General features: G+C 34.4%; 60 protein-coding genes (2 of these 60 running past the window's edge). 18 read left to right on the top strand and 42 right to left on the bottom strand.

What is annotated here, in order from left to right:
* A protein-coding gene (locus tag IRZ78_RS18945) for a hypothetical protein (RefSeq protein WP_194618010.1) crosses the window boundary here: on the bottom strand, positions 1-530 show its 5' portion. The gene continues 223 nt to the left of window position 1, outside the view; the window shows 530 of its 753 coding nt (coding positions 1-530); it begins with the start codon at positions 528-530; the stop codon falls past the left edge of the window.
* Between the two features lie 441 nt (positions 531-971).
* Between IRZ78_RS18945 and ricT the strand changes: the two genes are divergently transcribed.
* From ricT to IRZ78_RS18915, 6 genes are all read left to right on the top strand, one after another.
* Positions 972-2,315: a regulatory iron-sulfur-containing complex subunit RicT gene (gene ricT / locus IRZ78_RS18940; protein ID WP_194618009.1), complete on the top strand. Its 1,344-nt coding sequence runs from the start codon at positions 972-974 to the stop codon at positions 2,313-2,315.
* A complete protein-coding gene (locus IRZ78_RS18935; RefSeq protein WP_194618008.1) occupies positions 2,299-2,778 on the top strand; it encodes a gliding motility lipoprotein GldH in 480 nt (159 codons plus the stop codon). Before ricT ends, IRZ78_RS18935 begins: the two co-directional genes overlap by 17 nt.
* 12 nt (positions 2,779-2,790) lie before the next feature.
* A complete protein-coding gene (locus tag IRZ78_RS18930; protein WP_194618007.1) occupies positions 2,791-5,094 on the top strand; it encodes a transglycosylase domain-containing protein in 2,304 nt (767 codons plus the stop codon).
* 297 nt (positions 5,095-5,391) lie between these two features.
* Positions 5,392-6,093 (top strand): CoA transferase subunit A, encoded by a 702-nt coding sequence (locus IRZ78_RS18925; protein WP_194618006.1) that lies wholly within the window; start codon positions 5,392-5,394, stop codon positions 6,091-6,093.
* Between the two features lie 240 nt (positions 6,094-6,333).
* Complete coding sequence (gene bla / locus IRZ78_RS18920; protein ID WP_194618005.1) at positions 6,334-7,221, top strand: class A beta-lactamase, subclass A2; 888 nt, start codon at positions 6,334-6,336, stop codon at positions 7,219-7,221.
* An 87-nt stretch (positions 7,222-7,308) separates the two neighbouring features.
* Complete coding sequence (locus IRZ78_RS18915; RefSeq protein ID WP_194618004.1) at positions 7,309-7,962, top strand: CoA transferase subunit B; 654 nt, start codon at positions 7,309-7,311, stop codon at positions 7,960-7,962.
* A 133-nt stretch (positions 7,963-8,095) separates the two neighbouring features.
* On the opposite strand, the gene IRZ78_RS18910 is transcribed toward IRZ78_RS18915, so the two are convergent.
* Positions 8,096-10,750 (bottom strand): TonB-dependent receptor, encoded by a 2,655-nt coding sequence (locus IRZ78_RS18910; protein ID WP_194618003.1) that lies wholly within the window; start codon positions 10,748-10,750, stop codon positions 8,096-8,098.
* Between the two features lie 212 nt (positions 10,751-10,962).
* Between IRZ78_RS18910 and IRZ78_RS18905 the strand changes: the two genes are divergently transcribed.
* The gene (locus IRZ78_RS18905; RefSeq protein ID WP_194618002.1) at positions 10,963-11,850 is read left to right on the top strand and encodes an S-adenosyl-l-methionine hydroxide adenosyltransferase family protein; all 888 of its coding nucleotides are present in this window, start codon (positions 10,963-10,965) and stop codon (positions 11,848-11,850) included.
* Between the two features lie 154 nt (positions 11,851-12,004).
* Here the strand turns inward: IRZ78_RS18905 and IRZ78_RS18900 are convergent, their stop codons facing one another.
* Both IRZ78_RS18900 and IRZ78_RS18895 read right to left on the bottom strand, forming a co-directional pair.
* Positions 12,005-12,526, bottom strand: a complete 522-nt coding sequence (locus tag IRZ78_RS18900; RefSeq protein WP_194618001.1) for a DUF6646 family protein — start codon at positions 12,524-12,526, stop codon at positions 12,005-12,007.
* Positions 12,527-12,574: 48 nt separating this feature from the next.
* The gene (locus IRZ78_RS18895; RefSeq protein WP_194618000.1) at positions 12,575-13,309 is read right to left on the bottom strand and encodes a metallophosphoesterase family protein; all 735 of its coding nucleotides are present in this window, start codon (positions 13,307-13,309) and stop codon (positions 12,575-12,577) included.
* 141 nt (positions 13,310-13,450) lie between these two features.
* On the opposite strand from IRZ78_RS18895, the gene dinB reads away from it, so the two are divergent.
* Together dinB and IRZ78_RS18885 are read left to right on the top strand one after the other, a co-directional pair.
* A complete protein-coding gene (dinB, locus tag IRZ78_RS18890; RefSeq protein ID WP_194617999.1) occupies positions 13,451-14,533 on the top strand; it encodes a DNA polymerase IV in 1,083 nt (360 codons plus the stop codon).
* A gap of 100 nt (positions 14,534-14,633) precedes the next feature.
* Positions 14,634-15,128, top strand: coding sequence for a PAS domain-containing protein (locus IRZ78_RS18885; protein WP_194617998.1), 495 nt, complete (start codon positions 14,634-14,636; stop codon positions 15,126-15,128).
* 172 nt (positions 15,129-15,300) lie between these two features.
* Here the strand turns inward: IRZ78_RS18885 and IRZ78_RS18880 are convergent, their stop codons facing one another.
* From IRZ78_RS18880 to IRZ78_RS18835, 10 genes are all read right to left on the bottom strand, one after another.
* Complete coding sequence (locus tag IRZ78_RS18880; RefSeq protein WP_194617997.1) at positions 15,301-16,905, bottom strand: fumarate hydratase; 1,605 nt, start codon at positions 16,903-16,905, stop codon at positions 15,301-15,303.
* Positions 16,906-16,977: 72 nt separating this feature from the next.
* Positions 16,978-17,706 (bottom strand): hypothetical protein, encoded by a 729-nt coding sequence (locus IRZ78_RS18875; protein ID WP_194617996.1) that lies wholly within the window; start codon positions 17,704-17,706, stop codon positions 16,978-16,980.
* Positions 17,707-17,725: 19 nt separating this feature from the next.
* A complete protein-coding gene (locus IRZ78_RS18870) occupies positions 17,726-18,442 on the bottom strand; it encodes a hypothetical protein (RefSeq protein WP_194617995.1) in 717 nt (238 codons plus the stop codon).
* Positions 18,443-18,491: 49 nt separating this feature from the next.
* Entirely contained in the window at positions 18,492-19,931 is a 1,440-nt protein-coding gene (locus tag IRZ78_RS18865) for a nucleoside recognition domain-containing protein (protein ID WP_194617994.1), read from the bottom strand.
* A 189-nt stretch (positions 19,932-20,120) separates the two neighbouring features.
* Positions 20,121-21,194: a winged helix DNA-binding domain-containing protein gene (locus IRZ78_RS18860; RefSeq protein ID WP_194617993.1), complete on the bottom strand. Its 1,074-nt coding sequence runs from the start codon at positions 21,192-21,194 to the stop codon at positions 20,121-20,123.
* A 69-nt stretch (positions 21,195-21,263) separates the two neighbouring features.
* The gene (locus IRZ78_RS18855) at positions 21,264-21,977 is read right to left on the bottom strand and encodes a 3'-5' exonuclease (RefSeq protein ID WP_194617992.1); all 714 of its coding nucleotides are present in this window, start codon (positions 21,975-21,977) and stop codon (positions 21,264-21,266) included.
* 186 nt (positions 21,978-22,163) lie between these two features.
* Positions 22,164-22,640: a methylated-DNA--[protein]-cysteine S-methyltransferase gene (locus IRZ78_RS18850; protein ID WP_194617991.1), complete on the bottom strand. Its 477-nt coding sequence runs from the start codon at positions 22,638-22,640 to the stop codon at positions 22,164-22,166.
* Positions 22,641-22,806: 166 nt separating this feature from the next.
* Positions 22,807-23,631, bottom strand: a complete 825-nt coding sequence (locus tag IRZ78_RS18845) for an SDR family oxidoreductase (RefSeq protein WP_194617990.1) — start codon at positions 23,629-23,631, stop codon at positions 22,807-22,809.
* A gap of 225 nt (positions 23,632-23,856) precedes the next feature.
* Positions 23,857-24,306, bottom strand: a complete 450-nt coding sequence (locus IRZ78_RS18840; protein ID WP_194617989.1) for a GNAT family N-acetyltransferase — start codon at positions 24,304-24,306, stop codon at positions 23,857-23,859.
* Positions 24,291-25,193: a LysR family transcriptional regulator gene (locus tag IRZ78_RS18835; protein WP_194617988.1), complete on the bottom strand. Its 903-nt coding sequence runs from the start codon at positions 25,191-25,193 to the stop codon at positions 24,291-24,293. Before IRZ78_RS18835 ends, IRZ78_RS18840 begins: the two co-directional genes overlap by 16 nt.
* 147 nt (positions 25,194-25,340) lie before the next feature.
* Here IRZ78_RS18835 and IRZ78_RS18830 point away from each other — a divergent pair, with 147 nt between their 5' ends.
* The gene (locus tag IRZ78_RS18830) at positions 25,341-25,736 is read left to right on the top strand and encodes a rhodanese-like domain-containing protein (protein WP_194617987.1); all 396 of its coding nucleotides are present in this window, start codon (positions 25,341-25,343) and stop codon (positions 25,734-25,736) included.
* A 58-nt stretch (positions 25,737-25,794) separates the two neighbouring features.
* Here IRZ78_RS18830 and IRZ78_RS18825 read toward each other — a convergent pair whose 3' ends face one another.
* Genes IRZ78_RS18825 through IRZ78_RS18810 form a run of 4 tightly spaced genes read right to left on the bottom strand, consistent with a single transcriptional unit; the run spans position 25,795 to position 30,960 of the window.
* A complete protein-coding gene (locus IRZ78_RS18825; protein WP_194617986.1) occupies positions 25,795-26,661 on the bottom strand; it encodes a tetratricopeptide repeat protein in 867 nt (288 codons plus the stop codon).
* A 25-nt stretch (positions 26,662-26,686) separates the two neighbouring features.
* Positions 26,687-29,080, bottom strand: coding sequence for a M28 family peptidase (locus IRZ78_RS18820; protein ID WP_194617985.1), 2,394 nt, complete (start codon positions 29,078-29,080; stop codon positions 26,687-26,689).
* A 6-nt stretch (positions 29,081-29,086) separates the two neighbouring features.
* Complete coding sequence (locus IRZ78_RS18815; protein WP_194617984.1) at positions 29,087-29,434, bottom strand: hypothetical protein; 348 nt, start codon at positions 29,432-29,434, stop codon at positions 29,087-29,089.
* A complete protein-coding gene (locus tag IRZ78_RS18810) occupies positions 29,431-30,960 on the bottom strand; it encodes a bifunctional GNAT family N-acetyltransferase/carbon-nitrogen hydrolase family protein (RefSeq protein WP_194617983.1) in 1,530 nt (509 codons plus the stop codon). Before IRZ78_RS18810 ends, IRZ78_RS18815 begins: the two co-directional genes overlap by 4 nt.
* Before the next feature lie 172 nt (positions 30,961-31,132).
* On the opposite strand from IRZ78_RS18810, the gene ssb reads away from it, so the two are divergent.
* A complete protein-coding gene (ssb, locus tag IRZ78_RS18805; RefSeq protein ID WP_347349838.1) occupies positions 31,133-31,435 on the top strand; it encodes a single-stranded DNA-binding protein in 303 nt (100 codons plus the stop codon).
* An 81-nt stretch (positions 31,436-31,516) separates the two neighbouring features.
* On the opposite strand, the gene IRZ78_RS18800 is transcribed toward ssb, so the two are convergent.
* The 13 genes from IRZ78_RS18800 to metG all read right to left on the bottom strand — a co-directional run bounded on the left by IRZ78_RS18800 (position 31,517) and on the right by metG (position 44,835).
* Positions 31,517-32,209 carry a DUF2461 domain-containing protein gene (locus IRZ78_RS18800; RefSeq protein ID WP_194617982.1) on the bottom strand — a complete coding sequence of 231 codons (693 nt, stop codon included), beginning with the start codon at positions 32,207-32,209 and terminating at the stop codon, positions 31,517-31,519.
* A gap of 92 nt (positions 32,210-32,301) precedes the next feature.
* Positions 32,302-32,487: a hypothetical protein gene (locus IRZ78_RS18795; protein WP_194617981.1), complete on the bottom strand. Its 186-nt coding sequence runs from the start codon at positions 32,485-32,487 to the stop codon at positions 32,302-32,304.
* An 81-nt stretch (positions 32,488-32,568) separates the two neighbouring features.
* Complete coding sequence (locus IRZ78_RS18790; RefSeq protein WP_194617980.1) at positions 32,569-33,087, bottom strand: ferritin; 519 nt, start codon at positions 33,085-33,087, stop codon at positions 32,569-32,571.
* A gap of 92 nt (positions 33,088-33,179) precedes the next feature.
* Entirely contained in the window at positions 33,180-34,625 is a 1,446-nt protein-coding gene (locus tag IRZ78_RS18785; protein ID WP_194617979.1) for a hypothetical protein, read from the bottom strand.
* Between the two features lie 208 nt (positions 34,626-34,833).
* Positions 34,834-35,169, bottom strand: coding sequence for an OmpA family protein (locus tag IRZ78_RS26245; protein ID WP_228520531.1), 336 nt, complete (start codon positions 35,167-35,169; stop codon positions 34,834-34,836).
* Complete coding sequence (locus IRZ78_RS18780; RefSeq protein ID WP_228520530.1) at positions 35,166-35,960, bottom strand: OmpA family protein; 795 nt, start codon at positions 35,958-35,960, stop codon at positions 35,166-35,168. Before IRZ78_RS18780 ends, IRZ78_RS26245 begins: the two co-directional genes overlap by 4 nt.
* 103 nt (positions 35,961-36,063) lie before the next feature.
* Positions 36,064-36,693, bottom strand: a complete 630-nt coding sequence (locus tag IRZ78_RS18775) for a chloramphenicol acetyltransferase (protein ID WP_194617978.1) — start codon at positions 36,691-36,693, stop codon at positions 36,064-36,066.
* Positions 36,693-37,400, bottom strand: coding sequence for an HAD family hydrolase (locus IRZ78_RS18770; protein WP_194617977.1), 708 nt, complete (start codon positions 37,398-37,400; stop codon positions 36,693-36,695). Before IRZ78_RS18770 ends, IRZ78_RS18775 begins: the two co-directional genes overlap by 1 nt.
* A gap of 367 nt (positions 37,401-37,767) precedes the next feature.
* Positions 37,768-38,655: a DMT family transporter gene (locus tag IRZ78_RS18765; RefSeq protein WP_194617976.1), complete on the bottom strand. Its 888-nt coding sequence runs from the start codon at positions 38,653-38,655 to the stop codon at positions 37,768-37,770.
* Positions 38,656-38,775: 120 nt separating this feature from the next.
* Positions 38,776-40,293, bottom strand: coding sequence for a flotillin family protein (locus IRZ78_RS18760; protein WP_194617975.1), 1,518 nt, complete (start codon positions 40,291-40,293; stop codon positions 38,776-38,778).
* A gap of 11 nt (positions 40,294-40,304) precedes the next feature.
* Entirely contained in the window at positions 40,305-40,877 is a 573-nt protein-coding gene (locus IRZ78_RS18755) for an NfeD family protein (protein ID WP_228520529.1), read from the bottom strand.
* A 201-nt stretch (positions 40,878-41,078) separates the two neighbouring features.
* Positions 41,079-42,518, bottom strand: coding sequence for a hypothetical protein (locus IRZ78_RS18750; protein WP_194617974.1), 1,440 nt, complete (start codon positions 42,516-42,518; stop codon positions 41,079-41,081).
* A gap of 259 nt (positions 42,519-42,777) precedes the next feature.
* Entirely contained in the window at positions 42,778-44,835 is a 2,058-nt protein-coding gene (metG, locus tag IRZ78_RS18745; protein ID WP_194617973.1) for a methionine--tRNA ligase, read from the bottom strand.
* Between the two features lie 441 nt (positions 44,836-45,276).
* Between metG and IRZ78_RS18740 the strand changes: the two genes are divergently transcribed.
* Positions 45,277-45,504: a CDGSH iron-sulfur domain-containing protein gene (locus tag IRZ78_RS18740; protein ID WP_056248078.1), complete on the top strand. Its 228-nt coding sequence runs from the start codon at positions 45,277-45,279 to the stop codon at positions 45,502-45,504.
* A 395-nt stretch (positions 45,505-45,899) separates the two neighbouring features.
* The gene (locus IRZ78_RS18735; RefSeq protein WP_228520528.1) at positions 45,900-46,796 is read left to right on the top strand and encodes a DUF664 domain-containing protein; all 897 of its coding nucleotides are present in this window, start codon (positions 45,900-45,902) and stop codon (positions 46,794-46,796) included.
* A 230-nt stretch (positions 46,797-47,026) separates the two neighbouring features.
* Here IRZ78_RS18735 and IRZ78_RS26240 read toward each other — a convergent pair whose 3' ends face one another.
* From IRZ78_RS26240 to IRZ78_RS18710, 5 genes are all read right to left on the bottom strand, one after another.
* Positions 47,027-47,329 carry an SMI1/KNR4 family protein gene (locus IRZ78_RS26240; RefSeq protein WP_228520527.1) on the bottom strand — a complete coding sequence of 101 codons (303 nt, stop codon included), beginning with the start codon at positions 47,327-47,329 and terminating at the stop codon, positions 47,027-47,029.
* Between the two features lie 4 nt (positions 47,330-47,333).
* Positions 47,334-48,236: a PhzF family phenazine biosynthesis protein gene (locus tag IRZ78_RS18725; RefSeq protein WP_194617972.1), complete on the bottom strand. Its 903-nt coding sequence runs from the start codon at positions 48,234-48,236 to the stop codon at positions 47,334-47,336.
* An 83-nt stretch (positions 48,237-48,319) separates the two neighbouring features.
* Complete coding sequence (locus IRZ78_RS18720; protein ID WP_194617971.1) at positions 48,320-48,877, bottom strand: YdeI/OmpD-associated family protein; 558 nt, start codon at positions 48,875-48,877, stop codon at positions 48,320-48,322.
* 11 nt (positions 48,878-48,888) lie between these two features.
* Positions 48,889-49,377, bottom strand: a complete 489-nt coding sequence (locus tag IRZ78_RS18715; protein WP_194617970.1) for a hypothetical protein — start codon at positions 49,375-49,377, stop codon at positions 48,889-48,891.
* Between the two features lie 42 nt (positions 49,378-49,419).
* A complete protein-coding gene (locus IRZ78_RS18710) occupies positions 49,420-49,569 on the bottom strand; it encodes a hypothetical protein (protein WP_194617969.1) in 150 nt (49 codons plus the stop codon).
* A gap of 107 nt (positions 49,570-49,676) precedes the next feature.
* Here IRZ78_RS18710 and IRZ78_RS18705 point away from each other — a divergent pair, with 107 nt between their 5' ends.
* Complete coding sequence (locus IRZ78_RS18705) at positions 49,677-49,847, top strand: hypothetical protein (RefSeq protein WP_194617968.1); 171 nt, start codon at positions 49,677-49,679, stop codon at positions 49,845-49,847.
* 9 nt (positions 49,848-49,856) lie between these two features.
* Here the strand turns inward: IRZ78_RS18705 and IRZ78_RS18700 are convergent, their stop codons facing one another.
* The 6 genes from IRZ78_RS18700 to IRZ78_RS18675 form a co-directional block, all read right to left on the bottom strand.
* Complete coding sequence (locus IRZ78_RS18700; protein ID WP_194617967.1) at positions 49,857-50,330, bottom strand: hypothetical protein; 474 nt, start codon at positions 50,328-50,330, stop codon at positions 49,857-49,859.
* Positions 50,331-50,338: 8 nt separating this feature from the next.
* The gene (locus IRZ78_RS18695) at positions 50,339-50,782 is read right to left on the bottom strand and encodes a hypothetical protein (protein ID WP_194617966.1); all 444 of its coding nucleotides are present in this window, start codon (positions 50,780-50,782) and stop codon (positions 50,339-50,341) included.
* Between the two features lie 22 nt (positions 50,783-50,804).
* Positions 50,805-51,086, bottom strand: coding sequence for a hypothetical protein (locus IRZ78_RS18690; protein ID WP_194617965.1), 282 nt, complete (start codon positions 51,084-51,086; stop codon positions 50,805-50,807).
* A 149-nt stretch (positions 51,087-51,235) separates the two neighbouring features.
* Positions 51,236-51,997: an MBL fold metallo-hydrolase gene (locus tag IRZ78_RS18685; protein ID WP_194617964.1), complete on the bottom strand. Its 762-nt coding sequence runs from the start codon at positions 51,995-51,997 to the stop codon at positions 51,236-51,238.
* Positions 51,998-52,294: 297 nt separating this feature from the next.
* Positions 52,295-52,675 (bottom strand): hypothetical protein, encoded by a 381-nt coding sequence (locus IRZ78_RS18680; RefSeq protein WP_194617963.1) that lies wholly within the window; start codon positions 52,673-52,675, stop codon positions 52,295-52,297.
* A gap of 190 nt (positions 52,676-52,865) precedes the next feature.
* Complete coding sequence (locus IRZ78_RS18675; protein ID WP_194617962.1) at positions 52,866-53,255, bottom strand: hypothetical protein; 390 nt, start codon at positions 53,253-53,255, stop codon at positions 52,866-52,868.
* 199 nt (positions 53,256-53,454) lie between these two features.
* On the opposite strand from IRZ78_RS18675, the gene IRZ78_RS18670 reads away from it, so the two are divergent.
* From IRZ78_RS18670 to IRZ78_RS18655, 4 genes are all read left to right on the top strand, one after another.
* On the top strand, positions 53,455-53,997 hold the full coding sequence (locus IRZ78_RS18670; protein ID WP_194617961.1) for a hypothetical protein: 543 nt from the start codon (positions 53,455-53,457) through the stop codon (positions 53,995-53,997).
* A gap of 250 nt (positions 53,998-54,247) precedes the next feature.
* Positions 54,248-54,814: a hypothetical protein gene (locus tag IRZ78_RS18665; RefSeq protein ID WP_194617960.1), complete on the top strand. Its 567-nt coding sequence runs from the start codon at positions 54,248-54,250 to the stop codon at positions 54,812-54,814.
* A 97-nt stretch (positions 54,815-54,911) separates the two neighbouring features.
* Positions 54,912-55,289 (top strand): PKD domain-containing protein, encoded by a 378-nt coding sequence (locus IRZ78_RS18660; protein WP_194617959.1) that lies wholly within the window; start codon positions 54,912-54,914, stop codon positions 55,287-55,289.
* Positions 55,290-55,397: 108 nt separating this feature from the next.
* Positions 55,398-56,457: the 5' portion of a patatin-like phospholipase family protein gene (locus IRZ78_RS18655; protein WP_194617958.1), read on the top strand. Its footprint extends 485 nt past the window's final position; 1,060 of the gene's 1,545 nt are visible here — the first part of the coding sequence; its start codon is at positions 55,398-55,400; its stop codon lies off the right edge, out of view.

Genomic DNA, 56,457 nt, shown 5'->3' with positions numbered 1-56,457 from the left:
TCAAGATCTGAATTTTGAAACCTAAAAGTATAGTTCCAATATCCATATCTTCCGTGTGCATAGGAAACAAATAGTTTTCCTTTTGTTATTTCGACAGATAATTCAGGGGGATAATAAACACCGCCATCTTCATTTTCTGATGAAAAACATTCATAATTTTTAACCGCTAATTCGTAACCGTCATTGTTTTTTAAAAGTACAATAATTCCTCTTCGATTACGATCTAATTCCCCACGGCTTTCATCTTTGACAAACTTACTTTTATCCGTTCCTTTAATCATAAGAGCGCAATCTTCCTGGCCGTCTTTATTTAAATCGCCAAAAACTTTTTCAAAAACAACATAACCTTTTGGTAAAAAATCTTCCGGATTTTTTCCTTTTTCGGTTGGTGAATCCGGATTTTCAGCAACTTCTTCAACACTATTTAAGGATTCCTGAATTTGCGCCGGCTCTTTTTTGTCTTTAGGATCTTTACAACCTGCGTTAAGTAATAATATTAAAGTTGCTAAATAAAGTAGAGATTTATTCATATAAATTATTGATAATTAAGTTTTAGTTTATTGTTTTTCTTTGATTGAGACCTTATTTTCCATTTGCCATTTTTCCTAGCATAATCATAATCAGGAATGTGTTTTGTGTTCGATTCTGGAAGTGCTTTTTTAGCGGCGTAACAGTAAGATTGATATGTAAATATAGTATTCTGTAGGTGAATTATTAATTTTAATAAAGAGAATAACATAAATAAGTTTTAGAATAAGCTTTGTAAAAATAGAATTAAAGAATTTTTTTGTTTGAAAATTTCAGCCTGATACTGTTATAAAAAAGCTTATTTTGCCTTAAAGATTGCTTGCTTTTGTATTTAACGAAGCATTAGTATTAATGCATAAAAAGCAAACTAAAAAAAATACTATCTTTACCGATCAAACGTTTATGAACTTAAGTTGCTTTTTTGCAACACTACATATATAATTATGGCATGTACAAGTTGTTCAACCTCAGATGGTGGCGCACCAAAGGGTTGTAAAAATAATGGGACTTGCGGCACCGATAGCTGCAATAAATTGACGGTTTTTGACTGGCTCGCGAACATGAGTCCGTCTAATGGAGAGGCTATTTTTGATTGTGTTGAGGTTCGTTTTAAAAACGGACGCAAGGAATTTTTTAGAAATTCAGAAAAATTAACTTTAAGTATTGGTGATATTGTAGCAACTGTTGCATCGCCAGGACACGATATCGGGATTGTAACTTTGACAGGAGAATTGGTAAAAATTCAAATGAAGAAAAAAGGTGTGAATCACGAAAGTAACGAAGTGCCTAAAATTTACCGAAAAGCTTCTCAAAAAGATATTGATATCTGGTCTGTAGCGCGTGATCGTGAAGAACCAATGAAAGTTCGTGCACGTGAATTAGCGATTCAGCATAAACTCGAAATGAAAATATCTGATATTGAATTTCAGGGAGACGGGTCTAAAGCTACGTTTTACTATACGGCGAATGACAGGGTCGATTTTAGACTTTTAATTAAAGATTTTGCCAAAGAATTCAGTACCAGAGTCGAAATGAAACAAGTTGGTTTCCGTCAGGAAGCAGCTCGTTTAGGCGGAATTGGTTCTTGCGGACGAGAACTTTGCTGTTCGACCTGGCTTACAGATTTTAGAAGTGTAAATACTTCTGCAGCGCGTTACCAACAGCTTTCGCTAAATCCTCAAAAATTAGCCGGACAATGCGGAAAATTAAAGTGTTGCTTGAATTATGAGCTTGACACTTATATGGATGCATTGAAAGATTTTCCTGATTACGACACTAAATTAGTGACCGAAAAAGGAGATGCTATCTGTCAGAAACAAGATATTTTTAAAGGATTAATGTGGTTTGCTTATACCAACAACTTCGCAAACTGGCATGTTTTGAAAATTGATCAGGTAAAAGAAATTATTGCCGAGAACAAACAGAAAAACAAAGTGTCATCTCTTGAAGACTTTGCCATTGAAGTAGTTTCAGAACCTGAAAAAGACTTTAATAATGCAATGGGGCAGGAAAGTTTAACTCGTTTTGATCAGCCAAAAAGAAAGAAAAAACCAAGTCGCAAACGCAAACCAAATGCCGAAGCAGCGATTGTGGCTACTCCAAACAAACCTCAGTCAAATCAAAATCAGAATAAACCCGCAGGAGGAAATCCAAATAAAGGGAATAACCAAAACAAGGGAAACAAACCGAATAATAACAAGCCGAATAAACCTAACAATTCAAACGAGAATAAACCGGCTGAGCCTAGAAAACCTATAATTATTACTAAAAATGAGAATAAAAAATAGTGCGATTCTTCTTTTGGTAGGGATAATGCTTTTTTCTTGTGATAAAAAAAGAGTATTCGATGAGTACAAATCTGTTGGAAGTGCCTGGAACAAAGACAGTATTGTAACTTTTGATCTACCAGTTTTAGATTCAACCAAAAAGTACAATTTATTTATAAATTTAAGGGACAATAACAATTATCCATTCAAGAATTTATTTTTAATTGTAGCTATCGAAACTCCAAGTGGTTTCACCAAAGTAGATACTTTAGAATACGAGATGGCAAAACCGGACGGAACCTTGCTAGGAAACGGTTTTACGGATATAAAAGAGAGTAAACTTTATTATAAAGAAGATGTAAAGTTTAAAGGAAAATATAAAGTACACATCAAACAAGCTGTTAGAGAATCAGGGAAAATTCCTGGTGTTCAGGCTTTAGAAGGTATTACAGACGTAGGTTTTAGAATAGAACAAAAAGATTAGAAAAATAGTTATATGGCCACTAAGAAAAACAATCAACCTAATAGTAATAAAGATATTAACTACTATAAAAAGAAATTCTGGCGAGTTTTTGCTTATACCTTGCTGGGTATTTTAGCTTTCTTTTTATTTGCCTCGTGGGGATTATTCGGATCGATGCCTTCTTTTGAAGACTTAGAAAATCCGGATTCTAATTTGGCAACAGAAATTATTTCATCTGATGGAGTAGTAATTGGTAAATATTTTAAAACCAACAGATCACAACTTAAATATTCAGATTTGCCGAAAAACCTGGTAGATGCCTTGGTTGCAACTGAAGATGCCCGTTTTTATGAACATTCAGGAATCGACGGACGCGGAACGCTAAGAGCTGCTTTTTCCCTGGGAACCAATGGAGGAGCCAGTACTCTGACACAGCAGTTGGCAAAACAGTTATTTCATCGCGGAGGATCTAGCTTTTTACCTTTTAGAATAGTACAAAAGATAAAAGAATGGATTATTGCTATTCGTTTGGAACGTCAATATACCAAAAATGAGATTTTAGCGATGTACTGCAACGTTTATGATTTTGGAAATTATGCTGTTGGGGTAAGTTCGGCAGCTCAGACTTATTTTTCCAAAGAACCTAAAGATTTAACCATAGACGAATCGGCAATATTGGTTGGAATGTTTAATAATTCATCTCTTTATAATCCGTTGCGAAACCCGGTTGGTGTTAAAAATCGTCGTGATGTGGTGCTGGGTCAAATGGTAAAAGCCAAGATGATTACGGAGGCTCAGAAAGACAAGTACAAGGCAATGCCAATTGCTTTAAAATTCAAATTAGAAAGTCATCGCGAAGGAACAGCGACTTATTTCAGGGAATATCTTCGAGATTACATGAAAAAATGGGTTGCTGAAAACAAAAAACCAGACGGTTCTGATTACGATATTTACAAAGATGGTCTGAAAATCTATACTACTATCGATTCAAGAATGCAGTTACATGCCGAAGAAGCGGTTTCTGAGCACATGAAAAATTTACAGCAACAATTTTTTATTGAGCAAAAAAACAATAAAAATGCACCATTTGTAAATATTACTCAGGCAGAAACAGATAAACTTATGATGCAGGCGATGAAAAATTCTACGCGTTGGGCTATCATGAAAGATCTGGATAAGAGTGAAGATGATATCATTGCTTCTTTTAAAGTAAAAACAAAAATGCGCGTATTTACCTGGAAAGGGGAACGTGATACGGTAATGACACCGCTTGATTCTATTCGTTATTTCAAACACTTTTTACAATCTGGTTTAATGGCGATGGAGCCTCAAACCGGGAATATTAAAGCGTGGGTTGGTGGAATCAATTATAAATATTTTCAATACGATCACGTAGGACAGGGAGCAAGACAAGTAGGTTCTACTTTTAAACCCTTTGTTTATGCCACTGCTATAGAGCAACTAAACATGTCTCCTTGTGATTCTATCCTTGACGGACCGTTTATGATTCACAAAGGACGTCATAACGTTACAGCAGACTGGGAGCCTAGAAACTCAGACAACAGATACCGCGGAATGGTTACCTTAAAACAAGGTTTGGCGAATTCCATAAATACGATTTCGGCTAAATTAATAGATCGTGTAGGACCTGAAGCTGTTGTAGAACTAACACACAAATTAGGTGTTAAAACCGAAATTCCCGCACAGCCTTCGATTGCTTTGGGAGCTGTAGATATTACGGTTGAAGATATGGTTGCTGCTTATGGTACATTTGCCAATCAGGGAGTATATGTAAAACCACAATTTTTAAGCCGTATCGAGAACAAAAGCGGAGAGGTTATTTATGAGCCAATTCCTGAATCTCATGACGTTTTAAATAAAGATATTGCCTTTGCAGTAATCAAATTACTTCAGGGGGTTACAGAAACCGGATCTGGTGCACGTTTACGTACGCAAGGAGGAGGAAGTGGAGATAATCGCTGGACAGGATATCCATACATGTTTAAAAACGCAATTGCGGGTAAAACAGGAACAACTCAAAACCAGTCTGATGGTTGGTTTATGGGAATGGTGCCTAACTTAGTAACAGGAGTTTGGGTAGGTTGCGAAGATCGTTCGGCACGTTTTAAAAGTTTAACTTACGGACAAGGTGCAACAGCTGCATTGCCAATTTGGGGTTACTTTATGAAACTTTGTTATGCAGATCCCGGACTTCAGGTTTCGAAATCAGATTTTGAGCGACCAGCAAATCTTTCGATAAAAGTAGATTGTTATAGTGCTCCAAAAGTAAAAGATACAACAGCTACGGAACAAAACACAGACGAATTCGAACTGTAGTTTAAATTCCTTTTTTATATAAAATTATCCTTTTGTGATCTTCTGAAATCAGTTGAAAACAAAAGGATTTTTTTTGAATAAGTTTTAATGAAATTTTACAGCAAAGAGCGCTAAGATTTACGCAAAGTTCGCAAAGAAAATTAAAACTTTGTGTCTTCGCGCCTTTGCGAGATTTGAAATAGGATTCTTAGTGAATATTGTGGTTAAAAAGTAAATTTTATTTTTTGCGAAATCGTTATAATTTAATCTAAAAATCTTATTTTTATCAAAAATATACGGTAATAAAGACCATTTGTTATGATTACAAAAAAAGTAAATAACGTTCAAGAGGCTACAGCAGGAATAGAAAGCGGAATGACCATTATGTTTGGTGGTTTTGGTTTATGCGGAATTCCTGAAAATACTATAGCAGCATTAGTAAAAACAACCGTTTCTGATTTAACTTGTATTTCGAACAATGCAGGAGTTGATGATTTTGGTTTGGGGTTGCTTTTGCAGAAGAAACAAATCAAAAAAATGATTTCGTCTTATGTTGGCGAAAATGCTGAGTTTGAACGCCAGATGCTTTCCGGAGAACTTGAAGTTGAACTCACACCGCAAGGCACTTTAGCCGAACGTTGTCGCGCAGCACAAGCTGGAATTCCAGCTTTTTTCACTCCGGCCGGTTACGGAACCGAAGTTGCCGAAGGAAAAGAAGTTCGTGAATTCAACGGAAAAATGCATATTATGGAACAAGCTTTCAAAGCTGATTTCGCGATTGTAAAAGCATGGAAAGGCGATGAAGCCGGAAACCTTATTTTTAAAGGAACAGCCAGAAACTTCAATGCATGTATGGCCGGAGCGGCAAAAATTACCGTTGCCGAGGTTGAGGAATTAGTTCCTGTTGGTACTTTAGACCCAAATCAAATTCATATCCCGGGAATTATGGTACAGCGTATTTTTCAGGGTGAAAAATTCGAGAAAAGGATTGAACAACGAACTGTGATACAGAAAGCTTAATTAGATAATGTGCCAATTTGATAATTAGATATTGTTTAGATTGCGCATATTAGCTAATTAAATGAGTGAGGTATTTGTCAATTAGATATTCAAGGCGACATCGCAACTGTGTTGCGTTATATGTATGTGTGTAATTGAAATGGTTTGACAATTAAATGTTTAGTATTAATTACATAAAGTAAAACATTATCTCATTATCAAATTCTCTAATTAACTCATTAAAATACGCACATTAAACTTATGACAAAGCTTTTTAATATATTCCTGTTTTCCTTACTCTCTTTTTCGACTTTCGCACAACCGACAAATGAATTGAGGCAACAATTAAATCAGATCATTTCGTCTAAAAACGCAACAGTCGGAATTTCGATAAAAGGCATTGAAGATAAAGATACTTTAAGTATCAACGGAAACTTAAAAGCGCCTATGATGAGTGTTTTTAAATTTCATATTGCTTTGGCAGTTTTAAATAAAGTGGATGAAGGTAAGCTTTCATTAACACAGGAGATTTTTATTAAAAAGAAAGATTTACATGAAAATACCTGGAGTCCGATGCGAGAAGATTATCCGGATGGGAATGTAAATTTAACTTTAGATAAAGTATTAAGATACACCGTTTCGCATAGCGATAACAATGGTTGTGATATATTGATTGATTTGGTTGGAGGAACAAAAGTGGTACAGAAGTTTATCAATCAACAAGGAATTAAAGACTTTGTGATTAAAGTAAACGAAGATCAAATGAAAACCTGGAAAAATCTTTATGTTAATACAACTACTCCACTGGCAACAACAACGTTATTGGAAAAGTTTTTTAAAGGAGAAATTCTAAAAGAAAGCACCACAAAGTATTTGTACCAGATAATGACAGAAACATCAAGAGGTTTAACCTGGATGAAAGCCGGACTTCCTGAAAATACAGAACTGGCGCACAGAACAGGGATTTCAGGAACTAATGATGCTAATTTGAGAGTAGCAATGAATGATATTGGAATTGTAAAACTCCCCAACGGAAAGCATTTTATTTTATCCGTTTATTTAAAAAACATAATAGAGAAACAAGAAGATACAGAGAAAATAATTGCAGACATAACAAAAGCAACCTGGCATTATTTTACAAGAAAATAATTAGATAATTAGAAAATATGATAATTAGATTGCTCAAAGTGCAGCATTATCTAATTATCTAATTTCCAAATTGACACATTAAAGACTATGTTAACAAAAGAAGATATTGCAAGACGAATTGCAAAAGAAGTAAAAGACAGGTATTTTGTGAACTTAGGAATCGGAATTCCGACTTTGGTTGCGAATTACGTGAGAGAAGATATTGCAGTTGAGTTTCAGAGCGAGAATGGCGTTTTGGGCATGGGACCTTTTCCTTTTGCGGGAGAAGAAGACGCTGATATTATCAACGCGGGAAAGCAAACGATTACCACACTTCCAGGAGCAAGTTTCTTTGATTCTGCTTTTAGTTTCGGAATGATTCGCAGCCAGAAAGTAGATTTAACGATTTTGGGTGCCATGGAAGTTTCTGAAAACGGAGATATTGCCAACTGGAAAATTCCGGGTAAAATGGTAAAAGGAATGGGAGGCGCAATGGATTTGGTGGCTTCCGCCGAAAATATTATCGTGGCCATGATGCATGTTAATAAAGCAGGAGAATCTAAAATATTAAAAAAATGTACTTTGCCATTAACGGGTGTAGGATGCGTTAAAAAGGTCGTAACCGAATTGGCAGTTCTAGAAGTAACTGAAAAGGGTTTTAGGCTCTTAGAACGTGCGCCAGGTGTTTCTGTCGAGCACATCATCGCTTCTACAGAAGCTGATTTAATTATTGAAGGAGAAATTCCTGAAATGGCTATTTAGATTAAAAAAAAAGATTTATGCCACAAAGACACGAAGACACAAGTTTTCTAAATAACAAAACCGCCTAATTTGGCAGTTTTTGTTTTATACTTTTAAAAATTACTTTGCGACTTTGTGTCTTTGTGGCATTTTATTACAATGTAAAACTCATACGGCCAAAGTAGTAAGCTCCGGTAGTTCCCATTTGCACAGGAGCATATTTGAAAACTCCATAATAACTGTTTTCGTAAATTTGTCTGTCCGGGAAAATATCAAATAAGTTATTCGCTCCCAAAGCAATCTGAATTTTTGGAGTTATTTTATAAGCTACCGTCATATCTGTAACCACTTTTCCGTTGTGTTTCTGGATGCCTCCAAAAGGGAAACCATCACGAATTACTTCTCCAAAATAAGTATTTCTTACTAAGAAATTCCATTTGGTCAGGCTATAATTAATAGCAAAAGTACCTTTGTGTTTAGGCGTATTGGTCTCGATCAGACTTCTTTCCTGAGGTCCGTAATACACATCTTCCTGACCCACAAATAAAGATGGAATATTGTTTAACTGATCATCTACTTTATTGTCGTTGTAGTTGTACAATAACGAAAGATTCATTTTTCCCGGACCAACATTCATATCATAATCAATTACAACGTCAACTCCGTTTGTAGTAGTGTTAATGGCATTGGTAAAAAAACGGCCCGTTTGTGCGCCGTATTGCGCAAACAAAGTACGAAGGGCAGGGACAGGTTCACCAGAAGCGTCATTTCCTAAGTTTCCTGTAAGGATGATTCTATTATCAATTCTAATGTGGTAATAATCAGCTGTAATATGTAATTTTTTTGTTGGAGAATAAACAATTCCAAAACTGTAATTTCTCGAAGTTTCTTCTTTTAATTTCGGAATTCCCAATTCTTTCGCTACCTGACTGTCATTTCTAAAAATACCCGAATTCAGGATTTGCCCGTCAACAGCATCAGTTGCAATATTGTTGAAATATTGTTGGTGCAATGATGGTGCTCTGAAACCAGAACTAATGGCTCCACGAACAAATAGATTATCTAAGATTTTATATCTCGCAGATAATTTTCCGTTGATCGTATTTCCAAAATCAGTATAATCTTCGTAACGACCTGCAACTCCAATCAATAATTTCTCAGTAATATCCGCCTCAACATCAGCATAAACCCCAACGCTGTTTCTGTTTTCATTCACTTCATTCAAAGGAGAAAATCCCGGGAATGATTGTGCCCCGCCGTTGATATAAGAGTTCTCTTCTCCAGGAACAATTTTGTATTTCTCAAAACGATATTCACCTCCAAATGCAACATTTAAACCATGAAAAATATCTTTATATAATCTCGAAATGTCAGCATTCACAGTGTTTTGCAAGAAAGAGTGATTTCCGGCTTTAAAATCTGTCTGACCATTATCCCCTAACGAAACGTTGTTGGTATTTGATACATCATAAACAAATTTGTTTTCACCAATAGTATTGCTCACATCCAGTTTCCATTCTCCAAATTTAAATTTAAAACCAACTGAAGAAGAAAGATCTGTTACTACAGAATTCAATTCAGGTTGAAACCCGAAAGGAAAAATAGAAGCTACAACATTTTCAGTTTCACTTGGTAAACGTCTGAAACCGTAACCTGTACCTTCTCTGTGGCTTACGCCTCCATTTGCATAAAACTCGATTTGATCGTTTAACGGAATCGATGCATTAAAGAATCCCTGAATATTCTGGATTTTTGCATCTCCGATCTGAAAATTAAAATCATCACGAGTCAAACCATTCTGAGCTAATAAATTATCATCAATCTGGCGTGATTGTGCTGGATCATTTGCAAAATCATAAGCAAAGAAATTACCCTCAGCCGATTGATCGAAAATGATCAGGTTATTGTTTTGAGAACGATTTGTTTTCTGACGATCATTAAATTCAGCCGAAAGGTTAATAAATCCACCTTTGTTGCCAATTTTTGTTCCGTAATTTAAGTTCACGTTTGTAGTTTGTCCGTCATCTCTTGATGTTGAACCATAAGTAGCGTTTACTTCTAAACCTGCATTGTCTTTTAAAACCAAATTGATTACACCCGCAATCGCATCAGAACCGTATTGTGCCGAGGCACCATCACGTAAAACTTCAATTCTCTTGATTGCCGAAACCGGAATTGCACTTAAATCTGTTCCCACAGAACCATTTCCTACCGTGTTTTGGTAATTAACTAATGAAGTGGTGTGTCTTCTTTTTCCGTTAATTAAAACCAAAACCTGATCAGGACCTAAACCTCTTAACGAAGCCGGATCTATATGTTCTGTACCATCGGCAGAAGATTGGCGGTTTGAATTGAATGACGGAATCAAATACGTCAAAATATCGTTTGTAGTAGTTTGCGGCGTTGTATTTCTGATTTTAGCCAGATTAACAACATCAACAGGAACTGCTGTTTCGAGTTTACTCTTATTAGGATTTCTACTTCCTACGACTACAATTTCGTCAAGACTATTATTTTCCAGGGCCAATTGTACTTCGATAACGTGATCTTTTGCAAGGATTTCCTTGGTTTGATAGCCAAATAACGAAACAATAAGCGTTGGATTATTTGCAGAAGCATTAATTGTAAACTTGCCTAAAGCATCGCTTGAAGCATTAATTTGAGTTCCTTTGATTAAGATTGTAGCAAATTCCAGAGGATTTCCGTTTTCATTCGTAATTGTTCCTTTTATCTCGTGACCTTGTGCAAAAAATAAAGTGCTGGATAAAGTAAGAATTGCTGTTATGACAATTTTTAATTTTTTTCTCATTGATAATTTAGTTTTGTAATTGGTGTGATAATTATTCAAAAAGATCCTACATAGCTTCTATTTGTCTACTATTTACATGGGATAATGAATAAAATGCAAATGTAATCGTAAATAATCAAAATCGATTTATAAAATGATATTATTTCTAAGATAATGGTGTCATATTTTGAGTTTAATGAAATATCTTTGCTGAAAATTTAAAAAGAGAAAAAATGAAATTACGTTTATTACTTTTTTTGTGTGCCATGACTTTTAATGGTTTTGCACAAAATAATGTATTAGTTTTTCAATCAGATTTTGGTTTGAAAGATGGGGCAGTATCTGCTATGAAAGGGGTTGCAATGGGAGTTTCTACCGATATTAAAATATTTGATGTAACTCATGAAATCCCGGCATTTAATATTTGGGAAGCAGCATATCGTTTGTCGCAAACGGCTCAATATTATCCAGCAGGAACAGTATTTGTATCGGTTTGTGATCCTGGAGTGGGTACAGCGAGACATTCTGTTGTGTTGTTGACTAAATCTGGTCATTATTTTGTAACTCCGGATAACGGAACTTTGACTTTAATAGCAGAACAATTAGGGATTCAGGAAATTCGTGAGATTGATGAAGTAAAAAACCGTCGCCAAAACTCAAACGAATCTTATACTTTTCACGGTCGTGATGTGTATGCTTTTACCGGAGCTCGTTTAGCGTCTAAAACCATCACTTTTGAAGAAGTTGGACCAAAACTGCCAAACGAAGTGGTGAAAATCGATTACCAAAAACCGGTTTTCGAAAAAGGAATCATCAAAGGAGGAATTCCGATTTTGGATATTCAATATGGAAATGTTTGGACTAATATCGACAAGAAAACTTTCGCTAATTTAGATTTAAAAGCAGGTGATTTTGTTAAGATCCAGATCTTCAACGGAACTAAGAAAGCTTATGAAGGAAAATTGAAACTGGTACATACTTTTGGAGAAGTTCAGGTAGGTACTGATGTTTGTTATTTCAACAGTCTTTTAAACTTTTCATTGGCCGTAAACCAAGGAAGTTTCTCAGCAAAACATAAAATTTACAGCGGAGCTGACTGGAGTATTTTGCTTAGTAAATAAGCAGTAAACCAATTCATGAGATAAAAAAAACCGCCCAATTAGGCGGTTTTTATTATTTATAATCTTTGCGACTACTTAGCGTCTTTGCGAGATTCTTTTCTTTGTTCAACTTTGCAAAAAAAAAACTTAGTGTCTTTGTGGCAAAGAAAGCTTTTTACAAATTAAAAGAAGCTCCTAAACTAAAAGTAAACTGATTGTTTAAGTGATCAAATACTCCATTGTCGCTGCCGTATTTTGCAATTGGGAAACCAAGTTCTGTAAAAACACCAAATCCTTCAGTAAAAAAATAACGACCACCAACATGACCGCCAAAATTGTGTAATCCTAAACTTAAACCTGGGTAAACATCTAATTGATCAACACCAATAACACTGCTTAAATTAGCATTAATTCTTGCTTTAGCATCAAAACGATCGCCAAAATCAGGTTTGTAATCATTGTAAGCACTACTATTATAAAAACCATTAAAATTATCTACGCCTAATAAGTAATTAGCAACAAAACCAAAAGAGAAATTTTCTCCTAAACCAAAATCTACAGACCCCTGAATTCCTGACCCACCATCTTGTATGTTAGCACCAACGTTAACTTTAACATCTCCTTTTCCTTTAAAAGCCTGTTGAGCTTGTGTAAATCCAAATGATACTAAAAACAAAAGTGTAATAACCTTTTTCATAAACTTAAATATTAATTATTTTAAAATGCAAAAATAGTTTTTTATGGATTAATTCCTACCTTTTTCATCAGAATACAATTCGTTTAACGGATCGCTCTGCCAGAATTCCTTGGTATTCACATCCATAATAGTCAAAGGTCCCTTAAAAGCGGCACCCGTATCAACATTCCATACACAAGCTTTATTTACCGGAACTGTTTTTCCAATTCGGGTAACCGGCGTATGTCCAATGTAAATTTCTTTATATATCGTAAAACGTTTGGGATAGTACAAATCATCTGGTTTTAATTTTGGATCTAAAGCAAGTGCAGATTCCCAAAGTGTTCTGTCCCAGTAAAATAATTTTGGAAAATATTCCCAGACCACACCATTCAGATTCGTGAAACCCGCATGAACAAAAAGACGGTTTTCATCATCAAGATAATAATCCTGAAGTGCTTCAAAAAAAGCAATATGTTCTTTTTTTCGTTCTGCCGAAATTTTAGAATATCCTTCAACAGTAGCTTTTCCTCCATGTTTGTACCACATTTCTTCATCAAGATCTTCATGTCTGTTTTCAAGCCAGTCTAAGGCCAGCTGATCATGATTTCCTCGAATGCAAATGCAGTTTTGTTTGAGTTTCAGGTCAATTAAATAGTCAATTACCTCTGCCGACTGGCTCCAGCCATCAACATAATCGCCTAAAAATATAAGAGTATCTTGTGTAGTAACTTCAGCCTTTTTCAACACTTGCTCAAGAGCGAGTAATCCTCCGTGTATGTCGCCAATAACAAATGTTCGCATTTTAATTTTTTTGGTGTAGAGGATACAAAAATAAAGAAAATGATTTGTTTGAGATCAATAAGTTGTTAATCTTTAAAAATTGATACTATTTATAACTATTAACTGCGTTCTTTTTATTGGTTTAGTGTTTAAATTTGCATAATGTCAGAGGTGCCAACATATCGAAAAATTATCCATATTGATATGGATGCTTTTTATGCTTCGGTAGAGCAAATGGATAATCCTGCTTTACGCGGGAAACCTGTTGCTGTTGGCGGTTCAGAGAATAGAGGAGTAGTTTCGGCAGCAAGTTACGAAGCGCGTAAATTTGGTGTACGTAGTGCTATAAGTGGGGTTTTGGCCAAGAAATATTGTCCTGAAATTATTTTTGTTCGTCCGAGGTTTGATCGTTATAAGGAGATTTCAAATAAAATTCACGCCATTTTTCATGATTATACAGATTTGGTCGAGCCGCTTTCACTCGACGAAGCTTATCTGGATGTAACACAGAATAAAAAAGGAAACCCAAGTGCCAGTTTATTGGCAGAAGAAATTAGATTACGAATTTTGAACGAAGTTGGAATCTCCGCTTCGGCAGGAATTTCCATCAATAAATTCGTGGCTAAAATTGCCAGTGATGTCAATAAACCAAACGGACAAAAAACGGTAAATCCTGATGAAGTCGAAGCTTTTCTGGAAGAATTGCCTATTAGAAAGTTTTATGGTGTTGGAAAAGTAACTACGGAGAAAATGTACCAATTGGGAATTTTTACCGGAACAGATCTGAAAAGTAAATCGGTAGAATTTCTGGAAAAGCATTTCGGAAAGTCAGGAGCTTTTTATTACAATGTGGTTCGTGGTATTCACAATAGCGAAGTAAAGTCGCATCGCATCACCAAATCGGTTGCAGCAGAAAATACTTTCGATGTCAATTTAACTTCTGAAATTTTTATGCTGGAGCAGCTTGATAAAATTGCCACTTCATTAGAAAGACGATTAAAAAAATACAATATTTCAGGTAAAACAGTTACCCTTAAAATAAAATACAGCGATTTTACCCAGCAAACCCGGAGTAAAACTTTGCCCTATTTTATTTCAGATAAAAGCCTGATTCTCGAAACAGTAGAAGAATTATTATATCAGGAAAAAATGAAAGATTCAGTCCGATTACTCGGAATTTCTCTTAATAATTTAAACACAGAAGAGAAAAAAGCAGTTGTAGTACAATTAAAATTTACCTTCTAACTCATATTAAACAATCGTTAAATAGAAAATAAATTTATTTTGTGATGAATTTTCGTTCTATCTTTGAGTAGAAAGATTTTTATCCTTTAAATTATTTAAAATGAAAAATGCCGATTTTGATGAAGGCTCCCATCGTAATTCAGTTCCTATCCTTGCATGGGATTTTCATTATGAATATTTGAATGAGTTGAAAGCTATTTTCTCTGATTTGAAAAAAGTCAATAAAATTTCGAATCAATTTACCTGGAATGAGAAGAATCTCGAAATAGAAGAACGCATTAAAGAAGAAGTTGTAGTTGTGACAGATCTTGATCTAAAGATTGTTTTTGTTTCAAACGGAATCAAAAGAATGACGGGGTATTCTGAATGCGAAGTTTTAGGCAGGACGCCAAAAATGTTTCAGGGCCCGGAAACTTCTAAAACTGTTCTAAAAGAGATTAGGGAAGCAATCAAATTGCAGGTTCCTTTCGAAAAAACAATTCAAAACTACAGAAAAGACGGCCGAACATACAATTGTCAAATCAATGGAGTTCCGGTTTTTAACCTAAAAGGAAAACTGACGCACTTTATTGCTTTCGAGAAAGAAGTTGCGTGAAAATTTAACCGCAAAGTTCGCAAAGAATTTACAGAAGGTTCGCAAAGTATATAAATAAATAAAACCGCCCATAAAGGCGGTTTTTATTGTTTGTACAGTTTATTTTTAAAATTTAGTTTAAAAAAACTTTGCGTTCTTCGCGTAAATTCTTTGCGAACTTTGCGGTTAAATACTAAAGATTTTCGAAGAAATCATTTCCTTTATCATCGGTAATAATAAAAGCAGGGAAATCTTTTACGGTAATTTTACGAACCGCTTCCATTCCTAATTCCTCGAAGTCAACCACTTCAACTTTCAGGATGTTGTCTTGTGCCAAAATTGCTGCAGGACCTCCAATAGAACCCAAGTAGAATCCGCCGTATTTGTTACACGCATCCGTTACTTGTTTGGTACGGTTTCCTTTTGCCAGCATGATCATACTTCCGCCATGTTTCTGGAATTCATCTACATAAACATCCATACGGCCAGCCGTTGTTGGTCCAAAACTTCCTGAAGCCATTCCTTCCGGAGTTTTTGCCGGACCAGCATAATAAACAGGATGATTTTTAAAGTATTCTGGCATTGGTTTACCTGCTTCCAGTAATTCTTTGATTTTTGCGTGAGCAATATCTCGGGCAACAATTACAGTTCCGTTTAGTTTTAAACGGGTTTTGATAGGATATTGAGATAATTTAGCCAAAATATCTGCCATTGGCTGATCTAAATCAATTTCAACAGGAGCTTCTAAATGTGGAGCTGTTTCCGGTAAAAATTGTTTTGGATTAACTTCCAATTGTTCAACGAAAATTCCGTCTTTATTAATTTTTCCTTTAATGTTTCTATCAGCAGAACAAGAAACTCCTAATCCAACCGGACAAGAAGCCGCGTGACGAGGCAAACGAATGACACGAACATCGTGTGTGAAATATTTACCGCCAAACTGAGCGCCAATTTCGCTTTCCTGACAAATTTGCTGCACTTTAGCTTCCCATTCAATATCGCGGAAAGCCTGACCAGCCATGTTTCCTGAAGTAGGAAGATTGTCGTAATATCCAGCTGATGCTTTTTTAACAGCGCTTAAATTCGCTTCCGCAGAAGTTCCTCCAATTACTAACGCCAGGTGATACGGCGGACAAGCCGAAGTTCCTAAATCTTTTATTTTTGCACGAACAAAAGCATCCATCGATTTTTCATTCAATAATGATTTTGTTTGTTGGTATAAGTAAGTTTTATTAGCAGATCCACCACCTTTTGCCATAAATAAAAACTCGTACGAAGTTCCTTTTTTAGCATAAATATCAATTTGCGCCGGAAGATTCGATCCTGAATTTTTTTCTTCAAACATCGAAATCGGAACAATTTGCGAATAACGTAAATTACGTTTTTGGTAGGTATTAAAAATTCCTCTGCTCAACCATTCAGCATCGTCAACACCAGTAAAGATGCTTTCTCCTTTTTTAGCCATTACAATCGCTGTTCCGGTATCCTGACAGCTTGGTAACTGACCTTCAGCAGCAACCGAAGCATTTTGTAATAAATTATAAGCTACAAAACGATCATTATCTGTCGCTTCGGGATCATCAAGAATCTTACGCAGTTTTTGCAAATGCGCTGTTCTTAGCATAAAAGAAACATCTGTTAAGGCTTCTTCGGCCAATAATTCTAATCCTTTTGGATCAACGGTCAAAACTTCACGTTCTCCAAATTGTTCCACTTTTACAAAATCAGAAGTAATTTTGCGGTACTGTGTATCATCCTTTAAAATAGGATAAGGGTCTTGGTATATAAAATCAATCATTTCTTTGTTTTTTACAAAGTTAGAAATTATTTACCTAAGAAAGAATTTGAATAAGGGATGTTTTTTAAGTGTTTATTCTTGTTTGTGAAAGTCATCAAAACTCATTTTTTTCTCAAAATAAATCTTGTCTTTTGCAGAGAGTAATTGCTTTTTCCATTGATTTCCGCTTAAGCGAAAAACAATCGAATCGGAATGTTTAGCGATTCCCATGTTCTCATCATTATCATCAGGTTCAAAAGAAATGGTCTTGCAATAGAATGATTCAGGATTGGCTTTCGCCGAAGGATTTTCGAATTCGACCCAACTTCCCCAGCCACTATCAGACATTGTATACCAGTCGTAAACCAATTGTATATCATTGTTTTTTAAATAATATAAATAATGACTTTGATTGTAACCGCAGGCAGGATACCCAAAACTAATTTGAATAAAAGGCGAACTCTTGGCACTTTCCGTTCCTAATCCGTACATGGCAGACCACTCAGATCCTTTATCAACTCCCTTAATGGTAATTTTTGAAGTAGTCGTTTTGGTTTTATTCTGGTAAAAATCAAGTTGGTATTGTGCCGTAACAATACTGTCTTTGTCTGCTTTTTGCTCTGCAAGATGTGCCAAAACATAATTGTCTCTTGATGTTTCTCCGTAATCAGCAATAGAAATGGTATCTGTTTTTAAGAAATTTTCTTTAGCTGCAATTGTTTCGGTTTTAGGTTGCGATATTGTGTCAACTAATTGATTTAATGGTTTTGGTTTTTGACATCCTATTAAAACGCATAGGATAAAAAGGTATTTTGGTTTCATAATTAGCAATCGGTATTATTTATTCTACAGATAGAACGAATAGTTTCTTTTTTTGATAGAGCTCTGCTAACGAGATTTTTTCTCCATTTAAATAAAAAAGCTGATTTTGGTATTGAACTTCATTAGGATTAAACAGAAAAGCATAATTGTCGCGATCGTTCAGAATTCCCAGGTTGTCGTAGTTTAATTCTACGATTTTGACATAATTTATGATGTTTAGCTTATTGGCTTCTTCTATTGTTATCGGTGTTTCATCATATCTAAGGCAGTATTTGTCTCCTTCTCCGGGCATTCCAAACCAAGGAATTGCTTTTGCAGATACTAACGAAATATAATCCGGAACTTCATTAAAAACAAATAACTTCTTTTCGTAGTTTTCAAAAAACGCAGGCAAAGATTTTCTCTCAAATGGTTCTTTATTATTCCAGAAAAAGACACCTTGATTTTGCCACGAAGGATCCTGCAGGTTTTTTTCAGTAGCACTATCCCAATAGTGCATATACAATTCGCGAGGGATAAAAGTCAGAATCGAATCGTTTATTAACCAGTCAATTTTATTAGGTTCGAATTTCGTTTCTTCAGTCTCTAATTCTTTATTTTCAACTGCTTCATTTTCTGTTGCTTCAGTTTCAACTTTTTCAATTGTAACTTCTTCAACAGGTTGGCTTTTTTCCTGAGATTTGATTTCTTCCGGAATTTCAACTTCTCTTTTTTTGCTAAAAAATCTCTTAAACATAGTAGGTTTTTTGATTCATCATATTATAAATCTGATTGTAATCTCTGGTTTAAAAAAACCAAGTTGCCACAAAAATTGCCGTAATAACACAAATAAGATCCACTAAAAGCATTGTACCCAACGCATAGCGAGTATTTTTGATGTTAACCGAGCCAAAATAAACCGCAATTACATAAAACGTACTTTCGGCACTGCACTGAAAAATACTACTTAATCTTGCTGTCAAAGAATCTGCACCAAACGTATTCATCGAATCAATTAAAAATCCGCGTGATCCTGCAGAACTAAACGGGCGAAGCATGGCAACAGGTAATGCATTGGTAATCTCTTTACTCACTCCCATATTGGAAAAAACAAATGCAATTGCATCACTGATAATTTCGAATAAACCACTGTTTCTAAAAAGAGAAATAGCCACTAACATTCCCAATACATAAGGAAAAATAGTAACACCGGTTTTTACCCCATTATTGGCACCCACTACAAATGTCTCAAAAACGGTAGTATTGGCATCACTGAATTTCTTTTCATGTTTGAAAGAAAAAATCAATGTAAAAGCAATAATGCCAATTAATATTAAACCCGAAAGGTTTGAGGTAAAGTAGTTTTTTCCAATTAAATCCAGATGATTTACATACATCAGCAAACCAACAATGGCAGCGATTAATCCCATTAAGACAATGACAAGAGAAGCGCTTTTAAAATTAATTTTTTGCTTAATTCCCACAATCAAAAATGCTGCGATCGTACCAATGAAAGAAGTAATAATACACGGAAGCATAACATCAGCAGGATTAGTGGCGTTGGCCGCAGCACGATAACCAATAATTGAAGTTGCGATCAGGGTTAAGCCCGAAGCGTGAAGGCACATAAACATAATCTGAGCATCACTAGCCCTGTCCTTGTCGGGATTTATTTCCTGTAAACTCTCCATGGCTTTAAGTCCAAAGGGAGTTGCAGCCGAATCTAATCCAAGGAAGTTTGCGGCAAAGTTTAACGTCATGTAAGATATAGAAGGGTGATTTTTAGGAATACTCGGAAAAACCTTTACAAATACCGGACTCAATACTTTGGCTAATTTTCCAGATGCTCCTGAAATAATTAAAAGCTCCATTAATCCGCAGAAAAAAGCCAGATAAGCAATAAGAGGCAATATCAAATCTACTAGAGTGCTTTTGCAAGTAGGTAATAAGCCATCAGATTTTTGAAGACCGCTGAAAATTTTTACCGTTTTATTCTTGAAAACATAAGTAGAATCAGCATTAAGCGTATCGCGATTGATGATCATGGTCTGATCCGGAGCTTTTTGAATGCTGTCTTTGATGAAAGCAGGAAGTTCATGGATGTATTTTTCAGAGACCAGAATAGGATCGTCTTTTTTTCCGTTTATAACAGAATCAATAGTATAAGTGTTGGCAGTAAATAAACTGACCACAATAAAGACAATTGAGGAAATAAAAATGACTAACCAAAATCTACTTAATACCATAATGCTAATTTTTTTTGTAAATATAATTATTTAGCGATTGTATGCACAAAGATTTTATGAATGAGAGAAGAAGTATTTAATTATAGTCTAAAAATAATCATAATATATCGCCCCGATAGGGCTTTAAATTAATTGACGATTCTTTCCGCTAGCTCCATAGGAGCGATATATAAAAATTAGCGAATCAAGTTATTCAATAACCACTTTAGTTTCCAGATAGTTCTCAAAAGCTTTAATACTTTCAAACAGAATTTCTTTTTTTGAACTTTCGGGTGTATTAAAAAATTGCGTTTCTATTTTTGCGTAATCTTTTTTGAACGTTTTTTTCCAGGTTCCAATTACCTTTCCGTTTTCGAGAATAATAGGTTTAAAAATTCCATTGTTGGTAAAAGCTTTAGATTGATGTTCTAATAAAATAGAAGCTTCTCTAGATTTATACGAAATTAAAATCTCATCAAAAGCGGGAAGAAAATGTACGCTTTGGCGGAAGTTGGTTTCATCAGCAATATCTTTTTTAAACCAGTAGATTTGGTTGTCAATTTCTGCAGAATTCAATTGCAACTTAATTGCAATAAGTGCTAATTTGCAGGTAGTTGGCGGAAAACCAGACCACCACGAAAAGTCAAGAAGCGTTGCTGGGCTGTGACTTTCAAAATAAAGCAGGGCTAATTTTGCCAAAGCTTCTTCTTTGGTGAGTTTGTTTTTTGGCTTCGAAACACGCTCTTCAAGTAAAGCGTACGTTATTTGTTTGCCTTTCATTTTCCCGTTGCAAACTAAACCATCGAGTTCTGCATGCATCATAATAGCTGCTGCTAAAAAATCCTGACTTGAACCTTTTTTTATGTTGAGTTCACGCATGATTTCGTCACGCGTTAAATGATTGTTTCCAACCAATAACTTTTCTATTTGAGAATTAATTTGGTTGAGCATCTTCAAATCATAACCATATTTTTTGGCGGCAGAGATAGTCATTTTCTGAACTTGTGGCCCGGATAGATCCAACATCCAATAAATATCCTCAGCCGAAACAAAATGCCAGGTGGGTCTAAGAATATGCGTTCGGATAATTTGTGCCGAATTTATAGCCTCTTCAATTGTTGCTTCAGTAGCCTCACATCTGGAACCAATTGCCCATTTTGCCATTGCATAATCCTGTGCCTGCATGGCGCCAAGATGCTGTACAATTTCTTGCGGAGAATTTGGGCTAGTTTCAAGTAGCTTTTGGGCTACAAGGCGATGATGTGAAATTTCGTGGTAAGTCATTTAGTAAAACATTTTGAGCCTGTTAGTAAACTTTGAACCTTTGTAACTTTGCACCTTTGTACCTTCCTCTTAAACATGAATAATTTCTTCATCAATCAATAAATCTTCACGGCGTAAACGCAGGAAAATCTGAGCCACAGCAATGGTATCTTTTTCGCAATAAGTAACAATTCGGTCAATATCTTTCTCTACATAAAACACATGACCTACCTGACTTCCGTCGATATCGCCTTTTGGAGATGGAACTCCCAGAATTTTGGTTAATAATTTTAAGGATGTAAAGTGTTTGTAATCACCAAATTTCCATAATTCTAAAGTATCCAAATGCGGAATTTCCCAAGGTTTCTTGCCGAATAAATTCAGTTTGTCCGGAATCGCAATTTGGTTGATAATCATGCGTCGGGCAATAAACGGAATGTCAAATTCTTTGGCGTTATGTCCGCATAAAAGATGTTGAGGCTGGTGAAAGTGATTGTTTATTAGATTATTAAAGTCTTTTAGAATTTTCTTCTCGTCACCAAAAAACGATGTAACTCTAAAATTCCTGATATCTCCTTTGATAGTAAAATAACCAACAGAAATACAAACAATCTTCCCGAATTCTGCCCAAATTCCGGCACGATCGTAAAATTCTTCTGGTGTAAATTCTTCTTTACGTTGGTATTGTGTTTTATGATCCCAAAGCGATTGCATTTCCGCATCAAGTGAATTGAAATTCTCTTCTTCCGGAACAGTTTCTATATCCAGAAATAAAATGTTATTGAGGTTTATTTTTTCAATCATATTTTTTGCAATGTTTTTTGCCACGAATTTCACAAATTACACTAATTCTTTGCCGTTATAAATATACACAAATTTGATTTTTATCTAATACAAGTTATTTTGTTGAATGAATTTTCTTAAATAAAGTATGATGATTAAGAAGGTTAAGAGAGAAAAAATTAGTGTAATTCGTGGCAAACGAAAAAACTAGAACAAGCTCTGTTGTGTAGTTGGGTTTTCGTGTTCGATTAGCCATTTTTTACGGGATAAACCGCCAGCGTAACCTGTTAAGGAACCATTTGTGCCAATAACTCGATGGCAGGGAACCACAATCCATAACGGATTTTTACCATTGGCCGATGCAACGGCACGAATCGCTTTTACATCGCCCAGTTTTTTGGTTTGATCCATATAACTTACTGTTTTTCCGTATGGAATCTCTAATAAGGATTTCCAAACTTTTTGCTGAAATTCAGTTCCTTTTGGGTTTAGTTTGAAATCGAAATCGGTTCTCTTTTTGTCGAAGTATTCCTCAAGTTGCGAAACGGCTTCTTTTAAAACTTCCGGAATTTCTTTAGATACTTCATTTGTACCAACATCTGAAACGGAAATTACAGAAACGCCGTTTTCATCTCCAACAATTTTGGTGATTCCTAAAGGTGAATTGATATAGACTGTTTCCATAGTTTTTTATTTAACCGCAAAGGGTTTACGCAAAGTTCGCAAAGTTTTTTAAACCATGTAAGTTATATAAGTAAATTTAAGTTTTATCCGCTTTGTTTAGAGATCAAAAAAAGCTTTGCAGTTTGGTTTAAATGAACTTATATAACTTATATGGTTAAAAAAAGGTTTAATAGTTTTCTATGTTAAACTGATACTTTAAATTGTTTTCTAATTTTTCGCTTGAAATTGTCTTTTTGATATTCGATTTTTCATCAATAAACTTCGGTAAAGTCAAGGTTTGTTCTTTAGCTTTTTGAGTATAATATTCTTGTCTTGTGGGATGAAAAGGCGCAACGGCGTTGAAAACTTCATTCCATTTTGACTGATTGATGATTGCTTCAATGATTTTGATACAATCCTTTTGGTGAATTAAGTTTACCGGGGCGTCCGGGTTTTCGAGGTTTTCTTTTCCGGCAAGAAATTTAACCGGATGACGGTCTTCGCCAATTAATCCGCCAAAGCGTAAAATTGTGGTTTGGAAGTTTTGATTGTCTTGTAAAAGAGTTTCCGCCAAAAGCAATTGTTTGCCACTTTCGGTTTCAGGATTCGGAATAGTTTCTTCTGTAATAACTCCGTTTTCGTCTCCGTAAACAGAGGTTGAGCTCACAAAAAGTACTTTTTTTACCGTTGATTTTTCTATAAACGGAATTAAATTTTCTATTTTTTCTACAAAAATCTTTCGTGAAGAATGCGATGAATCAGCATTAGCTCCTCGTAATTTAGGTGGAATATCAATGATTAAGATTTCGCTATTGTCAAGAAAATCATGTATGCTTTCTGAAACACTTTCACTTTCAAGTGCTACCAAAAACGGATTTATTCCTGCATTTTCTAAAACAACAAGTTTATTCTCAGAAGTTGTAGATCCGTTTACGGAATGTCCTTTTTTGATTAGCTTTTTTGCCAAAGGAAAACCTAGCCAGCCGCAGCCTAATATGCTTATTTTTTTCATTTTTTTAAGTTTGCTTTGAATGATAATCTCGCAAAGACGCGAAGTCGCAAAGTTTTTTTGAATAGTCTCCAGCTTTAGCTGGAGAAATAAAATTTGAACAGGAAAAGGGCTTTAGCCAAATCAATATTCGTTTGGCTAAAGCCTTTTTTGTATTTATATTTTACATTAATGTCTTTTTCTTTGCGACTTCGCGCCTTTGCGAGATTAAATTTTGCACACGTTGTATTACAAATCTAAAAAGAAACAGATTTTCTCTTTTCCTTTTGCACCAATTCTGTTGTAAAACTTTATTGCCCTTTCATTAAATTGAGGAGTTCGCCATTGCATGTTGACGCAGTTTTTCTCTTTTCCAATTTCTTTTAGTTTGTTGATTAAGACTTCACCAATTCCACAGTTTCTGGCATTTTCTTCCAAATAGAGACAATCCATATACAAGAAATCACCGGCGCTCCAGGTCGAAAAATCAAAAGTATAAGAGACATATCCTACAATATCATTATCAGTAGCAACTACTAAACAATTTAATTTTGGATGCTCACTAAATAGCTCTTTTTTCAAACCTTCTTCTTTTCCTTCGGGAGAATAATCGGCTTTTTCATATTCGGCATGTTTTTGACATAAAATGACAAGTTTTGGCAAATCTGATACTTCGCACTTTCTTATTGAATATTCCATTGCAGATTGATTTCGTTTTGTAAAAAGGTGATAAAATGATAAAAGTAATCCGGATATTGCTCGTTTTCGCGAATGGCAATAAAGTGTTTTCTTTTCAAACCATTTTTTCCAATTTTAATGGCTTTAATTGGATTATTTTTTAAATGTGGTAACAAGGCCCATTTTGCCATCGACATTACGCCCATATCGGCTTTAACCATTTCCAGAGAAGCTTCAGTCAAAGGGAGAGGAGTAATTTTCTTTGGAGTTACTTTGGCTGGAGCCAAAATAAACTGATGAATCGTAACGGTTTCCATGGGCAGGGAATGAATCAATAAATGTTCGTTGATAAAATCTTCGGCAACAACGTACTTTTTATTCACCCAGGCATGGTTTTCAGAAACCGCCATAACGACTTCGTCCTGAAAAAGTTCAATGTATTTGATATTATTGTCTTTGATCTGATCGCTGATAATGGCAATATCAATGGTGTTTTCTAATAACTTTTGCAGCGGAATATGAGTGGCTTCGGTGACAATTTTCAGCTCAACATTCGGATATAAAAGATGAAATTGTTTTAAAACCGGTGGCAGCCAGTGATAACTCGAAAAACATTCGGTACTAATTCTTATTTCGCCATGTTCGCCATATACCATTTGCTTGATTTGAGATTCGGTTTGCGAGAGTTTCTCCAGAATTTCATTGGCCAGTTCGTAGATTTTCTCGCCGGCTTTGGTTAAAACCAGTTTTTTATTGGTTCTCAAAAAGACTGGAGTTCCTAATTGATATTCGGCTTCTTTGAGTTGGTGGCTCAAGGCCGACTGCGTCAAATGCAATTTGTCTATCGCTTTGGTGATACTTCCTTCTTCAACAATTGCTTTTATTAAACGTAAATGACGGATTTCCATTTTTTGGGAATTAGAATACAAAGGAACAAAATTTTAGATTGGGTTTTCTATGAAAAAAAGTAATCAAGTTGATGAATTCTTTTCGCTTTTATAGAATGTGCTGTTGCGTTACTTTTGAAAAAAAACAAAACCTTAAAAACGGTAAAAATGGAAGCACAAATTAAACACTACGAAAATAAACTGGCCTTCGAAATGGATCCTTCTGATTTGTTTGATGCCTTGAACAATGGCGAAAAAGTAATTGTAATCGATGCAAGAAAAGCATTTGGTTTTGAAGCTGAACATATTCCTACAGCTATTAATATTCCGCATCGTGAAATGACAATCGAAAACACAAAACATCTGGATAAAGAAGTTTTGTATGTGACGTATTGCGACGGAATTGGCTGTAACGCTTCGACAAGAGGCGCTTTGAATATGGCTAAATTAGGTTTTAAAGTAAAAGAATTAATGGGAGGAATAGAATGGTGGAAGTTTGACGGATATGCGACAGAAGGCACAAACGGAGTAAAAGCAGGTTTAAAGATTGAATGCGCCTGTTAAAGAAAAAAAGGCAAACTTTAGACGTAAAGTTTGCCCTTTTTTATGATTTTTATCAGCACTATTCGATGACAATATTATTTTCTGCCGCAATTTTTTTGAAAATGCTTTCTTTGTTTTCTTTTACCATTTTTTGATAAATAGCCCCCATAATCATTTCGGTGTCTTTTGTATATTCTGATTTATCTGCGGTGTAGATTCTGTGCGCTATAAATATATCATTCAATGCTTTTTCGTCATTGTTTATTTGCAAATAGTTTTTTCCTGCTCCAAAATATCCTTCGGCATTGTTGGGTTGGTATTTTATGAGCCTTTCGTAATAATCGATTGCCGTTTTGTAATCTGATTTTAGCGAATAAACTACTCCAATATTCATTAAGGCATATTCGCCTTCGGGATAAATATCCAATGATTTTTTATAATATTTTATGGCATTATCGTAATCCTCCAATTGTCTGTAGCAAACTGCAATATCATCAAGTGCCAAAACAAAATTAGGATCTTGTTTTAATGCAATTTGCAAAGCTTCGATTGCTAATTTGTAATTTTTAGCGAGCATAAAATCTTTTGCAACGGTATAGGAATTCTGTGCCTCTTTGTTTTTAGAATCGTTATAATAAATATCTGCTTTGTTTTCAGGTGCTTTTGGTAAAAATTTCGAACAGGTTTTGGAAATCGTCTCATCTGATTTTTGAAGCAAACTCTTGATTCCTTCTACCGTACTAATCCCTTCTCTTGATTTTGCATCTTTATCTTTTAAAACCACTTCTGCCATTGAATTGGTCAAACAATTCCGGTAGATCTCTTCATTTACTTCTTTGCCTTTTTCCAGACAAGTGCAGGCTTTTGCGGCTATTTTTTCTTCTAAGGTCTGACTCTTAGCATTGAAAAAACTTAAAGTAATAAAAAGCAGAAATGTTTTCTTCATAATGGTTAGGTTAGAAAAATTGTATTTATTCTGGTTTTACAACAGGTTTTAAACTGTCTTTTGCAATAACAGTACTGTCTTTTACTGCGGTTGCAGGCGCAAGAGTAGCTACCGGTGCTGTATATTTTTTTATTTTTTGCTGAATTAAAACTGCATCATTTAAAACAAAAGGAGTAGGCATCATCCAGTCGCTTCGAGGTTTTATTTGTAGCAGCGGATTGGTCATTAGATCGAAAGAACTTTCAATTAAATCCATATCAAAAACAGATGATTTATTGATGTAGAAATCCATGACAAGTGGTTCGTTGCCTACAACATAATAACACAATATTTTTCCGCCATCTCTTTCCAGACGGTTTCCTTTTTCTCCTGAAGTTGCGACACCATTAGCTTTAAAATTAAAAAATGTCATTTTAGGATTCGCATAAATATCGTAACGATTTACTTTTCTGTTTGGAGTAATTTTAATTTTTAAATATCTGTTATTGCCTACAACACTGTCTTTTAAGAAAGCAATCGTTGGTTTTGGAATATCAATAACAGGAGCAATTGCGCTGTAAGTAAAGCCAGAATTGTATTTGCTTGCTAGCGGCAATGAATTTAAACCAACGGCTTTTTGGTTTTTTTCTCCCAAATAGGTGTTTGTCCATTCGTCTAAATTGACATCATAAGTGGTCCATACTGCTGAGTTGGTATTGGCATTATAAACATATAATAAACTGTTTGATTTTGCTTCTCCATGTTGATAACCTGAGTGGTAACCGGCATAGATAAAGAATCCGATTGAAACGGCAAAGAAGAACATCGTCCAGGCTCCTTTTTTAAAGAAGTCACCAAATACGGGAAGTAATAATCCGAAAAGTAAAACGGTTAGAATCGCGCTTCCAAAAAGAATTTTTAAACCTAAACCAACGGGAAACATAACGATGAAAGGCGCAATAATGGCTAATGCAGGAATACTGAATAATAAATTCAATCCTAAACTATAGTGCTGCGTAATGACAAAGATTCCGAATAACAGAATTCCAAAATAAACCGGAATAATCAGGAAACCAGCGCCGGTTAAACTATTGGCTAAAAATGCATTGATGATAATCCAAAGCAGCAAAGGTGCTACAAAATGGTTCATTGTAATTTTTGCTTCTGAAAAATGATGATAGAAAGCAAAAGAAATGGCAATACTTAGTGTTACAAAAGCCCCAATGTAAGCATGACCATTATAAGTAAATCCGTTAAGAAGATCTGAGTATTGCGGATAAATTTGAAGTAGAATTTTCCATCCTAAAAAGGTAACTAATCCTGAGATCGTGATGGCGCCTAAAAGAGGCACAAATCCTCTGAAAATTTCCCTGAAGGTAATGACACGCTTGGCTTTTCCAATAAAAATAAAAAGAATCAATAAGCCTAAAGCAATGATCGTCATTGGGAAAACCCATGTAAAAGGATAACTTATGAAAGAGAACGGAACGCTAAAGTAAACATCATCTTCTGTAGAATTGGTTTCATTTAAATCAACATTCGAAAAATATTTTAATAAAGGCATTAAATATGTTCCCTGATGTTTTAGTGTTGTTTTGCTTAAATGCTGAACATCATCTTGTTGCGTATGATAATTATAATGTCCGTCGATAAAGGCAAAATTGAAACCCTGAATATTTCCCTGTTCTCTAAAAACGGTTAAATCAGTATCGTTAGGAAGCATTTTATAAATACTGTACATCAGCGAATTCGAAACCGGATATTGCGCTTTTGCATTTGCAAATTCTTTTACAAGAGCTTTGTTTCCTTTGTTGGTTTCCATTAACATATAACTTGGTCCGGAAGAACCTCTTGCCTCAAAATTGATAACAAGTCCAACGTCTTTTGCCCATGGATGCTTATTCACAAAAAGAGCGGCTCCGTTTAAGCCCAATTCTTCGGCATCTGAAAAAAGAATGATAATATCGTTTTTATGGGGCTGCTTGGCGTATAAAAAAGCACGAATTCCTTCTAATATAGTCGCAACTCCCGAGGCATCGTCGCTTGCTCCCTTAGAAAATGAATGTGGAGCACTGTCGTAATGGGATAAAAGCAATAGCGCTTTTGAGCTATCAGTTCCTTTTATGCGGGCCAGAATATTTTTAGATTTTACTAAAAGCCCTTTGTCGTTGAGTGTAAAACCTTCCTGAATAGAGGTTTCCAGTCCAATTCGATTGAGTTCAAGTTTAAGGTAATTGGCAACCAGTTCATGATTGGTAGAACCAACATAATGTGGTTTTTGCGCAATAATTTCGACTTGGTTGAGTGCTCTTTCGGTAGAAAAATCAGCAAGTGCTTCTTCATCTTTTGAGATCCATTGCGGCATCATCGAGGCGTATATAATTCCAAGAATTGCTAAAATGCAGACTATGGCCAGAATTGAGGTGGGGTTTTTCTTCATTACGTATTATATTTCTTTTTTAACAAGCATAAAATAATCATTGTCCAAAGATCGATATCCCTGATCATATAGGAAATAGTAGGTATTTCCTGTTTTGGTCTGCAAGATATTGGTAAAGAATTCGAAATCAAAACCTTTATTGATCATTTTATCCCTTGTTGCTTTAGATTTTCCATCAGTATTTAACTCACACAAAATACGGTAATTTTTTCGTAATTTGTTGTTTACATTACGCATGAAATTAGTGCTGTCTTTATTTATTTTATTGTTGTAGGCATTTCTACAGCTGTCTGAACAGAATTTTTTGTCTTCGCGGCCTACAAGTTTTTCGGAACATTCAAGACATGTTTTCATGGGACAAGCTTTTTAATCTCGTACAAATCACTTCGTCTGTCTTTCAAAATTCGTACACTTCCATGTTCATGAAGCTGCTTTAATAAATTTAAGTCAACGTCAACGATCAATGTCATTTCAGTGTTTGGTGTTGCCTCGGCTTTTATACCATTACTCGGAAAAGCAAAATCCGATGGTGTAAATACAGAAGCTTGTGCGTATTGAATGTCCATATTATTCACTTTAGGTAAATTTCCAACGCAACCTGCTATGGCTACATAACACTCATTTTCGATCGCGCGTGCCTGAGAACAATGTTTTACACGTGTATAAGCATTTTGAGTATCGGTTAAAAAAGGTACAAATAAAATGTTCATTCCTTCATCTGACATTATTCTGGAAAGTTCCGGAAACTCAACATCATAACAAATCAGGATTCCAATTTTGCCGCAATCAGTATCAAAGGTTTTAAAGTGAGATCCGCCTTTCATTCCCCAATGTTGCACTTCATTTGGCGTAACGTGAATTTTGGTATACATTTCTGATGTTCCGTCTCTTTTGCATAAAAAACCTACGTTGTACAAGTTCCCATTATCTAAAAACGGCATGCTTCCGGTAATGATATTGATGTTATAAGAAATGGCAAATTCCTGAAAACGTTTTCTGATGGGATCAGAATATCGAGCAAGTTCACGAATGGCTTCGGCCTCAGATAAGTGATTGTAATCGGCCATTAAAGGCGCAATAAAAAGTTCCGGAAACAAAGCAAAATCGGCCCCATAACCTGAAACGACATCGATAAAAAATTCTGATTGTTCAAAAAATTCTTCCAGATTATTCAGCTGGCGCATTTGCCATTGTACCAATCCTAAACGAATAACGCTTTTTTCAAGATTAATTAATTTCGGACTTTCGTCATAGTAAACGTTATTCCATTCTAAAAGCACAGCAAATTCTTTAGATTCTTCGTCGCCTTCAAGGTAATTTTTGATAATTCGTAAAACGTGAAAATCATTACTCAACTGAAAGGAAAGTACCGGATCGTGTAATTCTTTATGTTTTACTTTATCGATATACAATTTTGGCGTCATCTTTTTTGCATGTTGAGAATAATTTGGAATTCTTCCTGCAAAAACAATGGCTTTCAGGTTTAATTGCTCGCAAAGTTCTTTACGTGCATCATATAAACGGCGGCCTAAACGCAAACCGCGATAATTAGGATGGATAAAAACGTCTATACCGTACAATATTTCCCCATCAGGATTATGGGTTGAAAAAGTATAATCTCCAATAATTTGTCTGTAATTGTGTCTTTTGTCTACTAATTTTTCATCGACAATTAGCGATAATGCTGATCCTACAACTATACCGTCAACTAGTATAACCAGTTGGCCTTCAGGGAATATTGAGAGTAATTTTTTTATATCATTAGATCTCCAGTATGAATTCGCCATTTCTGGATACGATTCTACCATTGAATTTTTTAACTGCTGATAGTCGTCGAATTCTAAATTTCTTAATTCGACTTTATTGATTTTTGTTTGCATTGTAGTATGATTTTTGTTAAATATACGGAAAAACATTTCCATTTACAAACGTTTACAAATAGTTACAACCGATTATTTTTTTGAACCTGTCGCATCTTTGCCATGTTGAATTTGATATACGAACATTTAAATATTATACGCCATGAATGCAATGAAAAACAGAGTACAATGAATTGGTAACGCAGGAAATGATCCGGACGTCAGAACTTTAGACAGTGGAAGAAAATTAGCCTATTTGACTATTGCTACAAATGAGAAATACACCAATGATAAAGGTGAAAAAGTAGAACAAACCGAATGGCATCGTGTGACCGCCTGGGGAAAAACTGCTGAAATTATCGAAAAATATGTGGTGAAAGGGAAGGAAGTCGCTGTGGAAGGAAAACTAACCCACAGAAGTTATGACAATAAAAACGGTGAAAAAAGATATGTGATCGAAGTTATTGTCAATGAGATTTTATTGCTTAGCAGATAACGTTTAATCAGATTTGAAAGTATTTAGCAAACCCGACAGATTTTTAAAATCTGCCGGGTTTAATTTTGGATCAAAATGCAATTATAAAAGAGAAGCACCATTACTATCCGTTGAAAGTATTTCGCTCATATAGTCGAAAAACGGTCTCATATTTTTACAAGTGTCTAAAGCCTGTTCTAAAAATAGCGGACTCAAAACTTCGTCATCTGTAAAACGTTTGATAATCAAAAACTGTTTGTAGCGAAGCAAATCGATGGCTTCGTGAGTGATCTCATAACCTTTTGGTGCTGTTTTGAGTTGTTCGCCTTGTAAGGTTCCAAAAGTTTTTACAAACGATTTTGATTGTAATATTTTCTTCATGGGTTCGGCATCGTGGGCAAATTCACTTCGTATTCGTTTTAAGTCTACAGCATTTGGCCCCCAAAAGCCACCTGCAAAAAAACTGTTTCCTTTTTCGATATGAAAATAATAGCCGCCACGTCTTGCACTTGTTGCTCTGGTATAGCTGCCGCCCCAAAAGGTTTTAAAAGGAGTTTTGTCTTTAGAAAATCGAATATCACGATAAATTCTGTATACACTTTTTTTGCCCGAAGAGGTTTCTAAAACATCAGTTTTAGAAAGTTCATGAAGTAGGGCACCTGCAAAGGTTTCTATATGATTGAGTTCTTTTAGATATTGAGGCTTATTTTCTTCAAACCATGGCTTGTTATTGTTTTCTTTGAGCTGGGTCAAAAAATCAAGGCTGGATTTGGGTATGATAATGTTGTTTTTCATAATTGAATTGGTTGGTATTATTAAAATAAAAAGAAAATTATACTTTAAACTAAAAACCCACCAAATTTCTTGGTGGGTTTTATATATTTTAGTTAAGCAGTTTTTTTGAATAAATCAAACATAGGACAACGCGAGCAGCGTTTCTTTTCGCTTTTTTTATATTTCTCACAACAAGAAGATTTGCAGTTTTCCAAGTTTTTAATCTTGTCAAGGAGCTCTTTCTTCTTCTTTTTCTTTTTGTCCTTTTTCTTGTCCTTATCTTTTTCTTTCTTGCCCAATTTTCCTCCGTATTTAAAAACAGAAGCAAATATAAAAGAAAATAGTTATTTTTAAGTATTCTAAATAAATTTTAACTTTTTTTATTTTGGGTTAATAGCAATAGAGCTGGTCACCGTTAATTGCTGAATATCACGGTCAAACAAGTAAAGACCACCTTTATCATCACCAATCAAGTTGATTTTATCTAAGATAGATTTAGCTGTTGCTTCTTCCTCGATTTGTTCTGCTACATACCATTGTAAGAAATTATGTGTTGCATAATCTTTTTCTGAAAAAGTAATATGTACCAATTCATTGATAGATTCTGAAACAAAAATCTCATGGTTGTAAAGGGTTTCAAACATTTCTTTGAATGTAGAATAAGATGTTTTTGGCGCTTTAAGATCGGTAATCTGAGCGTGACCTCCGCGTTCGTTGATATACTTAACTAGTTTAAGCATATGTGCGCGCTCTTCGTCTGATTGGGTATACATAAATTGTGCAATCCCCTCTAATCCGTGTACTTCAGCCCAACAAGCCATAGAAAGGTAGGTTTGCGAAGATTCTGCCTCTATGCGAATTTGCTTGTTTAAAGCTGCTTCAATATTTTTCGATAACATAATGATGACTTTTTTGTAAAGTTAGAAAAAATAATCGGTTCAGGTTTTTTGAAATCGACAAACAGAAGGCATTTGTATTAATTCTCAATAATTTAAGGTTTGTCAGCCGGAAAAGATTTCGAAAAAACAGCTTTGTCAATGATAGGATTTGAAGGTTCTTCAGGAATAAATCCGTCTGTGAATTTTCGCATGACATATTGTTTTAAAGCAGTATCATAATATCCCAGAATGTAATAATTTTTAAATTTTAATATACTTGGCAATGTTGCTTTTCTGTTTTGATCTAAAAAATAATTAATGTTATCAGCTGCCAAAGGCTGTTGCTGCGGATTAACGAATTCAAAATTACGATCTAAGGTACTTTCGAAGAAAACACTTTCGGAGTTGAAAGTCTGAGCATAATTCCAACTGTATAATTCATCATTTACGGTATAATACATTCTTTCAATTCTTGGCACTCCGCCTAAAGTTACCAACGTATTCTGGCTATTTTTGAAAACAGATAAACCTATGTCTAAATAAGAAAGGCGTTGCAAAAACTTGCTCGTTTTTTTTAATTCTTTTGGTTTCTGTATATCACGTTGTATTAGCAAAGGCGAACTTTTAAAACGAATAGTATCATTTTTTGAGACCTTAAAACTTTTTACTGTTGTTCCGGAATTATAATCTTTTACATCAAATAGAAGTTCATCCTGATTGGCATTGATCTGATAAATTTTATCATTATAGAAAAATGAATTACTTAACTTTTTAGCGTTTGCAGTTGCAGATTGGATAAAGTTTTTTTCAGACAAATTATTGTTTTCAAGATTAAGATCAAACACCTGGGTTTTATTAGGATTATAATCTAATGTCAAAATCAAATGATCAGTGGTCATATAAATTTTGCTTTTTTTGGTGCCTTTGTCCAAAGGATTGTACTCGTCTGATTCGATTTTCTCGATAGGATTTTCATTAATCACCTGATTGAATGTCATGAATTGTGTTTTCCTGTTCTGGAAAGTAAAACGCGAAAAATCAAATTCTTTTTCATCTACGATCCCGTTTTTAAAAGTATATACATTTAAATCAGGTTGATTGAGATCTTTTGAAAGGATATAAAATAAATTGTTTTTCTGGAAAGTGTTGATGATTTGCTGTGTAGTAAAAGGAAATTTAAACATTAAAACTTTATAAGTCTTTGTTTCTAAATAATATTTGATGACCAGAATACTTGTGTCATCATCTGTAGACCAATATAAAGTGGGATTACCATCTTCGCTAAAACTATACCCAATTATCGATTTGTTTTTGAAATTGCTATGCGAAACCGTAAAATCGTCCTTTAGAAATAAAGCACTATTGTATTTTAAGATGGTAGTCTTTTCAGTGTTGGCTGCAAAAGCAAAGACATCATGAGTTATTGTATTCTCAACATTTAAGATCTGATTGGATTCGTCGTATTTTTTTAAATCTAAAGGATAAGAATTCAATACCGTTTGGGCAAACAGTGCTGATTTAAAGAGGAGAAGAAAGAATAGAAATAATGATTTTTTCATGTGGTTTTTATCGACAATAATCATTCCAAATTTATCGCTTTATTTTGTAACCGGTACAAATGAATTCATGAAACTAATTAAGTTTTGTGTTTCTTAAAAAGGATTATTTTTTATTACTAAAAAGAGTAAGGTTACCTTAGCTTAAAGGTATAAAAAAAGTCCTAAAGAAAATTTTCTTTAGGACTTGATTTTTTTATTGTCAGGGAGATTATTTTACTCTAAAAGTAACTCTTCTTGCCAATCTTCTGGCTTCTTCAGAATCTTTTTGAATTGATGTATCAGCTCCATTAGCCACAACATTTAATTTAGAAGATGCAATACCTGCTTTTTCTAAAATAGTTTTAACATTATTAGCTCTTGCATTTGATAATTTCTCGTTGTATTCTGACTCACCAACCTGATCTGCATAACCCAGGATATCCAAATTAGCTGAAGGATTTTTTCTTAAATAACTTAAGACAACATCAATCGCAGCGGTTGAATTTTCGATTGGAGTCGATTTGTTAAAGTCAAAATAAACGCTGTAATATTTATCATTAATCATTCTTTAACAACATCTTTGTTTTCAACAACAGTGTTTGTAACAGGTTTTTCTACGATAACTTGTTTAGATGGGATGTTTTTTATCTGAGCTTCAAGTTCAGCAAGTTTGTTGTCATATGCTGTAAGATCAACATTCTCAGAAATTACTGTCCAGTCAGCATGTTTTGCATTTTTACCTAAGTAAACTTGCAAACCAACTGTTCCGTTGAACACAAGCCCTGAAAGTCCTCTTGAATTTGTAAGACCTGCTCCGTCAAAAGTATTATCCTGAAAAGCATTAACAATCGTAGTAACATCACCTGTTAAAGCAATACGGTTTGATAATCTAATTTGACCTGTAAAACCAGCAATGAAGTTATCCATTCTGTCTTTTATATGTAAGTCTTCATTTTCTAATTGAGCAACCCCAATACCGGCATGACCTAATAAACCAATAGTTTTAGTCCATGTTTCAAAATTCATGATTCTTCCTAAGTTGGCTACCCCTTGTAAATCAACTCTGTAATATTTAGAGTCAAAATTAAGTGAGTTACCATGATCCGTGAAACTGTTGTATCCGAAATCAGCTTTTAGACCAAATTTGTTGTTCATCATGTATCTTACACCTAAATCAGCAGTAAATGGACTAACTCTTGCAGTGTAATAATTATCAGACATTGGACGCTGAGGTTTGTTAAAACCACCGGCTAATTCGATCGACCATTTGTTATAGTCATTTCCGCTATTTTCTGTTTGCGCGTGTAGGTTGTTGAAAACCAGCGAAAACGCTAGAATAATTACATTTTTTTTCATTATTATTTGAGATTTTTAAATTCACCCCAAACAAACAATTTATTGTAAGAATTACTTTCCAATAAAAGCCATAATAATAACAGAATAAGGTTAAAAAATGATTTTAATTATTCATGAGCCCTTGAAAACAATCGACAAACTGGCCCATGTGCAAACCATCCATCAAACCATGATGAACATGTACCGACATGGAAATAGTTCTTTTTCCGGTTGCTGAAGTAATCATTTTTCCAAAAGAAATTTTAGGACAACTATCTGGAAATGTGTAATTACGTGCATGCGAAAGCGAAGTAAAATTCAACCACGGAATTGAAGAGAAATGAATCAGATTGTCATCATCGAATGATCTTGTAAAAAGCCCGCTTGTGTTTTGAATGCGCTCAATCTCGGCTAAAGCATTTTGTTTGAATATCTTAAAATCAGCATTGTATTCGATTAAAGAGAATCCGAAAGTGCCATCTTCGCGTCCAATTGTTGCCGATGCGTCAACACGATCATTAATATAGATCTTGTCATCGGCAATTCGATATTTAAAATTCTCGATTGTATTTACTGCAACTAATGTTTTGTGTAAATAATAGATAAAGAAAGAAGCTTTAAGGCTTTTTGCCGTTTGATAGGCTTGGGTACAATCAATTTCTACGGTTGCACCAAAAAAAGGCTCTTCCATTTGTCTGAAATGCTGGAAATGTTCTTTTCTGTTCCAGTTTTCTAAATCCAAAAGTGTTTTCATTATGATAAGTTCTGAAGTACTTCAGTAATTTTTTCGAATGAACTAAAATGTTCGTGTTCGACTTTATGACTAATTTTTTCGTGTTCCCAAGTGGTGTGAAACGGAATGTGAACGGCGTAACCTCCAAGTCCTAAAACGGGCAAAACATCAGATTTTAATGAATTTCCGATCATTAGAAACTCATGTGCCTGAATGTCTAAACGCCCTAATAATTTTTCATAATCGATTTCCTGTTTGTCTGACATTACTTCGATATGGTGAAAATAATGCCCCAAACCAGAGCGGTGCAATTTGCTGTGCTGGTCTTTTAAGTCGCCTTTTGTGGCAACAACCAATTTGTATTTTCCGTGTAAAGCCTGCAAAGTTTCTTCGACTCCATCCAGAAGTTCGATTGGTTTTTCGAGTAATTCTTTTCCGTATTGAATGATTTTTTCGATCACCTCAATCGGGATGGTATTGTTCGAAATATTCATTGCCGCTTCAATCATCGACAAAATATAGCCTTTGATTCCGTAACCGTATAGAGGTAAATTGTCAATTTCGATCTTAAATAATTCCTGCGAAATGCCCTGATGCGAAAGATAATCTTCCATCAAAGCACAGAATTTATGCTCCGTTTCCTCGAAGTAAGGTTCATTTACAAATAAAGTATCATCAGCATCAAATGCGATTACTTTTAAGTTTGGTATTTTGTTTCTATGTAACATGTGTTTTTTGTTTCAAGTTTGTTTTGTTTCAGGTTTTTTTGCCACAGATTAAAGGATTACAATGATTTAAAAAAATCTGCCTAATCTGCCTGGAGCTTTTTCGCCACGAATTTCACGAATTAGCACTAATTTTTTTGCCACAGATTAAAGGAGTAGAATGATTAAAAAAATAATCTGCTCAATCTGCGTGAAGCTTTTTCGCTACTAATTTCACTAATTGACATTAATTCTTTTGCCAGAGATTAAAGAATCACAATGATTTAAAAAAAAATTTGCCCAATCTGCCCAATCTGCGAGAGAACCTTTCCGCAACAAATTAAAAATAAATCCGTTTAAACCCGCGTCATCCGCGTGCCATTTCTCAATCTTATCCCTTATTAAACAGTTTCTTCAAAGAGATCGTCTTATCATAAAACGTAATCCTGATTCCGAATAGCAAAATGATCCCGCCTAAAACCATTTGTAAAGTTATTTGTTCTTCTAAAAACAACCAAGCTAATATAGATGTAATTACCGCCTGACTCAATAAACTTAACGAAACTCTTGTAGCGCGCATGTGTTGCGTGGCGTAACTAATCGAAAGCCATGCACACAATTGGCACATTACTGCCTGCAGAACCAATACAAACCATCCCGTATCTGAGAATCCGGTAAAAGACTCGTTTAATGCATAACAAAGTATTCCTAAATAAATACTTGAAGCCACTAAATTGATTGTCATAAACGATAGAACATCAACATGCGAAAGCACATTTTTACTCACCAAAAGATAAATAGAATAAAGAATTCCGGATAATACAGCGAATAAAAAGGCCTGATTAAAATTCAATTCCAGAAAAAAGCTAAACCCCACCAAAGTGATCATTCCGAATAATGAAACTATGGTCCCAATCCAGAAATTGGTTGCCGGTTTTGATTTTAAAAAGAAAAAAGAACCAATCCCCACCCAAACCGGAGATAGATTTGTTAATAAAGAAGCCTGAGTAGCACTTGAATCCTGAATGGCAATATTCCAAACGGCAACATCTGAAGCAAATAAAATCCCACAGAGCGCTGCTAAAAGAACGTATTTTGTCTTTGGGAGCTTGAAATTTTTAGTAATAAGGACATAAGGCAAAAGTAAAGTCAAGGCAATAGACATGCGATAAAAAGCCGAAATTAATCCAGATGCTAATTTTAGTTTAACCAATATGGGGAATATCGAAATACAAAGTATTCCGCAGATTAGGGCTAATCTTGGTTTGGTAATTTTCATTGTAATGCATTTCGAACTTACTAAAATGAACTTTGTAAGTGTTTTTAAATCTTTTTTAAAGTAAAATTGCGTGAAGCAAAGTTCACGCAATTTATAGAATATACAATAATAAGTTGATTCTTATTCTTCTTTTTCTACCACTTCAATTGTTGGAGGTACTTCAGGAGCGTCTTCCCCTTTTAGGTAAGATGGTAGATTAAGTCCGGCCATATTAAATAAATCATTCAAAGGAGGGACGGTTTTCATCATTCCTGAAACAAAGTTTGCCGTTGATGAATTTCCGTTTTCGCCCTGACCATTTCCGGAATCCCAAACCGTGATTTTATCAATTTTGATGTTTTTAACAGCTTCAACCTGAGTTTTAACCAATTCAGGAAGTTTTTCTAATAACAATAATTGGAACGCTTTGCTCGGATCTCCTCCTGCAGCAGCCACAACTTCTTTATAACCTTCAGCTTGTTTTGTCAATATTTCAAAGAGACCTTTTGCTTCTGCTTCCATTTTTGCAAAAATTGCGTCCGCTTCTCCTTTTGCATTCTCTCTTATGGTTTCGGCAGCAGCCTGAGCTTCGATAATGGCTCTTTGTTTGGCAATTTCGGCAGGAATTACAATGTTGGCAATTTGGGTAGAACGTTCTCTTTCAGAACGAGCCAACTCGGCTTTTTGCTCTGCAACATACGATTCTTCTAATGCTTTTGCTTGTTGTACTTTCTCAGCGGTTATAGCAATACGCAATGATTCTGCTTCTTTTTCTCTACGTAAAGCTTCAGAATTTGCGATTGCAATCTTAGCTTCGTTTTCTCCCTGAATCGCAATTGCATTTGCTTCAGATGTTTTTACCCTTGTATCTCTTGCTGCTTCTGCTTTTCCAATCGTTTCATCTTTAGAGGCAGTTGCAATACTAATTTCTCTGTCTTTTTGCGTAATAGCGATTTTTACGTCTCGGTCTCTGTGCGTTTCAGCAATTTGAGTGTCTTTTTCTCTATCGGCAAGAGCTTTACCGGTTTCTCCAATTTTTTCCTGTTCAGCAACACTAATTTTTGCTTCGTTGATTGCTTTCGCAGCAGCTTCTTTTCCTAAAGCTTCGATATATCCAGACTCGTCTTTAATATCGGTAACGTTTACGTTGATTAGTTTTAAACCAATTTTCTTTAATTCGCTGTCAACATTTTTCGAGATATTATCCAAAAATTTATCACGGTCAGAATTGATTTCTTCAATAGTCATCGTAGCAATTACCAAACGCAATTGTCCAAATAGAATATCTTTTGCCAGTTCCTGAATTTGTTCTGATGATAAACCTAAAAGTCTTTCAGCCGCCGTATTCATGCTGTCTGATTCAGTAGAAATAGCGATTGTAAATCGACACGGAACATCGACTCTAATGTTTTGTCTACTCAGGGCATTGGTTAAATTAGCCTCGATCGAAAGCGGTTTTAAATCTAAAAAAGAATAATCCTGAATTACAGGCCAGATAAAGGCACCACCTCCGTGAACACATTTTGCCGATGTGCCACCTGTACGACCATAAATGACTAAGATTTTATCAGAAGGACAACGTTTGTACCTTGATATTAATGCCGAAATTGTTACGAATAAAACGATTGCCGCAACTGCAATTAAAATAATTGGGTTCATGCTTGGTTATGTTAAATGGATTCTACTATTAAAATATTGTTATTCTCTATTTTTACTACTCTAACTACTGCTCCTGAAGGGATTCTTTCATTTTCGGTCATGGCTTCTAATTCATGAAAGGCACCATTGACACTGATCATGATTTTGCCTTTTCCTTTTTTGTTTTCCGGAATCGTCAAATAAACTTCGGCAGTTTTGTTTAATGTATTTGTAATTTTAAAAGAATTGTCTTCGGCTAATTTTTGTACTTGTTTGATAACCAGAAAGAATAAAACAACAAATAGAACCCCAACAATAAATGAAGCAATGATAAGCACTACTGGTTGATCGCCAATTGTGGAATAAAAAGAAATTCCTGTCCAGCTAAAACCTAATAGAAAATTGATCAGATTTCGTAACGAAAAAAGCTGAAAATCTGAACCTCCATCATGTACATCGCCATGAAAATCAGTATCAAAACCATCGGCTACGTCAAGACCTGTAAAGGTGATAATGGTTTGAATAATAAAAATGATACTCGTTGGAATAGCGATATACCAAAAGGATTTAAGTAAGGTGGGTAAACTATCTAAAAGTTCGATCATTTTAGGTTTTTTTAGAATGATTTAGGCGCTAATATCTTACTTTTTATGAAAGAAAACTAATTTCAATTAAAATTGGTGTTCTTAGTTTATAACTATCATAAAACGAGGAATTATGTTGTTGAGTAGAGAATTATAATATTTACTTTAGATTCGATAAAACGGTCCCGAGTTTCCATTAGGATAACTCGGGAATTTAAGATTTTAATCAGCAAATTTTCTAATGATATATTCTTTGGTTTTATTATCATAATAACCCAAATAATAAAAATTACTAATCTTAAATAAGGTTTGTGATGAAACGTCGGTGTTCTTGTCAAAAAACGTTCTGATTTTATCAAATGCCAAAGGTTGTAATTCGCCTTTTATATTATTTCCTTCTTTGTCAAATAAACCTTCAATTTTTATGACTTTCCTATTAGTATATGAGTTGAAGTTTTCCATTGTTGGATTGTACACCGCTACTGAAATCAAAGCTCCAATTAAACCAAATTGTCCTAAAGCCGCTTGTCCGCCTGATTGCTGAGTTGAAGAAACACCTCCAAAAGTAATTAGGGTATTTTCGCCAATATGATAGCAAGAAAGACCAGCATTTAAATTGTTTACTTTTCTAATAAACTGCGCTGAGGTTTCTAAGGTTCTTTTTCCTCCAAAGAAATCTCCACCTTCCTGATATATTTCGGAATTCTTGAATTCAATTGGTTTGGTAATATTAGCAAAATGTTCTTTTAAGATATTGTCATCCAAATCTTTTATGGTAAAATATAAAAGATCTGATGAAGTTTTTACCTGATACAGTTTATTCTCAAAATAGAAAGAGTTAGAATTTAAAGATGTACGATCTCCTGGTATAAAATGTTGTTTTATCATTTTTTCTGTAGCAGTGAACGTGTTTAGATCAATAGTAAAAACCTGGGTAAAGTCAACATTAGTATCCAGAGTTATTATAATTTGGTTTTTATTAAAGTAACATTTTCTCTTTTTGGCTCCATCGGTTAATGAAGTTGGGTTTTCAGGGGTGATATACTTTAGTGTATATGGAAGTTCAAAAGGAAGTAAATTTTCACTTAATGTTCCATCTAAATCTGTTTTTGCATAAGTTCGTTTTACAAAGTGAAATCCTTCCAGCGAAATTGTTTTTGCATTATAGTTTCCGTCTTTGTCAAAAATATGAAGTTTCAAATTACTGCTTTTCTTGATAAAAGTTAAAATATAGAAATTCTCATTTTCGCTGAATTTTTGTAGAATTTTCTCTTCTTTTAATACAAGAGAATATTGTTTTGTTTCGACTTTTCGCGTATTAAAATCAAACAATTGCGTATAAATGTCCTGATAATTATCAGACGACCAGAATAATCTAGTATTGTTATTGCTGATATTATAACCAATCATATTGTCATAAGTCTTAGCACTTGGTCTTTCGGTAGAAATACTATCAACAATTTGCATGTTTTCGCTAAGATGAATGGCTTTTACTTTTATTTTGTCACTAACAAATAAAGTAACATCCTTTTTTTTAGTATTTACAACCTGAAAAATGTCACGATTCTTTTTTAATTCAACAGGAGTAGAACTTACAATATCTTGAGAAAAAGAAAGTAAACTATTTAAAAATAAAGAGGTAAGGAGTAATTTTTTGAACATATAAAGATTTTTTTTGACGAATATCTTGTTTTTTTTTGAAAGTAAAAGGATAGTAAATAAAATGTTTCAGAATTTCCTTTTAAAAGGAAAAGCGAGAATCTATTAAGTGATTAACAAATTCACGTTTTTTTAGTAAATATAAAATTTTAGTTTAAACTTGTTTCGTTTACAAATGCAAACCAAGAATCATAATTGTGCCTAACGGCACAAAAAAAAGATGTGCATTGCACATCTTTAATATTTTGATTTTTACAAAATCTTAATTTATAGTTTCACCATTCGGAGCATCAGTATCAGGATTTACGAAAACCAGTTTACCTTCAGTATTTGTTGTCATTAAAATCATACCCTGACTTTCAACTCCGCGTAAGGCTCTTGGCGCCAAGTTCGCTAAAACCGTAACACGTTTACCAATGATTTCTTCTGGCGAAAAGCTTTCGGCAATTCCAGAAACTATCGTGCGAACATCAATTCCGGTATCGATTTTTAGCACCAAAAGTTTGTTTGCTTTTGGCATTTTTTCGGCTTCGATGATCGTTCCTACACGTAAATCCATTTTGGCGAAATCCTCATATTGAATTAAATCTTTTTGAGGTTCAGCTTTTTTGTTTTCGGCGATATTAGCTGTTTTTGTAGCTTCCAATTTATCTATTTGTTTTTGTATTTCTTCGTCTTCGATTTTTGCGAATAATAATTCGGCTTCACCAATTTGGTGACCTTCCGGAATCAATTCTGAATTTTCAGTAACATCATTCCAGTTCAATTTGCCTTCGTTTTTCAGGATTCTTGACAATTTAGCCGCAGTAAAAGGTAAAAACGGTTCAGCCAAAATGCTCAACGCAGCAGCAATTTGCAGCGCCACATACATTTGAGTTTTTACACGCTCCGGATTGTCTTTCATTACTTTCCAAGGCTCTTCATCGGCAAGATATTTATTTCCTAAACGAGCCACATTCATCAATTCACCCAAAGCTTCACGGAATCTGTAACGCTCTACCGAACTTGAAATCACGGCTGGATACGCTTTTAATTCTGCTAAAGTGTTTTCGTCAACTTCAGATAATTCATTTGGAGTTGGGATAAATCCGTCGTAATATTTGTTCGTTAGAACCACCACACGATTAATGAAATTTCCAAAAATGGCAACCAATTCATTGTTATTTCTTGCCTGAAAATCTTTCCAGGTAAAATCATTATCCTTAGTTTCTGGAGCGTTTGAGGTTAATGCATAACGTAAAACGTCTTGTTTCTCCGGAAATTCTTCCAGAAATTCGTGCAACCAAACTGCCCAGTTTTTAGAAGTCGAAAGTTTATTTCCTTCCAGATTCAAAAACTCATTTGCAGGAACATTGTCCGGCAAAATATAGCTTCCTTCGGCTTTAAGCATCGCAGGGAAAATGATACAGTGGAAAACAATATTGTCTTTCCCAATAAAATGAACCAGTTTTGTGTCTTCATCTTTCCAGTATGGTTCCCAGTCTTTTCCTTCGCGCAGCGCCCATTCTTTAGTCGATGAAATGTACCCGATAGGCGCATCAAACCAAACGTATAATTTTTTTCCTTCGGCACCTTCAACCGGAACATCAATTCCCCAATCAAGGTCACGTGTTACTGCACGAGGTTCCAATCCGCCGTCAACCCAAGATTTTACTTGTCCGTAAACATTAGGTTTCCAGTCGTTTTTATGTCCAACAAGAATCCATTCGGTTAAGAATTCAGTATATCTGTCAAGAGGTAAAAACCAGTGTTTAGTCGATTTCAATATCGGAGTTTCTCCCGTAATTGTCGATTTTGGGTTTATTAAATCCGTCGCATTCAAAGTCGATCCGCAATTTTCGCACTGATCTCCGTAAGCTCCGTCATTGCCGCATTTAGGGCAAGTTCCCACTACGAAACGGTCTGCGAGAAACTGATCTGCTTTTGCATCATACAATTGCTCTGTTGTTTCTTCAATAAAATCGCCTTTATCATACAATGTTCTAAAGAATTCCTGAGCCGTATCATGATGAATCTTAGCCGAAGTACGGGAATAATTATCAAACGAAATTCCGAAATCATTGAATGATTTTCTAATAATTCCGTCATATTTATCAATAACTTCTTGTGGTGTAATTCCTTCTTTTTTGGCTTTCATCGAAATTGCAACGCCATGTTCATCACTTCCGCAAATAAACGCAACGTCTTTTCCTTGCAAACGTAAATATCTCGAATAAATATCTGCAGGCACGTAAACCCCCGCCAAATGCCCAATATGTATAGGTCCGTTGGTGTAAGGCAATGCCGCCGTAATAGTATATCTCTTTGGATTCTGTATCATAACTCAATTTTATTGAGTGCAAAAATAAGCAATAGAATTGAGATTTTGTTGTTCTGCGGAAATTCGCTGGGTCTTTTTAATCTCGCAATCCCGATAGCTATTGGGAGCATGGCGCAAAGTTCGTTTAAATTAATGCCACAGATTAAAGAATTAAAATGACTTTTAAATTAAAATCTGCTCCATCTGGTGGATCTGCGTGAAACAAAAACTTTGCGGCGCTTCGACTTCGCCCAGCCTGACAGGTGCATTAAAACCTTTGCGACTTAGCGCCTTTGCGCGATTATTTCAAACCAATAAATAAAACCTCCGCGAATCTCTGCGAAAACCTCCGTGCATCTCTGTGGTAAAACTTAAAATAGAACCAATTTAAACTAGCTCCCTAATTAAAATCTTAAAAATTTATTTCGCAATCTTTGCCCTGGAAAAAAACAAAAACAAGTTATGAGCAAGACAAAATTAATCATCAATAAAAACGGATCTATCAAAATCGAAGGTGATTTCGAAATCATGGATTCAGAAGGAACAGTTTACGGACTACAAGGAAGAGCTGCATTAGGACTTTGCCGTTGCGGATTATCTGCAAACAAACCTTTCTGCGATGGAGGACACCGTAATAATTTCGAACACGATTCTATCGCATTCGATTTACCACCAATGAAAACAAACTAAGAAAATATTCTGGTTAAGATAAAAAGCTGCATTTTTTGATGCAGCTTTTTTTGTGTTGTAAATTTTGTTTTTGAAGGAATTTTCAAACAATAATAATTAAGAGAAACTCTTAAAAAAAGAATTTATATTTACAAAAAAATGTAAGAAAATAGAAAATGAAAAAAATACCACTTCTAGCACTGTTTTTGAGTTTTGTTTTGACACAAGCTTAAACACAAAAAGCTATTTCGGGTGACTGGACGTCTTTTAATCAAACGATAGACATTCAGACTTCTGTAAAGAAAAAGTTTAAAGTAATTGCTTCCGTTAGAGTCGAAACTACTGAGCCTAAATCCTGGGCGGGAGTTTGGGCACGAGTAGATACAAAAAATGATGAAGATGGTTTTTTTGATAATATGAGTGACAGACCAGTAAAATCAAAAGAATGGCAATCTTATACGGTAGAAGGAACGATCGATGAAAACAGCAAATCATTAAGTTTTGGCGGTTTGTGTTTGAATAACGGGAAATTCTACTTTGATAAATTTGAATTGCTAATCGAAAACGCAAAAGGTGTTTTTGAGCCTTTGGTTGTTTTAAATTCAAGTTTTGAAATGCCGGTAAAAAATGGAGACATACCAAAATGGAGTTTTGGAATATCTAAAGGCAAAATTGTTAAAATCAAAGAATATAAAATTTCTTCAGATAAATCCAGTGTTGATGGCAAAGCCAGTTTGTTACTCGAAGGAAGTGGAATCAAACCAAGACAAGAAGCAAGAATTGGAGATATTGAGGGCGCTTCGCCAAAAATTGGCGATATGATCTCGATGCTCGAGGACCTTAAAGGTCGTGTTGAAAGAACGGTAAAAGACATGAGCCAATATGAAATTGATTATTTGCATGATGAACAAGCCAATAGAATTGGAGCATTGGTGATGCATTTGGCTGCAGCCGAAAAATATTATCAGGTTTTTACCTTTGAAAACAGAGGTTTTAATGAAGAAGAAAAGAAAATATGGCAAAAAGCTTTAGACTTAGAACAAGGTGGGCGAGACGAATTTAAAGGTCATGATATACAATATTATCTGGATATTTATAATGAAGTACGTGCCAAAACTATCTCAGAATTAAAGAAAAGAGACGATGCCTGGTTTGCTGAAATTCAGCAAAGATACGACTGGACAAATCAATATTGTTGGTTTCATGTTATGGAACATCAGTCAAGTCATTTAGGACAGATTTTGTTTTTAAAGAAACGTATTCCGCCTCAACAACAACCACCAAAAATACTTGAACAAGAGATTAAAAAATAAATTCCGATCATAAAAAAAGCTGCATAATGCAGCTTTTTTTATGATTCATGTTCTTCAATTATAAACTGAAGAACATTTTCAAAATAGTCTTTTAGATTTTTATAAGGATGTTCACCTGGATGCCAATTTGCAAACTTCCAATATTTCCATTCTTCGTCTTTTGTTTTCGGAGGAAGTAGTAAGAAATATTGTTCTTGGGATATTCCTGCAATTAGAATAACATTATCTAATTAGGGTAGATACGCATAAGCTTCAATTACAAAATCATCAATATTTTTTAAGAAGTCAATGTTTTCTATATTTTCAAAACTTTGTTCAATATCATTTGGTGCTGAAAAACCATTAGTTATTCGAATGAATTCGATATAATTTTCTGGTAGTTTTATGCCAAGTTTGTTTTCTGCATCATTTATCTGTTTTTCGGTAGCGGGAATAGTTCCGAGCCAATTGTTTTCAATTTGTTCAGATGTAAAATTGAAATCTTCGTATTTAATTGCCTTTTCCGAAATACTAATTAGTAAATTTTTTTTCATCGTTCTATATGTGAATTTCCCCTCGCATGGTTATAACCGCAGAACCACCCACCAAAATATCATTTTCTCTGGCCATGACTTCAATCAGTGAAGGCTGATTTAGTTTTACACCTTGCAGGATTTTATATTCGGTATTGGGTTTTGTGTATTTGGTTTTGGTTAAAAAGCCAATTAAAGGCCCCGCTGCTGTTCCTGTAGCGGCATCTTCGTCAATCCCAATTAAAGGATTAAAGAATCTGGCTTCGACTATATTTTCATGTTTAGCATCGAAAATGGTATAACAATAAAAACCTTCAAATCCGTATTCTTTAGAGATTTCGATTAAGCGTTTATTATCCGGAATGCAATCGTGCAAAAAACGTCTGTTTTTTATAGGCACCATTATATGCGCCACTTCGGTTTGAACAATTGTTGGAAGAAGATCACCAACCGTTAAATCATCAATGGCCAAACCAAGTGCTTTTGCTATTAACGAAGCTGGAACTTCCTGCAATGCTACAGCCGGTTTTTGATGCATTTGAACCACAGGATATTCGGTAACGGGATCAAAGCTTGTTGTAAGAGGTATAGGGTTGTCTTTCATGATGACAAAACGATTGGTTTCATTTTGTTCATGAAATAGGGAGATTTTTTTGAATAATGCCGCGCAAACTGCACCTAATAAATTGTGTCCGGCGCCATCTACTTCAAAACCTGTTGGCGTAAAAGAACGAACATTAAGCGCTTTTTGTGCCGAAGAATAATAAACAAACGACGTTTCAGAATAACCAAATTCCTTTGCGATATTATGATAGGTTTCTAACTCCAGATTGCCATCGGTAAAAACAACAGACAACGGATTTCCCTTGTAACTTTTATTAGAGAATACATCCAGGACGTAGTATTCTAATGCGGCTCTATCTTTCATTATTATAGTTTGTTAGTTGAGTTTTTGATAGAATAAAGTTACTGATTGTCATTTGATCTAAGTTACAATCATTCCATTTTCTTTTACAACATTCGTTTTTGTTCAAAGCTAAAGCGTATTGCCTTTTCAAGTCTTGCAAGTTTTGTTTTTTCTTGTTTGGCGCTCATAATTATGTGAATTATTACCTTTTTGTACGATGGTGCCTGATTGTCGAAATATTCCCAAGCTATTTTATTGGCTTTAAATTGTTTTTCGAACTCAGGATCGAGCACATATGCTTCATTTTCATGCGAGTAAATTTTAGATCTTTCTTCAGATCTGTATTCGAATGCTTTTATTCCGGCTTCTTTCATCAATCCGGCTTTTGTGAGTGCTTCGACCTTTTTGATGTTGATCGCACTCCAAATGCTGGATTTCTTTCTTGGTGTAAACCTGATCGAATAACTTTCTTCGTCTATAGATCTTCGAACGCCATCGATCCAGCCAAAACAAAGCGCCTGATCTACAGATTCTGACCACGACATTGAAGGTTTTTTGCTATTCACTTTATAGAAACCTACCAAAAGTTCGGTTTCTTTCTGGTAATGCTTTTCCAGCCATGCTCTGAATTGTTCTTGGGTTGGGAAGAAAGTTGGGTTCATTTAGTTAATTTTTATAAATTATTTGCTAATAGCCCAAATAAGAAAGCAAAGATTATTAATACAATTAGATGGGATAGAGCGTCTCTTTTTCTCTTAGTTTCTACATAATATTTAAATGAAAATGGAATATTATATTTATTGGATATCATTTTTAATATTTCATTTGCGAATTCATATGATTTTGTTTGGCTACTTAGTTTTGTTTCTTCAATCACACAAAATCTGAACAATTCTGTTGCTTCAAACTCTCCCTTTTTTAAATAATAAATTACTGCTACCTGACTTAAGTTTGATGATCTATGAGGGATATCTTCTATTTCGAATTGAAATTCTTTGATTTCTTGTGGGATAAGAACTATTTCTTTGGATTTTATTTTAGAAATTATTTTTTCGTCTAATGCTATTTCCCAATTTATTTCTTTGTTGAATAAGTATAAATATTCACATTCAATTTTTTCTTCTGTAATTTCAATTTTACAATTATTGTATGATAACGTCATTTATTCTCAGGGTTTTATTTTTTTTAAAATTGCAAAGTAATATTAATCGATTAATAAATCAATATTTCTAATAATGAGCGAAACTACACCAATAATTATTAAATACTTGCCCCATTTTTTTGCGTCCTGATAATTTTTATTTTCGGTTGTTCTTACGAATAAACCTGCGCCAATAACTATTAATGGTATCATAATATCTCGAAGTTTTTCAGAATCCATTTTTGCTTTTTAGTTATAATTAGAATTGTTCTCGCTATTAGTTCTTTATCTTTGTAAACCTAATTAAAGAAAATTAAATTATGGCAAAAGGACCTGAAAAAAACACCAAAAACAAGGCTTTGCACACCAAATTGCTCAATAAGAAAAAGGCGAAACTTCAGGAAGAAAAAAAAGAACGTGCATTACGTTTGAAGGCTTTAGTGGCCAAAATGAACGAAAAGAAGAATAATGATGAATCGGGTAATTCATAAATTATATTATTATTCGTCAAGTTCTTTCCAGCAAAGATCTATTTCTCGCTGAATTTCCTTTTCTAGTTTCGGAAGTTCATTCTCAACCCAAAGCTGACTTTCTTTGGTTAAATAAAACTCATTTTCTTTGAGTTTAAATCCCATTGCTCCTTTGATTATCGCAATCATTTCATCAACTTCAGAGGTTCCGTTGGCGAAGTTTGGGCCTATTAAATATTTTAAAAGATCTTTTTCGTATTCAGATTTATGATAGAGAATGTGACTGACTATTGGAAAATAGAAGTAGAAAAAGCTATTTGTATTAGATTGATATTGAATTTTATGGACTTCAGAAACCAGAATATCAGATTGCGAAGTTGTAGTTTCCGGATTTAATTCTTTTAATAATTCGAAAGTTGTTTTTGCGCCAGGGAATCTTTCCCCCATTCTTTTTAGAGATGAAAAAGTTTGCTCAAATTCTGAGTCGTCACTGCTTTTTTTCATTAATATGATTAAAATTCAATTGAGTCTTTTTGTAAACTTACTTTTTGACTTGATTTTTTGCTATAAAAATACATACCCAAGTATGCAATAACAAGATATGGAAAATAAAAAGGATAAAACATAATAGCTTTAAGGGGCCACCCAATTCCCATTTTACTTATTCGCAGCGTGTTTATCTTATCTAAATTTTCGACGGCAACATTTTTCATTCTTTCTGTTTCATTCAAATTACCGGAATAATAACCATAATGAGAAAGTAGAAGCTCAGTTGAAAAATGCGACCACCACGCAAGAACCATAACTAAAAAGAAGGTAATAAGCACAGCCGAAATTAAATATAAAATAAAGGGATATTTAAAACTGTGCTTACGAAGCTTATTAAATAGTAGTGTAGGAGAAATAATTAAAGAGATTAATAATGCGAATTTTATCGCTGTATTTAAAATTTCCATAAGTATTATATTTGGATTGGCTTTACAAATTTAAAAGCATTTTTATAATCCATAAAAATAGAATAAATCCCAGAAAAGAGAACTCAACTATATTTACTTTTTGATTTCCGAATTTTGTAACCAGAAATCGATCGATTATTATGAGAATAATAACCGGAAGCAAGCAAAACAAAATATAAATTCCCATTAATCCTTCTGGTGCCGAATTTCCGTCGATGATCATTATGGCGTAAATTATTCCTACTATAAGAGAGAATATGCCTAAGATGTAAAATATAGTTAGGTTTTTTGGCAGGTCATCCATAAACTAAATGGTTGTAGGTTGTTAATTGAAAACTACTTTCTTCGCATTTGGGTATTTCGCGATAGGATAAAGCATTCTCTTTGTTAACAGATGACCTTTCTGGAAAATGGTTGCGTTGAAATTTCTATTTTTTTATAAAATTTTGCTTTTTAGTTCTTGTAAAAGTTAAACTCTTCGATATCATGATACCCAAAAACTTCAATCTCGGGATGTTCGTTGATTAAATTTCTGATTTTATCTAATGTACTTAATCGTAAATCATTGTCTTCGGCCCTCATTTTTGCCAATTGATTTACGGGATGATCGCTATCTGTAAGTTCTATTCGCATATAATAGGCATCGGCTATATAAAATAACCATCCTTTTTCTGTTTTTAAAGCCACACCGCAATGTCCTAATGTATGTCCGAAAAGCAGAATTAAGTAAATTTCGGTTTCGATATCTATATTAACCTTTCTGGCTTCGAATCCAAACCAGTTCAAATCTAATTTTTCGTAGGTTTTTATTGTTGGCTGGTGTGATAAAGGCGTTTTTAGATACCTTGGATTTCCTGAAATATAGGCGTCACATTCTTCAAGTCCAACATGAACGGTTGCGTTTGGAAAATCTGCCAAACCGCCACTATGATCGTTGTCCAGATGCGAAATAATACAATCGGTTACTTTTTTGGGATCAAGTCCCAGTTTTTCGATTTGTCTGATCGCGGTTTGATTTTCATCAAAACGATATCCAACCATGTCTATAAGTTGCTGGCCAATTCTTTCTTCTGGGTTTTGAATGTCTAAAAGCCCGATTCCGGTATCGACTAAAATGAGTTTGTCGTTTTCCTGAATCAATAAGCAATGTCCGCAAACATTGTCGTTTACGGGTGAAACAATTTTTACGCAGTTTAGGTGATGGATTTTTATCATGAAGATTTGTTTTGATTGATTGTTATTGTGGGTAGGGATTGCAAATTTTGCGCTATCGGATTATAAATGTTCGAAACTTATTGCTCTGAAAGATCTTTAGCAATAGCATGGTGCGAAGCACTATGAAAAAAGAATATCACTTTTAAGCCCTGCAAGGGCGAAAGCCTAGTTTTAAGGGCATATTTTACATGATTCCCCTAAATCTTTAATCGTAGTTTTTTTTGCCCTTTCAGGGCAATTTTTACTTTGTAATTTAATTCGTAGTGCGCTGCACTACGCTATTGCTTTTTACGACTTTCAGCCCACTTTAAAAATTTCGTGCACTCTAGATTGCAAATCCGCGCTATTGGTTCTCGAAAATATCTTACTTATCAATAATATCTTTTTTAGTTTTGAAATATCCAAAATTTGTTCAGATAACTGTACAAAATTATCTAATGCTCTTTTTTTTGTTTGAAAAGTGGGAGACCAAAACTTATAGCTTTTATTTTTTCCTTTTGCCCCGTATTCAATTTTCCATGTACTTCCGTCATTGCCTATTTTATGAGCCTTATCGATGTTTATATGGTCAAGTAATTTAATTTTTTTGAAAGTTAAATTGTCAATTTTTACTATTTCATCAATTTTACTGTATCCCCATTTTTGGGTGTCAAATAAAGGTCTGATTTGAATAAACACATTACTGCGGTCTTTATTATTTCTTGAAATGTTAATTGTTACTGTGTTGTAGGGAATTCGAAGTCCGCTGATATACGAAAACTCAATATCTTCTATTCTTTCGGTATGATCATCTCTTTTTTGACAGCTTAATAAACAATATTGGGATTAGAAAATTTATTTTATTCATAGGTAGTTGTTAGAGAAAATATCAAGCTAAAATAATCTTTTTTGTTCTAAAATATATCACCACCGGAATAATGAGATTAACAATAAAAAAGGAATCAATAAAAGAGACAGGAACAATTATTTCGAAATAAGTTATTGTGATAAGCAATAGTGAAAAAAAGATATTGAACCAACCAGTAAATACGAGCAAAAAAACTTTTGATTGGTTTGATTTCCATATTTTTAAAAGTGAAAGTAATATTGCTAATAAACCTAAACCTGAACTAATCCAGCAACTCCATCCAAAAAGCAGAAGGGTTTTAAAGCCACTAAATAATCCTGTCTCAAAGTAATAGATGAAGAATGTAATAGTTGCCCAAAGATTAGTTATTAAAAGAGAAATCAGAAGACTTTTTAAGATAGTTTCTTTCATGTTGTTTTGGTTTAGTTTGTTAGTTAAAATTTTGAATACGTAAAAACAAAATCTTTGCCAAATGTTGTTTTATTTTTGAATGCTAGTTCGCGTTAGGGATAGCAGCGAAAAGCCCACCCGGAGGGAACGCCCAAAAAATTATTCTCAATCTTATTATTATTTCGCCGAAATTTGCAAATCAATCTTAAAAAATATCAAAATGGAGGAGTTCGGTAGAATACTAGTTTCTGAAACGGCAATGAATAGTGAAAATCTTCAGGATGTGATTCACTCTAATATTTCGGTAATTAATTTAATGCGCGAGGAAGGTGTCGATGACGAATTTATTCATGAAGATGCGTTGATGAGTTATTATCTTGATTATTACTATTCGCAATATGCTGAGGGAAATTTTGCTCAGTTTGTTTATAAATCGGGTTGGAATAAGGAACTGAACGAACTTATCGAAGAAGGTTTGGCTTTAATTGGTGCCGAAAAACATCTTGAATTGTTTCAGCAACAAAGCAAAAAGGTAAAACTAATGAGCAGCGTAAAGCTGAATAAATTTGTAAGCGGAAAACTGGAAGGGGTAAACCCAACTCGTGATTTACTAAACAACGATACTTTCTTTGAACTTGAAGAAAACCTGATTACGCTAAATGCTAATTTCCTGAAAAATCATCCTGATTTTGAGGTGCTTTCTGTAGATGATATGTTTGCTGCTTTGGAGGAATATGTGGGGCATGAGATAAAGAGAGCTTAGTTTTTTTAACCGCAAAGAGCGCAAAGATTTACGCGAGGTTCGCAAAGTTTTTTGTTTGAATATCTATAAAATCTCGCGCAAAGGCGCAAAGTTTTATTTTCTTGGCGACTTTGCGCGATTAATTAAAATTTCTTTTTAAAAAACTTTGCGGGGCTTTGACTCCGCTCAGCCTGACAATGTTAAAAAAAACTTTGCGCAACTCTGTGGTAAAATGCTTAATTTTAGTTCTTTATAAAATCGAAATTGTTTTATGGAAGAACTTACACACATCAAATCGATTATAGGGATTATTTTGGGTTTGAGTTTAACGCATCTTATAAGAGGATCTGTAATTTTTATTCAGCATCCGGGGCGTAAGAAAATCTATTTTGTGCACTCTCTTTGGGTGTTTTATGTTTTTTTGCTGCTTATTCATTTTTGGTGGTGGGAGTTTAACTTGAAGTTAATTCACGAATGGTATTTTGCGGATTATTTCTTTATCATTTGTTATATCCTGATTTATTATTTGTTGTGTGCGATTCTGTATCCCGATGATTTGGTAGATTATACGGGTTATGAAGATTATTTTTATTCGCGTAAAAATTGGTTTTTTGCCATTTTGGCGATCAGTTTTGGAGCCGATATTATCGATACGGCGATAAAGGGCGGCGATTACTTTTTGTACAATCAAACCGAATATTTTGTTCGCATTATTAGTCATATTATTTTGTGTCTGGTGGCGATTAAGGTTCATAATAAAGTTTTTCATACTGTTTTGGCAATAGTCTTTATCGTTTATGAACTTTCGTATATTTTGAGATTGTTTAATGTTGAATGAAAAACGCTTTTGGGTGATAATTATCAAAAAGATAATATCTAAGATTGATTATATTTGAGAAAAATAACATTTTAAAGTAACCACTAAAATTAATGTCATGAAAAGTAAATCTCCAATTTTGATGATTGCCGCATTATTTGTTTTAAGTATTTCGTGCAGCAAAAATGATATAGAAAAAGGACTGGATTGCGTTTCTGAGTCTTTATACGAGAAGGTAAAACATTCGACAGATGCAACAAACCCTAAAAAAATAGATTTTACAGTTGAATATTCAGGAACGAATACTTTGAAATCTGTAAAATGGACTTTTGGAGATGGTACACCTGCAGAGACAGTTACAGCGACGGGAACTACGGTTTCTATTTCGCATATCTATAGCGCAGCGGGTACTTATACTGCAAAGACGGATATTACGGTTCAGAATGGAGGAGCAACCTGTACATCCTCGCCAACAAGAAGTATTACAGTAAATTAAAGAATTGTATTTTTTGAATGTTAAAGATTTCATTAGTTAATATTTAACTTGGTTAAGTTTCTCGTAATTTTGCTTTTACTGATTTAGCAATAAAAAAAAAGCCACAAAATGAGATACAAACACTTCCAGATATTGCTGTTGCTTTTTCTTCAAATAGGATTTTCTCAAAACAAAATCAACCTTTTTTCAGAAATCAATTATAGTTCAATTCCGTCGGTTTCATTAGACGATTATAAGTCGGTTCAGGAACGCGATAAAAAGTTTCAGAATCCCAATATTGCTTTAGGAATCGGGATTTCGGGCGGAGGTTCGAGAGCGCAGTTTTTTAGTATGGGCGTGCTTTTGGGATTAGAGGAAATTCAGGAAAACGATTCTCAACGTAATTTCCTGAACGAAATTGATTATTTCTCTACCGTTTCCGGAGGTTGTTTTTCGGCTGGATATTACTTAACGATTCTTAAAAATAAATTGTTTCAGGATAATTGTTCCTTCAACGAATTTTACTTTTCTAAAGCCGATGCTTATAAGGATTATGTCGATAAATCGGCCAATATTTTGTCTTTATTGAACAATAGCCGAAACGAAAAAGGCGATAAAATATCGATGACGCAGCGCATAGATGCCGATATTTTGCAATACGACGCCCTGCATCCGGATAATACGAATAAGTTTGGTACCCAAATGTTGTTGTCTGATTTTTTTGTTCCCAAAAACAGCAAGTCGGTTCCAGCTTTGCCGATGTTTGTAGCTAACGGAACCGCTTTTAATAATGGCGAACGTATTCCGTTTATGCCGCATATTATTCGGGGTTTAAACCTGAATTCTTCTTTGGCGCCCAATAAAGCTCCTATTGCATTAAATGAAAATCAAATTAATAACGGTTATGATTTTCCGCTTACTTATGCGATTACGGCGAGTTCTGCTTTTCCAGGAGTTTTGCCAAAAGTAAAATTTGGCGTAAAAAATCAGGATAAGATATTGTGTATTGTCGATGGCGGCGCGTCAGACAATATGGGCTATAAAACCTTGGTCGAGTTGCTTCATAACGATACAAAAGTGAGTGATAAAAACAAGAAAGCGCTTTTTATAGATTGTCTAGGTCAGGGGAAGAAAACGCCTTATATCACTGATGCCAAAATAAGATTGATTTCATTGTTTGAAACGGCCT

Source organism: Flavobacterium sp. CSZ, assembly GCF_015350725.1.
Classification (GTDB): Bacteria; Bacteroidota; Bacteroidia; order Flavobacteriales; family Flavobacteriaceae; genus Flavobacterium.
Note: the sequence above shows the minus strand (reverse complement) of the source record. Positions and strands in the feature narration are given on the sequence as shown.

What these genes read in the sequence shown, in the direction of transcription:
- ricT (WP_194618009.1), top strand. Translation starts at nt 972, where the DNA reads ATGGCATGTACAAGTTGTTCAACCTCAGATGGTGGCGCACCAAAGGGT.
- IRZ78_RS18935 (WP_194618008.1), top strand. Translation starts at nt 2,299, where the DNA reads ATGAGAATAAAAAATAGTGCGATTCTTCTTTTGGTAGGGATAATGCTT.
- IRZ78_RS18930 (WP_194618007.1), top strand. Translation starts at nt 2,791, where the DNA reads ATGGCCACTAAGAAAAACAATCAACCTAATAGTAATAAAGATATTAAC.
- IRZ78_RS18925 (WP_194618006.1), top strand. Translation starts at nt 5,392, where the DNA reads ATGATTACAAAAAAAGTAAATAACGTTCAAGAGGCTACAGCAGGAATA.
- bla (WP_194618005.1), top strand. Translation starts at nt 6,334, where the DNA reads ATGACAAAGCTTTTTAATATATTCCTGTTTTCCTTACTCTCTTTTTCG.
- IRZ78_RS18915 (WP_194618004.1), top strand. Translation starts at nt 7,309, where the DNA reads ATGTTAACAAAAGAAGATATTGCAAGACGAATTGCAAAAGAAGTAAAA.
- IRZ78_RS18910 (WP_194618003.1), bottom strand. Translation starts at nt 10,750, where the DNA reads ATGAGAAAAAAATTAAAAATTGTCATAACAGCAATTCTTACTTTATCC.
- IRZ78_RS18905 (WP_194618002.1), top strand. Translation starts at nt 10,963, where the DNA reads ATGAAATTACGTTTATTACTTTTTTTGTGTGCCATGACTTTTAATGGT.
- IRZ78_RS18900 (WP_194618001.1), bottom strand. Translation starts at nt 12,526, where the DNA reads ATGAAAAAGGTTATTACACTTTTGTTTTTAGTATCATTTGGATTTACA.
- IRZ78_RS18895 (WP_194618000.1), bottom strand. Translation starts at nt 13,309, where the DNA reads ATGCGAACATTTGTTATTGGCGACATACACGGAGGATTACTCGCTCTT.
- dinB (WP_194617999.1), top strand. Translation starts at nt 13,451, where the DNA reads ATGTCAGAGGTGCCAACATATCGAAAAATTATCCATATTGATATGGAT.
- IRZ78_RS18885 (WP_194617998.1), top strand. Translation starts at nt 14,634, where the DNA reads ATGAAAAATGCCGATTTTGATGAAGGCTCCCATCGTAATTCAGTTCCT.
- IRZ78_RS18880 (WP_194617997.1), bottom strand. Translation starts at nt 16,905, where the DNA reads ATGATTGATTTTATATACCAAGACCCTTATCCTATTTTAAAGGATGAT.
- IRZ78_RS18875 (WP_194617996.1), bottom strand. Translation starts at nt 17,706, where the DNA reads ATGAAACCAAAATACCTTTTTATCCTATGCGTTTTAATAGGATGTCAA.
- IRZ78_RS18870 (WP_194617995.1), bottom strand. Translation starts at nt 18,442, where the DNA reads ATGTTTAAGAGATTTTTTAGCAAAAAAAGAGAAGTTGAAATTCCGGAA.
- IRZ78_RS18865 (WP_194617994.1), bottom strand. Translation starts at nt 19,931, where the DNA reads ATGGTATTAAGTAGATTTTGGTTAGTCATTTTTATTTCCTCAATTGTC.
- IRZ78_RS18860 (WP_194617993.1), bottom strand. Translation starts at nt 21,194, where the DNA reads ATGACTTACCACGAAATTTCACATCATCGCCTTGTAGCCCAAAAGCTA.
- IRZ78_RS18855 (WP_194617992.1), bottom strand. Translation starts at nt 21,977, where the DNA reads ATGATTGAAAAAATAAACCTCAATAACATTTTATTTCTGGATATAGAA.
- IRZ78_RS18850 (WP_194617991.1), bottom strand. Translation starts at nt 22,640, where the DNA reads ATGGAAACAGTCTATATCAATTCACCTTTAGGAATCACCAAAATTGTT.
- IRZ78_RS18845 (WP_194617990.1), bottom strand. Translation starts at nt 23,631, where the DNA reads ATGAAAAAAATAAGCATATTAGGCTGCGGCTGGCTAGGTTTTCCTTTG.
- IRZ78_RS18840 (WP_194617989.1), bottom strand. Translation starts at nt 24,306, where the DNA reads ATGGAATATTCAATAAGAAAGTGCGAAGTATCAGATTTGCCAAAACTT.
- IRZ78_RS18835 (WP_194617988.1), bottom strand. Translation starts at nt 25,193, where the DNA reads ATGGAAATCCGTCATTTACGTTTAATAAAAGCAATTGTTGAAGAAGGA.
- IRZ78_RS18830 (WP_194617987.1), top strand. Translation starts at nt 25,341, where the DNA reads ATGGAAGCACAAATTAAACACTACGAAAATAAACTGGCCTTCGAAATG.
- IRZ78_RS18825 (WP_194617986.1), bottom strand. Translation starts at nt 26,661, where the DNA reads ATGAAGAAAACATTTCTGCTTTTTATTACTTTAAGTTTTTTCAATGCT.
- IRZ78_RS18820 (WP_194617985.1), bottom strand. Translation starts at nt 29,080, where the DNA reads ATGAAGAAAAACCCCACCTCAATTCTGGCCATAGTCTGCATTTTAGCA.
- IRZ78_RS18815 (WP_194617984.1), bottom strand. Translation starts at nt 29,434, where the DNA reads ATGAAAACATGTCTTGAATGTTCCGAAAAACTTGTAGGCCGCGAAGAC.
- IRZ78_RS18810 (WP_194617983.1), bottom strand. Translation starts at nt 30,960, where the DNA reads ATGCAAACAAAAATCAATAAAGTCGAATTAAGAAATTTAGAATTCGAC.
- IRZ78_RS18800 (WP_194617982.1), bottom strand. Translation starts at nt 32,209, where the DNA reads ATGAAAAACAACATTATCATACCCAAATCCAGCCTTGATTTTTTGACC.
- IRZ78_RS18790 (WP_194617980.1), bottom strand. Translation starts at nt 33,087, where the DNA reads ATGTTATCGAAAAATATTGAAGCAGCTTTAAACAAGCAAATTCGCATA.
- IRZ78_RS18785 (WP_194617979.1), bottom strand. Translation starts at nt 34,625, where the DNA reads ATGAAAAAATCATTATTTCTATTCTTTCTTCTCCTCTTTAAATCAGCA.
- IRZ78_RS26245 (WP_228520531.1), bottom strand. Translation starts at nt 35,169, where the DNA reads ATGATTAATGATAAATATTACAGCGTTTATTTTGACTTTAACAAATCG.
- IRZ78_RS18780 (WP_228520530.1), bottom strand. Translation starts at nt 35,960, where the DNA reads ATGAAAAAAAATGTAATTATTCTAGCGTTTTCGCTGGTTTTCAACAAC.
- IRZ78_RS18775 (WP_194617978.1), bottom strand. Translation starts at nt 36,693, where the DNA reads ATGAAAACACTTTTGGATTTAGAAAACTGGAACAGAAAAGAACATTTC.
- IRZ78_RS18770 (WP_194617977.1), bottom strand. Translation starts at nt 37,400, where the DNA reads ATGTTACATAGAAACAAAATACCAAACTTAAAAGTAATCGCATTTGAT.
- IRZ78_RS18765 (WP_194617976.1), bottom strand. Translation starts at nt 38,655, where the DNA reads ATGAAAATTACCAAACCAAGATTAGCCCTAATCTGCGGAATACTTTGT.
- IRZ78_RS18760 (WP_194617975.1), bottom strand. Translation starts at nt 40,293, where the DNA reads ATGAACCCAATTATTTTAATTGCAGTTGCGGCAATCGTTTTATTCGTA.
- IRZ78_RS18755 (WP_228520529.1), bottom strand. Translation starts at nt 40,877, where the DNA reads ATGATCGAACTTTTAGATAGTTTACCCACCTTACTTAAATCCTTTTGG.
- IRZ78_RS18750 (WP_194617974.1), bottom strand. Translation starts at nt 42,518, where the DNA reads ATGTTCAAAAAATTACTCCTTACCTCTTTATTTTTAAATAGTTTACTT.
- metG (WP_194617973.1), bottom strand. Translation starts at nt 44,835, where the DNA reads ATGATACAGAATCCAAAGAGATATACTATTACGGCGGCATTGCCTTAC.
- IRZ78_RS18740 (WP_056248078.1), top strand. Translation starts at nt 45,277, where the DNA reads ATGAGCAAGACAAAATTAATCATCAATAAAAACGGATCTATCAAAATC.
- IRZ78_RS18735 (WP_228520528.1), top strand. Translation starts at nt 45,900, where the DNA reads ATGAGTGACAGACCAGTAAAATCAAAAGAATGGCAATCTTATACGGTA.
- IRZ78_RS26240 (WP_228520527.1), bottom strand. Translation starts at nt 47,329, where the DNA reads ATGAAAAAAAATTTACTAATTAGTATTTCGGAAAAGGCAATTAAATAC.
- IRZ78_RS18725 (WP_194617972.1), bottom strand. Translation starts at nt 48,236, where the DNA reads ATGAAAGATAGAGCCGCATTAGAATACTACGTCCTGGATGTATTCTCT.
- IRZ78_RS18720 (WP_194617971.1), bottom strand. Translation starts at nt 48,877, where the DNA reads ATGAACCCAACTTTCTTCCCAACCCAAGAACAATTCAGAGCATGGCTG.
- IRZ78_RS18715 (WP_194617970.1), bottom strand. Translation starts at nt 49,377, where the DNA reads ATGACGTTATCATACAATAATTGTAAAATTGAAATTACAGAAGAAAAA.
- IRZ78_RS18710 (WP_194617969.1), bottom strand. Translation starts at nt 49,569, where the DNA reads ATGATACCATTAATAGTTATTGGCGCAGGTTTATTCGTAAGAACAACC.
- IRZ78_RS18705 (WP_194617968.1), top strand. Translation starts at nt 49,677, where the DNA reads ATGGCAAAAGGACCTGAAAAAAACACCAAAAACAAGGCTTTGCACACC.
- IRZ78_RS18700 (WP_194617967.1), bottom strand. Translation starts at nt 50,330, where the DNA reads ATGAAAAAAAGCAGTGACGACTCAGAATTTGAGCAAACTTTTTCATCT.
- IRZ78_RS18695 (WP_194617966.1), bottom strand. Translation starts at nt 50,782, where the DNA reads ATGGAAATTTTAAATACAGCGATAAAATTCGCATTATTAATCTCTTTA.
- IRZ78_RS18690 (WP_194617965.1), bottom strand. Translation starts at nt 51,086, where the DNA reads ATGGATGACCTGCCAAAAAACCTAACTATATTTTACATCTTAGGCATA.
- IRZ78_RS18685 (WP_194617964.1), bottom strand. Translation starts at nt 51,997, where the DNA reads ATGATAAAAATCCATCACCTAAACTGCGTAAAAATTGTTTCACCCGTA.
- IRZ78_RS18675 (WP_194617962.1), bottom strand. Translation starts at nt 53,255, where the DNA reads ATGAAAGAAACTATCTTAAAAAGTCTTCTGATTTCTCTTTTAATAACT.
- IRZ78_RS18670 (WP_194617961.1), top strand. Translation starts at nt 53,455, where the DNA reads ATGGAGGAGTTCGGTAGAATACTAGTTTCTGAAACGGCAATGAATAGT.
- IRZ78_RS18665 (WP_194617960.1), top strand. Translation starts at nt 54,248, where the DNA reads ATGGAAGAACTTACACACATCAAATCGATTATAGGGATTATTTTGGGT.
- IRZ78_RS18660 (WP_194617959.1), top strand. Translation starts at nt 54,912, where the DNA reads ATGAAAAGTAAATCTCCAATTTTGATGATTGCCGCATTATTTGTTTTA.